This window comes from Clostridium boliviensis, assembly GCF_033342255.1.
GTDB lineage: Bacteria > Bacillota > Clostridia > Lachnospirales > Lachnospiraceae > Lacrimispora > Lacrimispora boliviensis.
This window is the reverse complement of sequence record NZ_JAWONS010000252.1, coordinates 115,344-173,014: the sequence shown is the minus strand read 5'-3', so window position 1 is coordinate 173,014 and position 57,671 is coordinate 115,344. Positions and strand designations below refer to the sequence as shown.

General features: G+C 41.5%; 58 protein-coding genes, 1 tRNA gene and 1 pseudogene (2 of these 60 cut by a window edge). 51 read left to right on the top strand and 9 right to left on the bottom strand.

The genetic code is table 11. The annotated features are described in order from the left end of the window. From RZO55_RS17805 to RZO55_RS17790, 4 genes are all read left to right on the top strand, one after another. A protein-coding gene (locus RZO55_RS17805) for an efflux RND transporter permease subunit (RefSeq protein ID WP_369293226.1) crosses the window boundary here: on the top strand, positions 1-365 show its 3' end. It extends 1,933 nt beyond the left edge of the window; the window shows 365 of its 2,298 coding nt (coding positions 1,934-2,298); the start codon falls outside the window, past its left edge; it ends in the stop codon at positions 363-365. After that, positions 355-2,472 (top strand): methyl-accepting chemotaxis protein, encoded by a 2,118-nt coding sequence (locus tag RZO55_RS17800; RefSeq protein ID WP_318065601.1) that lies wholly within the window; start codon positions 355-357, stop codon positions 2,470-2,472. The genes RZO55_RS17805 and RZO55_RS17800 overlap by 11 nt, the downstream gene beginning before the upstream one ends. 248 nt (positions 2,473-2,720) lie before the next feature. Further along, positions 2,721-3,131, top strand: a complete 411-nt coding sequence (locus RZO55_RS17795) for a hypothetical protein (RefSeq protein ID WP_318065600.1) — start codon at positions 2,721-2,723, stop codon at positions 3,129-3,131. Positions 3,132-3,442: 311 nt separating this feature from the next. Then, positions 3,443-3,733, top strand: coding sequence for a hypothetical protein (locus tag RZO55_RS17790; RefSeq protein ID WP_318065599.1), 291 nt, complete (start codon positions 3,443-3,445; stop codon positions 3,731-3,733). Between the two features lie 628 nt (positions 3,734-4,361). On the opposite strand, the pseudogene RZO55_RS17785 reads toward RZO55_RS17790, so the two are convergent. Both RZO55_RS17785 and RZO55_RS17780 read right to left on the bottom strand, forming a co-directional pair. Beyond that, a pseudogene (locus RZO55_RS17785) lies at positions 4,362-4,796 on the bottom strand (IS3 family transposase); the annotation flags it as partial. Positions 4,797-5,372: 576 nt separating this feature from the next. After that, positions 5,373-5,444, bottom strand: a tRNA-Arg gene (locus RZO55_RS17780). A gap of 113 nt (positions 5,445-5,557) precedes the next feature. On the opposite strand from RZO55_RS17780, the gene RZO55_RS17775 reads away from it, so the two are divergent. From RZO55_RS17775 to RZO55_RS17710, 14 genes are all read left to right on the top strand, one after another. Further along, positions 5,558-6,349 carry a hypothetical protein gene (locus tag RZO55_RS17775; protein WP_318065598.1) on the top strand — a complete coding sequence of 264 codons (792 nt, stop codon included), beginning with the start codon at positions 5,558-5,560 and terminating at the stop codon, positions 6,347-6,349. Positions 6,350-6,410: 61 nt separating this feature from the next. Next, positions 6,411-7,448 (top strand): tRNA preQ1(34) S-adenosylmethionine ribosyltransferase-isomerase QueA, encoded by a 1,038-nt coding sequence (queA, locus tag RZO55_RS17770; protein ID WP_318065597.1) that lies wholly within the window; start codon positions 6,411-6,413, stop codon positions 7,446-7,448. Between the two features lie 31 nt (positions 7,449-7,479). After that, positions 7,480-8,163 (top strand): redox-sensing transcriptional repressor Rex, encoded by a 684-nt coding sequence (locus RZO55_RS17765; RefSeq protein ID WP_318065596.1) that lies wholly within the window; start codon positions 7,480-7,482, stop codon positions 8,161-8,163. A gap of 5 nt (positions 8,164-8,168) precedes the next feature. Further along, positions 8,169-9,077 carry a LysR family transcriptional regulator gene (locus RZO55_RS17760; RefSeq protein WP_318065624.1) on the top strand — a complete coding sequence of 303 codons (909 nt, stop codon included), beginning with the start codon at positions 8,169-8,171 and terminating at the stop codon, positions 9,075-9,077. 123 nt (positions 9,078-9,200) lie between these two features. Then, positions 9,201-10,391: an iron-containing alcohol dehydrogenase gene (locus RZO55_RS17755; RefSeq protein WP_318065595.1), complete on the top strand. Its 1,191-nt coding sequence runs from the start codon at positions 9,201-9,203 to the stop codon at positions 10,389-10,391. Between the two features lie 145 nt (positions 10,392-10,536). Continuing rightward, positions 10,537-11,334 (top strand): sirohydrochlorin cobaltochelatase, encoded by a 798-nt coding sequence (locus RZO55_RS17750; protein WP_318065594.1) that lies wholly within the window; start codon positions 10,537-10,539, stop codon positions 11,332-11,334. Then, positions 11,331-12,332 (top strand): FAD:protein FMN transferase, encoded by a 1,002-nt coding sequence (locus RZO55_RS17745; RefSeq protein WP_336624324.1) that lies wholly within the window; start codon positions 11,331-11,333, stop codon positions 12,330-12,332. The genes RZO55_RS17750 and RZO55_RS17745 overlap by 4 nt, the downstream gene beginning before the upstream one ends. A gap of 68 nt (positions 12,333-12,400) precedes the next feature. Then, on the top strand, positions 12,401-12,835 hold the full coding sequence (locus RZO55_RS17740) for a GtrA family protein (RefSeq protein ID WP_318065593.1): 435 nt from the start codon (positions 12,401-12,403) through the stop codon (positions 12,833-12,835). A 4-nt stretch (positions 12,836-12,839) separates the two neighbouring features. Then, on the top strand, positions 12,840-15,692 hold the full coding sequence (locus tag RZO55_RS17735; RefSeq protein ID WP_318065592.1) for a YfhO family protein: 2,853 nt from the start codon (positions 12,840-12,842) through the stop codon (positions 15,690-15,692). An 18-nt stretch (positions 15,693-15,710) separates the two neighbouring features. Then, positions 15,711-17,084: an argininosuccinate lyase gene (gene argH, locus RZO55_RS17730; RefSeq protein WP_318065591.1), complete on the top strand. Its 1,374-nt coding sequence runs from the start codon at positions 15,711-15,713 to the stop codon at positions 17,082-17,084. A 289-nt stretch (positions 17,085-17,373) separates the two neighbouring features. Continuing rightward, the gene (locus RZO55_RS17725) at positions 17,374-18,471 is read left to right on the top strand and encodes a TRAP transporter substrate-binding protein (RefSeq protein WP_318065590.1); all 1,098 of its coding nucleotides are present in this window, start codon (positions 17,374-17,376) and stop codon (positions 18,469-18,471) included. A 68-nt stretch (positions 18,472-18,539) separates the two neighbouring features. Continuing rightward, complete coding sequence (locus tag RZO55_RS17720) at positions 18,540-19,064, top strand: TRAP transporter small permease (RefSeq protein ID WP_318065589.1); 525 nt, start codon at positions 18,540-18,542, stop codon at positions 19,062-19,064. Beyond that, positions 19,064-20,356, top strand: coding sequence for a TRAP transporter large permease (locus RZO55_RS17715; RefSeq protein ID WP_318065588.1), 1,293 nt, complete (start codon positions 19,064-19,066; stop codon positions 20,354-20,356). The genes RZO55_RS17720 and RZO55_RS17715 overlap by 1 nt, the downstream gene beginning before the upstream one ends. Positions 20,357-20,422: 66 nt before the next feature. Then, positions 20,423-20,890: a YcxB family protein gene (locus tag RZO55_RS17710; RefSeq protein ID WP_318065587.1), complete on the top strand. Its 468-nt coding sequence runs from the start codon at positions 20,423-20,425 to the stop codon at positions 20,888-20,890. Positions 20,891-20,896: 6 nt separating this feature from the next. Here the strand turns inward: RZO55_RS17710 and sdaAA are convergent, their stop codons facing one another. Genes sdaAA through RZO55_RS17695 form a run of 3 tightly spaced genes read right to left on the bottom strand, consistent with a single transcriptional unit; the run spans position 20,897 to position 23,299 of the window. After that, the gene (gene sdaAA / locus RZO55_RS17705; RefSeq protein WP_318065586.1) at positions 20,897-21,784 is read right to left on the bottom strand and encodes an L-serine ammonia-lyase, iron-sulfur-dependent, subunit alpha; all 888 of its coding nucleotides are present in this window, start codon (positions 21,782-21,784) and stop codon (positions 20,897-20,899) included. A gap of 24 nt (positions 21,785-21,808) precedes the next feature. Continuing rightward, a complete protein-coding gene (gene sdaAB / locus RZO55_RS17700) occupies positions 21,809-22,468 on the bottom strand; it encodes an L-serine ammonia-lyase, iron-sulfur-dependent subunit beta (protein WP_318065585.1) in 660 nt (219 codons plus the stop codon). Positions 22,469-22,501: 33 nt separating this feature from the next. After that, on the bottom strand, positions 22,502-23,299 hold the full coding sequence (locus RZO55_RS17695; RefSeq protein ID WP_318065584.1) for a histidinol-phosphatase HisJ family protein: 798 nt from the start codon (positions 23,297-23,299) through the stop codon (positions 22,502-22,504). Between the two features lie 222 nt (positions 23,300-23,521). Between RZO55_RS17695 and RZO55_RS17690 the strand changes: the two genes are divergently transcribed. The 12 genes from RZO55_RS17690 (at position 23,522) to holA (ending at position 39,996) form a co-directional block, all read left to right on the top strand. Next, positions 23,522-25,192, top strand: coding sequence for a Na/Pi cotransporter family protein (locus RZO55_RS17690; protein WP_318065583.1), 1,671 nt, complete (start codon positions 23,522-23,524; stop codon positions 25,190-25,192). 130 nt (positions 25,193-25,322) lie between these two features. After that, a complete protein-coding gene (gene gap, locus RZO55_RS17685; RefSeq protein WP_318065582.1) occupies positions 25,323-26,354 on the top strand; it encodes a type I glyceraldehyde-3-phosphate dehydrogenase in 1,032 nt (343 codons plus the stop codon). Positions 26,355-26,442: 88 nt separating this feature from the next. Further along, on the top strand, positions 26,443-27,654 hold the full coding sequence (locus tag RZO55_RS17680; RefSeq protein WP_318065581.1) for a phosphoglycerate kinase: 1,212 nt from the start codon (positions 26,443-26,445) through the stop codon (positions 27,652-27,654). A gap of 19 nt (positions 27,655-27,673) precedes the next feature. Continuing rightward, entirely contained in the window at positions 27,674-28,426 is a 753-nt protein-coding gene (gene tpiA, locus RZO55_RS17675) for a triose-phosphate isomerase (protein WP_318065580.1), read from the top strand. 82 nt (positions 28,427-28,508) lie between these two features. Next, on the top strand, positions 28,509-30,047 hold the full coding sequence (gpmI, locus tag RZO55_RS17670) for a 2,3-bisphosphoglycerate-independent phosphoglycerate mutase (protein ID WP_318065579.1): 1,539 nt from the start codon (positions 28,509-28,511) through the stop codon (positions 30,045-30,047). A gap of 153 nt (positions 30,048-30,200) precedes the next feature. Beyond that, positions 30,201-31,448 carry a hypothetical protein gene (locus tag RZO55_RS17665; RefSeq protein ID WP_318065578.1) on the top strand — a complete coding sequence of 416 codons (1,248 nt, stop codon included), beginning with the start codon at positions 30,201-30,203 and terminating at the stop codon, positions 31,446-31,448. Positions 31,449-31,456: 8 nt separating this feature from the next. Continuing rightward, entirely contained in the window at positions 31,457-33,238 is a 1,782-nt protein-coding gene (locus RZO55_RS17660; protein WP_318065577.1) for an ABC transporter ATP-binding protein, read from the top strand. A 12-nt stretch (positions 33,239-33,250) separates the two neighbouring features. Then, a complete protein-coding gene (locus RZO55_RS17655) occupies positions 33,251-34,117 on the top strand; it encodes a DegV family protein (protein ID WP_318065576.1) in 867 nt (288 codons plus the stop codon). Positions 34,118-34,144: 27 nt separating this feature from the next. Beyond that, complete coding sequence (locus RZO55_RS17650; RefSeq protein WP_318065575.1) at positions 34,145-35,587, top strand: sensor histidine kinase; 1,443 nt, start codon at positions 34,145-34,147, stop codon at positions 35,585-35,587. Between the two features lie 16 nt (positions 35,588-35,603). Further along, positions 35,604-36,605: a GerMN domain-containing protein gene (locus RZO55_RS17645; RefSeq protein WP_318065574.1), complete on the top strand. Its 1,002-nt coding sequence runs from the start codon at positions 35,604-35,606 to the stop codon at positions 36,603-36,605. Then, positions 36,554-39,004, top strand: a complete 2,451-nt coding sequence (locus RZO55_RS17640; RefSeq protein WP_336624326.1) for a DNA internalization-related competence protein ComEC/Rec2 — start codon at positions 36,554-36,556, stop codon at positions 39,002-39,004. Before RZO55_RS17645 ends, RZO55_RS17640 begins: the two co-directional genes overlap by 52 nt. Positions 39,005-39,024: 20 nt before the next feature. Continuing rightward, positions 39,025-39,996 (top strand): DNA polymerase III subunit delta, encoded by a 972-nt coding sequence (gene holA, locus RZO55_RS17635; protein WP_318065573.1) that lies wholly within the window; start codon positions 39,025-39,027, stop codon positions 39,994-39,996. Positions 39,997-40,052: 56 nt separating this feature from the next. Here the strand turns inward: holA and RZO55_RS17630 are convergent, their stop codons facing one another. The 3 genes from RZO55_RS17630 to RZO55_RS17620 are packed head-to-tail and all read right to left on the bottom strand — an operon-like array spanning position 40,053 to position 41,265. Then, positions 40,053-40,265, bottom strand: coding sequence for a DUF6774 domain-containing protein (locus RZO55_RS17630; RefSeq protein WP_318065572.1), 213 nt, complete (start codon positions 40,263-40,265; stop codon positions 40,053-40,055). 56 nt (positions 40,266-40,321) lie between these two features. After that, positions 40,322-40,777, bottom strand: coding sequence for an ImmA/IrrE family metallo-endopeptidase (locus tag RZO55_RS17625; RefSeq protein ID WP_318065571.1), 456 nt, complete (start codon positions 40,775-40,777; stop codon positions 40,322-40,324). A 26-nt stretch (positions 40,778-40,803) separates the two neighbouring features. Continuing rightward, positions 40,804-41,265: a helix-turn-helix domain-containing protein gene (locus RZO55_RS17620; RefSeq protein WP_318065570.1), complete on the bottom strand. Its 462-nt coding sequence runs from the start codon at positions 41,263-41,265 to the stop codon at positions 40,804-40,806. A 135-nt stretch (positions 41,266-41,400) separates the two neighbouring features. Here RZO55_RS17620 and RZO55_RS17615 point away from each other — a divergent pair, with 135 nt between their 5' ends. The 18 genes from RZO55_RS17615 to RZO55_RS17530 all read left to right on the top strand — a co-directional run bounded on the left by RZO55_RS17615 (position 41,401) and on the right by RZO55_RS17530 (position 54,001). Continuing rightward, positions 41,401-41,631, top strand: coding sequence for a hypothetical protein (locus RZO55_RS17615; protein ID WP_318065569.1), 231 nt, complete (start codon positions 41,401-41,403; stop codon positions 41,629-41,631). 24 nt (positions 41,632-41,655) lie between these two features. Next, positions 41,656-42,066 carry a phage tail terminator family protein gene (locus RZO55_RS17610; RefSeq protein ID WP_336624325.1) on the top strand — a complete coding sequence of 137 codons (411 nt, stop codon included), beginning with the start codon at positions 41,656-41,658 and terminating at the stop codon, positions 42,064-42,066. Between the two features lie 12 nt (positions 42,067-42,078). Next, a complete protein-coding gene (locus RZO55_RS17605; RefSeq protein ID WP_318065567.1) occupies positions 42,079-42,276 on the top strand; it encodes a hypothetical protein in 198 nt (65 codons plus the stop codon). Beyond that, positions 42,270-43,568 carry a phage tail sheath family protein gene (locus RZO55_RS17600; RefSeq protein WP_318065566.1) on the top strand — a complete coding sequence of 433 codons (1,299 nt, stop codon included), beginning with the start codon at positions 42,270-42,272 and terminating at the stop codon, positions 43,566-43,568. The genes RZO55_RS17605 and RZO55_RS17600 overlap by 7 nt, the downstream gene beginning before the upstream one ends. Positions 43,569-43,585: 17 nt before the next feature. Continuing rightward, positions 43,586-44,059: a phage tail tube protein gene (locus tag RZO55_RS17595; protein WP_097005588.1), complete on the top strand. Its 474-nt coding sequence runs from the start codon at positions 43,586-43,588 to the stop codon at positions 44,057-44,059. An 18-nt stretch (positions 44,060-44,077) separates the two neighbouring features. After that, on the top strand, positions 44,078-44,506 hold the full coding sequence (locus RZO55_RS17590; RefSeq protein ID WP_318065565.1) for a phage tail assembly chaperone: 429 nt from the start codon (positions 44,078-44,080) through the stop codon (positions 44,504-44,506). A gap of 14 nt (positions 44,507-44,520) precedes the next feature. Beyond that, a complete protein-coding gene (locus tag RZO55_RS17585) occupies positions 44,521-44,685 on the top strand; it encodes a hypothetical protein (protein WP_318065564.1) in 165 nt (54 codons plus the stop codon). Positions 44,686-44,744: 59 nt separating this feature from the next. Then, entirely contained in the window at positions 44,745-47,198 is a 2,454-nt protein-coding gene (locus RZO55_RS17580) for a phage tail tape measure protein (RefSeq protein WP_318065563.1), read from the top strand. A gap of 1 nt (position 47,199) precedes the next feature. Next, on the top strand, positions 47,200-47,868 hold the full coding sequence (locus RZO55_RS17575; protein WP_318065562.1) for a LysM peptidoglycan-binding domain-containing protein: 669 nt from the start codon (positions 47,200-47,202) through the stop codon (positions 47,866-47,868). A 13-nt stretch (positions 47,869-47,881) separates the two neighbouring features. Further along, positions 47,882-48,838 carry an XkdQ/YqbQ family protein gene (locus RZO55_RS17570; protein WP_318065561.1) on the top strand — a complete coding sequence of 319 codons (957 nt, stop codon included), beginning with the start codon at positions 47,882-47,884 and terminating at the stop codon, positions 48,836-48,838. Beyond that, complete coding sequence (locus tag RZO55_RS17565) at positions 48,831-49,145, top strand: DUF2577 domain-containing protein (protein WP_318065560.1); 315 nt, start codon at positions 48,831-48,833, stop codon at positions 49,143-49,145. Before RZO55_RS17570 ends, RZO55_RS17565 begins: the two co-directional genes overlap by 8 nt. A 15-nt stretch (positions 49,146-49,160) precedes the next feature. Beyond that, positions 49,161-49,562, top strand: coding sequence for a DUF2634 domain-containing protein (locus RZO55_RS17560; RefSeq protein ID WP_318065559.1), 402 nt, complete (start codon positions 49,161-49,163; stop codon positions 49,560-49,562). Next, on the top strand, positions 49,562-50,635 hold the full coding sequence (locus tag RZO55_RS17555; RefSeq protein ID WP_318065558.1) for a baseplate J/gp47 family protein: 1,074 nt from the start codon (positions 49,562-49,564) through the stop codon (positions 50,633-50,635). The genes RZO55_RS17560 and RZO55_RS17555 overlap by 1 nt, the downstream gene beginning before the upstream one ends. Further along, positions 50,625-51,179, top strand: a complete 555-nt coding sequence (locus RZO55_RS17550; RefSeq protein WP_318065557.1) for a putative phage tail protein — start codon at positions 50,625-50,627, stop codon at positions 51,177-51,179. Before RZO55_RS17555 ends, RZO55_RS17550 begins: the two co-directional genes overlap by 11 nt. Further along, positions 51,169-52,422 (top strand): hypothetical protein, encoded by a 1,254-nt coding sequence (locus RZO55_RS17545; RefSeq protein ID WP_318065556.1) that lies wholly within the window; start codon positions 51,169-51,171, stop codon positions 52,420-52,422. Before RZO55_RS17550 ends, RZO55_RS17545 begins: the two co-directional genes overlap by 11 nt. Before the next feature lie 72 nt (positions 52,423-52,494). Then, entirely contained in the window at positions 52,495-52,911 is a 417-nt protein-coding gene (locus RZO55_RS17540) for a phage holin family protein (protein ID WP_318065555.1), read from the top strand. Between the two features lie 103 nt (positions 52,912-53,014). Next, the gene (locus tag RZO55_RS17535; protein ID WP_318065554.1) at positions 53,015-53,170 is read left to right on the top strand and encodes a hypothetical protein; all 156 of its coding nucleotides are present in this window, start codon (positions 53,015-53,017) and stop codon (positions 53,168-53,170) included. After that, positions 53,171-54,001 carry a peptidoglycan recognition protein family protein gene (locus tag RZO55_RS17530; RefSeq protein WP_318065553.1) on the top strand — a complete coding sequence of 277 codons (831 nt, stop codon included), beginning with the start codon at positions 53,171-53,173 and terminating at the stop codon, positions 53,999-54,001. A 108-nt stretch (positions 54,002-54,109) separates the two neighbouring features. On the opposite strand, the gene rpsT is transcribed toward RZO55_RS17530, so the two are convergent. Then, positions 54,110-54,373, bottom strand: coding sequence for a 30S ribosomal protein S20 (gene rpsT, locus RZO55_RS17525; protein WP_318065552.1), 264 nt, complete (start codon positions 54,371-54,373; stop codon positions 54,110-54,112). A gap of 178 nt (positions 54,374-54,551) precedes the next feature. On the opposite strand from rpsT, the gene gpr reads away from it, so the two are divergent. The 3 genes from gpr to lepA all read left to right on the top strand — a co-directional run. Then, positions 54,552-55,529, top strand: a complete 978-nt coding sequence (gene gpr / locus RZO55_RS17520; protein WP_318065551.1) for a GPR endopeptidase — start codon at positions 54,552-54,554, stop codon at positions 55,527-55,529. Positions 55,530-55,585: 56 nt separating this feature from the next. Next, positions 55,586-56,965 (top strand): stage II sporulation protein P, encoded by a 1,380-nt coding sequence (locus RZO55_RS17515; RefSeq protein ID WP_318065550.1) that lies wholly within the window; start codon positions 55,586-55,588, stop codon positions 56,963-56,965. 496 nt (positions 56,966-57,461) lie between these two features. Further along, positions 57,462-57,671: the start of a translation elongation factor 4 gene (gene lepA / locus RZO55_RS17510; RefSeq protein WP_318065549.1), read on the top strand. Its footprint extends 1,605 nt past the window's final position; the window shows 210 of its 1,815 coding nt (coding positions 1-210); its start codon is at positions 57,462-57,464; the stop codon falls past the right edge of the window.

The following is a 57,671-nucleotide window of genomic DNA, read 5'->3' as shown; positions in this document are numbered from 1 at the left end:
CCATCCTGACTATTGTCGGATACGGCTTGTATTTTGTATCTTCAGTATCTGCGATTGCCGGTCTCGGGCATTTAATCGGGCGAGGTGCTTTTATCAGTGTAATCATGGTACTGTTTTTGCTGCCGGTTCTTCTGACACTTGCAGATCCTGTGTTAATGTGGGAGGAAGGGAAACGGCAGAAGATCGCTGCTGCCCATCTGGCTATGGTTGAGAAGAAAAAAGCATTTAAGACGGCTGTAATGGAAAAAAAGAAAGAACGGCTGGAAAAAAGAAAGGAAAGTGCCGTTGATCAAAAAGGCGCTCAGAATAAAACGACAGAAGATAAGAAGCAGGATAAGGAGGAAGTGAAAACCAATGAAGAGTAAATGGAGCACAGCATATCGGCTGACGGCAGCAGCGTTAATCACTTCAATGATCAGTATTACTATGGCAGGAAACAGTTACGCCAGTCCGCCAACCGTATCAACGGATGAAACATTATATGTTAATCTGGATTATTACGGAAAAGAGACGGACAGCAGCGTTGTAAAGGGTGTAACACTGAATGGACAGCGGACCTTTTCTGATTATGGAACCTATAAAGACATCACCAATATGTCAAATTATGCGCAGCCGGTGGTTGACGGAAACACTGTAACCTGGGAACTTCCGGAAGATGCCAAGGACCGCTTCTATTATGAGTGTCAGTTAAATAATGGAGAAGTAGTTCTTCCCTGGGATTTTGATATTTCATATAAATTAAACGGGATACCAAAGGAAGCACAGGATCTGTTACATGCGGACGGTCTGGTGGAAATTGATGTTCATTGCATCCCCAATAAGAATGCCAACCTGTATTATCAGAACAATATGCTATTACAGGTTGGAACAATAGTAGATATGGAGGATGTGAATTCTGTTGAAGCGCCTGGAGCGCAGATCCAGTCAATGGGTACATATAAGGCGGTTCTTTTTGCAGCAGTACCAGGCGAGCAGAAGATATTTCATATAGAAATCAGCTCCCATGATTTTGAATCCAATGGAATTATAATGATGATGGTACCTGGAACCCTGGATCAGATCAGTGATATTGCCGATGTAAAGGAAGCAAAGGATACGTTTAAGGATTCCACGGATGAGTTATTGGATGGTATGAATGAAATGCTGGACACATTGCACAGCATCAGTGACGGCATGAAGGTTGCCAAGAAGGGACTGAACCAGCTTCAGGGAGCCAGGGAAAACTTCGATGCATCAAAAGACCAGATTATCTCAAGTGCAGATGCCAGCATAGACGGTCTGGAGGCGGCGAATCAGAAGATCAGCCAGCTTGCACCGGATATCAATGCAAATAAACAGGGACTCGACGAGGTAAATAATAAAGTAAATACTCTTGTAGAAACGCTTCAGGATTCCGGTGAAGATTTCTACAACTTATCCTCATCTTTAAGGGATTTAAAAGATTCCCTGGGCGATTTGCAGAATGGACTGGAGGAATCTGATGCAGATCAGATCACAAGTGAAATTGCGGATATTGAACAGCAGCTTGATGGGATTCAGGGTGTTTTAAATAAACTTAGTTCCACTGCTTCCCCTTCCGAGGCGTTAAGTGAGGAAGATTTAAAAAATCAGGCTGAGAGTATGCAGGCACTGATGAGTGATATGGATGAGGTTTTAAATGACTTGGAATTTGCTCTGGGTGCAGATGCGGTATCCAAGATGCGTGCCCAGCTTCAGCAGGTTGCTGAAACTGGAACGAGTAATCCCAATGCTTCTGCGCTGTTACAGACAGCAGCTGTTTTATCAAAGATATTAGACTCCATGAATAAAATTTTATCCAGTGTTCGTTATACTGTCTCAGGGATTGATGTACAGGGCGGCGTAAAGGACAGCAAGGCAGTTGTAAGCAAGCTTGCTTCCATTACATATGATATTGATACGACAATTGGTGATTTGGTCAGTTTAAATAAAACAAAGAATGATAATAAGCCGGCCTTTGATTTAATGCTTAATGATACGGCGGCTTCGGTGGAAGAAATCAGTTCTGCTACCAATCAGGTGATTTCATTGTTTCGAAGTGTCCAAAATACCATTAAAACCAACCGGGATGCGGTAGAAGGCGGCACAAAAGATACTTTAAATGGTTTAATTGATATTTTGGAAAAGGCAGCGGATACCTCAGCCACGACAAGTAAACTAAAGGGAGCGAATGAGAGTATCAGAGACAGTATCGACGAGAAGCTGGATAAGATTGCAGATGACAATAACCTTTTGGAAATGAATTTAGATGCCAGTATGGTATCCTTCACATCGGATAAGAACCCGGCTCCTTCCAGCATTCAGATTGTTTTAAGATCAGAGGAGATATCAGAGGATGATGTAAATACCAATGCAGTGGATATTGAACCGGCTGCAGTGGATGTGGGAGTATGGCAGAGAGTGAAGAATGTATTTTCTAAGATTTGGAATTCGATTACAGGGATTTTTGGTTAAGGAAATTATTTGGCAGGTGAAGACATGTTTGTTCGGTCTTCACCTGCTTATTTTTTAGCTGAGAGAGATATATATGGTTATCTAGTTATATATTTATAAGGGAACATAAAAATGTTCCTGTAAATATAATAGATAAATAAAGAAAAAATCAATATATATCTGTTATTATTAAAAAAATAGAGTTATAATCCAATTAGATATTTAGTGATTCGTAGAATGATTATAAATATAATCCTGGGGAAAAACATATGACAAATCTTGTTGGGATTACAGTTTATGGAGTTTTATATCTGTTGGCGATGATTTTGCTTTTCATTCTGTTCTTTCTTGGTAAAAACTGGCTGATGTTTATTGGTCTGTCTGGTTTTTTAATCATGGGGCTGATTCTGTCAATAACCATAACCAGATACAATTATGTTGATATGATACATAATAAAAATATGGTGGAGGTCAGCAGAACAGAACGGATGCCTGAAATCGTTAAGGTGGGAAATATTTACAGGAACAACTGGAAAACGGTCCAGATCGTATATGGGCTGCCTGTAAATGAAAAAGAGTATTTTTCCGTAATGAGAAGCAGGAATGGGTTATTTGTCATTGAGGGAGGGGTGTTACATAACAGTGGAGGCAGTGTTTTTATTAGTATTTTCAAACGATAAGTCTTAGTTTGTTAACGAAGAATTGACTGAGGTAATGTTATAGTCCGGATTATGGATTGACATATTATAATAACTTTATGTTTAGTGAAGTAATGGGTATATATTCCCCTGACACCTAGAATTCTTTTAATTGTTATTTTGTTTAGATATAATGCTAGTTACGCTTAGGATAAAAAATGCAATTGCAAAAACATTTGCGAGAGATAACTTATAGTATAATATATATACAATAGCTAGTATAGAAAGAAGGTGATTCCAATGGTGTTAAATAAAGTAACTCGGTGGCTTATGTTTTCATAAGGAGGTTTACTGTGAAAAGATTATATTCGATGATTTTATCCATTGTCTTAGTGGCATTAAGTTGCATGACATCATTGGCTCAGACAAGTAAAGATAGTATTACAAGTGATCAAATTAAAAATATCCTTAATAAATATGGATATGAAGTATCATCTATTACGCCCGAACAAGAGACAAAAAAATTTTCTTCTGCAAATGAACTTGAAGATTATCTTAAAGAACTGCAAGGTGCTGAAAACAGCGAATATAAAGAAGTTGTAAAAGTGCCACGTGGAATTATGCGAGCAGTATTCATCCATTGATTCTGTTACTTCATATTTGACTGGTATTCATACAACATCATGGTCTCAAACCTCATACTCTCGAAATTTTTATACAGATAATCATACAAATGACTCTGTAAAAACGGTAGTAAAAGGTGTTTATACTTTAGGCATCGCAATTGGAGACTATAATATAGGAGCTACGAGGAAAGGTACATGGACCGTAAAATTAACTTTAGTACCAGCATAAAATTTTTTGTTTTTTTTATAATTATAAGTTTAATTAGGTTTATTTTATCATTAATGAATCAGAGCTTACTTTCAATTGGATATCCACTTGTATTTTTAAAAGTATATGATAGTATGCAACCTATCTTTAGTCGGACATCTTTTAATGTATTATATTTTTTGTTGGATTTATTGATTTTATACATTATATTCAAATTTTTGTGTATAATAAAACAAAAAATTAAGAGCAATTAAAATTTATAATATTATAATTAAAGTGAAGGAATATACTAATTGCTGTGTATATTTATAAATTGATATAATACAACCATTAATTTTAATGGGGGAGACCACTTTTTTGGTATCCCCCTTTTAGTGTGCGCTCAGTGGATAAACGTTCCGACGGGTGCGAGTCCCGAATTGGATTGTCAACAGTTTTCTAGACAATTTTTTTAAAGGTAATCATTCTATACTTCACCGGTGTTAAGTATCCCAGTGAAGAATGAATCCTGTGGTTATTGAACCAGTTTACATAATCAGCCAATTCAATCTGAAGATGATACAAACTGCTGAAGGTCTGGTTCTTGACAAACTCCGTTTTGATTATTTTAAATGTTGCTTCTGCAACAGCATTATCATAAGGACACCCTTTATGGCTTAGGGAACGTTGAATTTCAAATGCTTTTAGAGTTTCATCAATCGTATGATTCTTAAACTTGTTCCCACGAACCGTATGAAATATCTGGATATCATTCAGATTCCCTTTTACGGACTGAAATGCCTTTTTTACAAGGTCTGCTGTTTTGTTACGACCGGCACTGTAACCAATTATTTCTCTATTAAAGAGGTCAACAAGTACACATAAATAGTTCCAGTAACCATGAAAATTTTTTTTCCTGAGTTCCACTTTCTAATTAGTATTAAAGGAGAATTTTCAATTGCTGTTATTAATGCACCAGATGAAGTATTACAATTACTTGAACAATTAGCACAGCAAGAAGGATTATTAAAAAAAACATAGTTAAAACATAAAGGGATCTTAAATACAAAAAGAGGCGTAATTTCGCCTCCTTTTTGTATTTCAATCTTGCATGTTTTGAAACGCCATTTCTTATTACTATTAGAGTATATCCAAACTGATTGAGAATTAAGGGTAAAAATTAAGGAATATAATGCGAACAGGGTTAAATATACTGTATAAGTGGAAGCCATATAAGAACAGTAATCTAATATTAGAGCCAGCTTTTCATTAGAATGGAGTGATATTGACTTTAAGATTAAAACATTAAAAGTAAATGATATTTTGACCCATTAACTTTCCAATATATTTCAGTTAAATCACAAAAAATAGTAAAAACTGGAAATCTGGTAACAATAGTAAAATCAGATAAGCTAGAGTAAACCCCATAAAATCAAGGTTTCAGAGAATTATTTCCGGGCAAAAAAATAGTGCATCTGATAGGAATCGAACCTACGCACGCGGCTCCGGAGGCCACTGCTCTATCCACTGAGCTACAGATGCATCTTTTACATTCTACTATAGTTTGTTTTAAAGCGCAAGAGTTATTTGTTGATTTTTGGCGGTTTTTTTGATAGAATAAAGACGAGATTGTTTCTCCAGGAGGTCAGGCCTATATGAAGGACTTATTAGGAAAATGGAAAGGGCTGAAAGAGGAAACCAGACGGTTTTTGAAATTTCTTGCCATACCATTGGTTGCAGTAATACTGATCATGACGGTGGTAGTTTTGGACAAAGCCGGACAGACCGGAAAAAAGCCTGAAACGGTCTCTGCCAAGGCAGAGAGTTCAGCGTCAGAAAGTACTTCGGGTCAGCCGCAGAAGGTTAAAGTTGCGCTGCAAAAGGATGCAGTGCCGGAAGTAAATGATTTGTTGAAGTCATACTTTAATGCCAGAAAGAGCTGTGACAAAGACGCACTATCCCAGGTGTACGGCGGTAATACGGGAGAAGAAAGTTTAGATCAGCTGCTTTCCAGAATGGAAGAAGAAGTAAAGTTTTATCAGAGTTTTGAAAATCTGGAGTGCTTCACCACACCTGGAATTGCAGATGGAGACTATGTGGTTTATGCCAGATTTGATATTAAATTTCGTCAGGCAGAGACGATGTCGCCTAGTCTGATTGTCTGCTATGCAAAGACAGCACCGGATGGGAGCTGCTACCTGGTTGCGGATAACAGCGTGGAAGAATCTGAATTTATGAAAGAAGTAAACCAGTCTGAGGAAGTACAAAAGTTGGCGAAAGAGGTAAACGAAGGTCTTGAGAAGGCTTTAAAGTCCGATGAAAATCTTCTGGCTGTTTATAATGCCCTGAAGAATGGGGAGGAAGCGCCGGAAGCTGCTGCAGAAACAACTGGTGAATCTGCCAGTGAGCCGACCGGTGAATCTGCCAGCGAATCGAACAATATGTAAACAGATGCTTCTCTGCGTTGCACCGTGCAGAGGAGCATTTTTGATAAAGGAGAGTAGTACTATGAACGTCAGAGATTTTTATTTTGATTTACCCCAGGAGCTGATTGCCCAGGATCCCTTAGAGGACCGTTCTGCTTCCAGGCTGCTGGTTCTGGACAAGCATACAGGAGAGATGGAGCACAGACATTTCAGGGATATACTGGATTACTTAAAAAAGGGAGACTGCCTGGTTATTAATGATACCAAGGTGATTCCAGCCAGACTGTTTGGAGTCAAGGAAGGGACCCAGGCAAAGATTGAGATTCTTCTATTAAAGAGAAGAGAGAATGATATCTGGGAAACTCTTGTTAAACCGGGAAAGAAAGCAAAAGTGGGAACCGTCATTTCATTTGGTGACGGGCTTTTAAAAGGAACCGTTATTGATGTGGTGGAAGAAGGAAACCGCCTGATCCAGTTTTCCTATGAAGGAATTTTTGAAGAGATTCTGGATCAGCTTGGACAGATGCCTCTTCCTCCTTATATTACGCACCAGCTTCAGGACAAAAACCGGTATCAGACTGTTTATGCCAAGAACGAAGGATCTGCTGCGGCACCGACTGCAGGTCTGCATTTTACAAAAGATTTATTAAAGGAGATACAGGAGAAAGGAGTGGAGATCGCACATGTCACACTTCATGTGGGACTTGGTACATTCCGCCCGGTTAAGGTCGATGAGATAGAAGCTCATCATATGCATTCCGAATTCTATATAGTAGAAGAAGAGGAAGCTAAAAAGGTAAATGATGCCAAACGAAGTGGGGGCAGGATTGTCTGCGTTGGAACCACAAGCTGCAGAACTGTGGAATCCGCGTCAACGGATGACGGTATATTAAAAGCAGGAAGCGGCTGGACTGAGATATTTATTTATCCAGGTTATCGTTTTAAAATACTGGATTGTCTGATTACCAATTTCCATTTGCCGGAGTCCACCTTAATTATGCTGGTATCTGCATTGGCGGGGAGAGATCACGTACTTCATGCATATGAGGAAGCAGTTCGGGAAAAATACCGTTTCTTCAGTTTTGGCGATGCTATGTTTCTGACAGACCGTAAAAACTGATTGTTACGAAAAGAGACTGGGGGAGGTCATTATGGAAGAAAAAAAACATATGGTCGGAGGAATATCCAGAAAATCACTGGAACGCCTTCCCATTTACCATCATTATCTGGAAAGAAAATGCAATGAAGGTCTGGAAACCATTTCTGCTCCTGCCATTGCTTCAGATCTTCAGTTAAATGAAGTTCAGGTCCGAAAGGATCTGGCACTAGTTGCTAAAACAGCAGGAAAACCTAAGATGGGGTATGTAATTAAGGAATTAATTGCCGATATGGAGGAGTTCCTTGGATATCATAATACCAATCAGGCAGCACTTGTAGGTGTGGGATATCTGGGGAAAGCACTGCTCTCCTATAAAGGGTTTGAGCAGTATGGAGTTGAAATTGTTATAGCTTTCGATTCTGATGGAAGAAAGGTGAACACCAGGATTGGAGAAAAGATGGTCCTTTCCATGGATAAACTGGAAAACCTCTGTCAGAGAATGAATATACACATTGGAATTATTACTGTCCCTGCCGAGTATGCCCAGGGAGTATGCGACAGACTGGTAGCCGGCGGGGTGAAAGCGATCTGGAATTTCGCACCGGTTCATCTGTCTGTTCCGTCCCATATCCTGGTTCAGAATGAGAATATGGCAGTATCTCTGGCAGCTCTGTCAAAATATCTCTATGAAGTAGAGAAGAACGGGTGGCAGGATACAAAGGAGGAAGAGGATTGAATACCGTGTTATTGCAGTATGCCGTGGAAGTGGAGAAGACAGGCTCCATCACACAGGCAGCAGCCAATCTATACATGGATCAGCCGAACTTGAGCAAGGCGATCAAGACACTGGAGGAAGGACTTGGAGCACCAATTTTTAAGCGGACTCCCAAAGGAGTTATTCCAACTGCCAGGGGACGTATATTTTTGGAGCATGCCAGAAATGTTCTCGTTCAGATCGATGAAATGGAGCATCTTTATAAGACAGGAGAGGTAAGCGGCGTGGAGTTTTCCTTATCTATGCCCAGAGCCAGTTATATCAGTGCCGCATTTTCCAAATTTATCGAGGAAACCGGAGAGGGAGCTACCATGAATGTATGGCTTCGTGAAACCAATTCCGCAGATACCATAAGAGATGTGGAAACAGGGGAATATAACATTGGTATTATCCGTTATCCGGTTAATTCAGAAAAATATTATGCCAGGGAAATTGCGGCAAAAGGCCTGTTAATGGAATCGGTTTTAGAGTATTCCCTGAATATTCTCTTGTCAAATGCGAATCCTCTGGCAGGTAAAAGAATTATAGAAGCGGAGGATCTCTCAGATTATATAGAAATTGTACATGGTGACGGTGGCCCCGGCAGGAGCGATGAGTTTGGGAAGGGAAAGAGTTATCCCAAATCCTCAAAACGGGTTTATGTATATGAAAGGGGCAGCCAGTTTCAGCTTTTGTGCGACAATCCTATGACCTATATGTGGGTGTCTCCCATGCCGGAGCAGCTGCTAAAACGGTATCAGCTGGTGGTAAGGCACTGTGTAAAAAAGAAAAATTACCGGGATGCGTTGATCTGCAGAAAGGGATATACGTTATCTGAATGGGATAAGAAATTTTTAGAGAAGTTAAACGGAGTAAAAGAGGAATTGGAAAAATAAGAATGTTAAATATATATCAGTATTTATATACTGATATATATTTTTTTACCTTTGTAATTCTATCGTGTTTGAACTACAATTATTGCATAGAAACGACAGGAATTTTACAAGGAGGGTTTTACAATGGCTAGATTTACATTACCGAGAGACTTATATCATGGAAAAGGCTCCCTGGAAGAAATAAAAAACTTAAAGGGAAAGAAAGCAATTGTTGTTGTTGGCGGCGGTTCCATGAAGCGATTTGGCTTTCTTGACAGAGTTGTGGCTTATTTAAAAGAAGCAGGTCTGGAAGTAAAGCTGTTTGAAGGCGTAGAACCGGATCCCAGTGTTGAGACCGTGATGAAGGGTGCTCAGATGATGCGGGAGTTTGAACCGGACTGGATCGTTGCAATCGGCGGCGGATCACCAATTGATGCGGCAAAGGCAATGTGGACATTTTATGAATATCCAGATACAACCTTTGAAGATTTATGTATCCCCTTTAATTTTCCGACTTTAAGATCAAAAGCACAGTTCTGCGCGATTCCGTCTACTTCCGGTACTGCTACTGAAGTTACGGCATTCAGCGTTATTACCGATTATAACAAGGGAATTAAGTATCCCCTTGCTGACTTTAATATAACACCTGATGTGGCAATTGTTGATCCGGATCTGGCTGAGACAATGCCTAAGAAACTGACAGCCCATACAGGTATGGATGCAATTACCCATGCGATAGAGGCATATGTTTCTACCCTTCACTGTGATTATACCGATCCTCTTGCGCTTCATGCGATCAAGATGATACATAATGATTTGATTGATTCTTATAACGGAGATATGGCAGCACGTGACCGTATGCATAATGCCCAGTGTCTTGCAGGTATGGCATTTTCCAATGCACTCCTTGGAATCGTTCATTCCATGGCTCATAAAACAGGAGCTGCTTATTCTGGCGGACACATTGTGCATGGTTGTGCCAATGCAATGTATCTTCCTATAGTAATCAAATTTAACGCCAAAGATGCGCAGGCAGCAAAGCGTTATGGAGAGATTGCCCGTTTCATTGGTTTAGAGGGCAGCAGTGATGAAGAACTGGTTGATGCATTGATTGCTGAGATCCGTTCCATGAACAGAAAGCTGGATATTCCAACCTGTATTAAGGAATACGAAGGCGGAATCATTGATGAAGCAGAGTTCAATGATAAATTAGCGGCAGTAGCTGAGTTAGCAGTTGGTGATGCATGCACCGGCTCCAATCCAAGGGCGATTACGCCGGCAGAGATGGAGAAGCTGTTAACCTGTTGTTACTATGATAAAGAGGTAGATTTTTAAGATAATCTCCAATAAAATGTATGCAATGTGTGCTTTAGGCGCAGAACCTTCTGGTTCTGCGCCTAAAGTGCATGAAAAGGAATTTGACAGCGAAAATCTTCTGTGATATGGTAGTCAGGAAAATGATAGAAAGTGTGGACTTAAGATGAAACAGGCATTATTAGTAGTGAGTTTTGGTACAAGCTATAATGAAAGCAGAAGGAAAACCATAGAACCCATTGAACGGGCGGTGGCAGATCAATTTCCTTCCTATGAATTCAGACGGGCTTTTACCAGCCGGATTATAATAGATATTTTAAAGAAGCGGGATAATATATGCATAGACGGAGTAGAAGAAGCGTTGATAAAACTGGCAGCAGAAGGTTTTAAACGGGTAATTATTCAGCCCACACTTGTCATGGGCGGAGAAGAATATGACTGCATAGTGGATGCCGCAAAGAAACACAAGGATTCTTTTGAATGTCTGGTGATTGGTGCGCCGCTCCTTTCTTCCGAAGATGATTATTTGACGCTTGTTTCTATATTGACGGAGGATACCAGGGAATATGACGCAGATGGAACAGAGATTGTATTTATGGGTCATGGGTCGGAACATGAGGCCAATGCAGCGTATTACACTCTGGCACAAATTTTAAGCAAAAAGGGATACACCAGATACCATGTGGGAACGGTAGAAGCAGAACCCTCCTTTGATGATGTGATAACTGAATTAGACGAGAGTGAGGGAAAACATATCGTTTTACAGCCCATGATGATTGTCTGTGGAGATCATGCCCATAATGATATGGCAGGTACAGACAGTGATTCGTGGAAAAGCCGGCTGGAAGCAGCCGGTTATCATGTCACCTGCCGTCTAAAGGGAATGGGGGAAATAGAAGGTGTGCGCAGTATGTTTGTGGAACATTCCTTAGCTGCCGGTAAGAAAATGGAGGATCATGAATGAAAAAAGGAATAGCAGCGGTTTTTGCCATCTGTCTGGCGGCTGGTTTTCTTACCGGATGCCACAGAAAAGTAGAACCGATCAGCAAGTCCGGTTTCTTATTAAATACATTTGTTACTGTCACTCTCTATGATAAGGATGATCCCAGGATTTTAAATGAGAGTCTGGAGCTGTGCCGCTCATATGAGAATGTTTTCAGTAAGACTATTGAAGGAAGTGAAGTTTATAAGATCAATCACAGGCCTGCACAGGAAACCTCTGTGAAATTGTCGCCGGATACCGCAGCACTCCTATCCAAGGGACTGTATTATTCCAGAATCTCCAGCGGAGATTTTGATGTTACAGTGGAACCTTTAACCTCCTTATGGGATTTTACGGCTCCAAATCCCGATGTTCCGCCGGCAGACGAAATCAGCGCGGCAGTAAAAAAAGTGGGTTATCAGAACTTAGAACTGGATGATGATACCCTGACCTTTTTATCACCGGATACCACAGTTGACTTTGGCGCCATTGCAAAAGGTTATATCGCGGACCGGATGAAGGAATATCTTATGAAGCAGGGGGTTAAAAGTGCAATAATTAACCTGGGCGGAAATGTGCTCTGCATTGGAAAGAAACCAGATGGCACTCCTTTTAAGATAGGACTTCAGAAACCTTATGCAGACAGAAATGAGACTATTGAAACTTTAAATATAGAAGATATGTCCGTTGTATCCTCAGGGGTTTATGAGCGTCATTTTGTAAAGGACGGTGTTAACTATCATCATATTTTAAATCCCAGAGACGGTTATCCTTATGAAAATGGCCTGGTTTCTGTTACGATTTTATCCAAGCTGTCCGTTGATGGAGATGCATTGTCCACAACCTGCTTTTCCATGGGGCTGGAAAAAGGAATGGAACTGTTAAATTCCATGGATGATGTTTATGGAGTTTTCATCACCAATGATGATAAGGTACACTATACAGACGGAGCCAGGGACTTTCTTGTTACGTCCCCTTAGATTCTCTTTACAATTTCCAGTGCCTATAATACAATAGAGGAAATGCGTTTTACAGGAGAAAAGCAATTATGATAAAAAAATTATGGGACAAGTTTATGAACCGTGAAGTCATATCCTATCTGGTTTTTGGTGTCCTTACCACAGTGGTGAACTGGATCGTGTATGTTGGAATGGTGAAAGCCGGAGTCGACTACCGGATCAGTACGGCAGCAGCCTGGCTGGTTTCTGTGCTGTTTGCATTTGGTGTAAATAAAATCTTTGTATTTCAGAGCTATGAGATGCGCCCGGGATTTGTGATAAAGGAGATGCTCTCTTTTACGGCATGCAGGGCTGCTTCAGGCGTCATGGAAATGGTTCTTATGGTGATAATGGTTTCCTGGCTCAATATGGATGAATATGTAAGCAAGATACTGGTATCCATCGTTGTTGTAATTGTAAACTATGTATTCAGCAAGCTTTTCATATTCCGAAAGAGTGAGGTTCCCCCTTTTAAGGAGAGGTAAAGTTATGGAACGCGATGACGATATTGAAAAGATTTCAAAGGAATTAGAGGATATTCTTAAAATGACATCAGATGAAAAAAAAGACAGAACACAGGAAGTCAGGGATGATCAAAATCCTGGCAAACAGGAAACAGAGACTGTTAAAGATTATGGAGAAGAGGATCTGGATTATGAAGCCATGCCTGTGATACGGTTGGATGTTCCGGTAGAAGGAATGGAAGAACTCTATGAAAATGACGATCCGGAAGAAGAATGTGATTTTTATTCTGATGATGAATTTATGATCACAGAGGAAGAAGAGGAGAACACTGATCAGGAGCTGATTTATAAAGAAGTGCCTCCCACTTATAGAAAGAAAGGACATAAAAATGCAAGTCTTGTGAAAAAGACGGATGGTCTTATGGCGGCATTTTTTGTGCCTGTTGTGATAATGATTATTATATTTGCCCAGAGGGGGATCTTCCCTTTTGGGGAAGAAAGTTTTTTAAGAACGGATATGTATCATCAGTATGCACCGTTTTTCTCTGAATTTCAGTATAAATTAAAACATGGCGGAAGTCTTTTATACAGCTGGGATATCGGTATGGGGGTCAATTTTGCGGCTCTGTATTCTTATTATCTGGCTAGTCCCTTAAACTGGCTGATTGTCCTCTGCCCGAAGAAGTATATCATTGAGTTTATGACTTATATGATTGTCTTAAAGATCGGTTTAAGCGGTCTTACTTTTTCCTGGTATCTGCGCAGGCATTTTAAGACAGCGGATTTTGGTATAGCTTTTTTTGGGATCTTTTATGCATTGTCCGGGTATATGGCAGCTTACAGCTGGAATATTATGTGGCTGGATTGTATTTTATTGTTTCCTCTTATTATGCTTGGCCTGGAGAAACTGGTTCAGGAAAAAAAGTGTTTCCTTTATTGTATTACTCTGGGGTTATCAATTTTATCAAATTATTATATATCAATTATGATATGCATTTTTATGGTATTCTACTTTGCAGCTCTGCTGATTATGGAAGGGAGAAGATCATGGAAAGAGATACTGGTCAATGGTGCTCATTTTGCATTATATTCTCTTTTGGCAGGAGGACTGGCTGCGGTTGTGTTGCTGCCTGAGATTTATGCCATGAAGATGACTGCCTCAGGAGATATAAACTTCCCGCAGACTTTCAATTCCTATTTCTCTATTTTTGATATGATTGCAAGACATCTGCCGGCAGTGGAAACGGAGATCGGACTGGATCACTGGCCCAATATTTACTGTGGTGTGGCTGTCCTTATATTTTTCCTTTTGTATCTTTTGTGCAGCAAGATACGGCAGCGGGATAAGGTTGTGATGTGTTCCCTCCTATTGTTTTTTTACGCCAGCTTTTCCATTAATGTACTGAATTTTATCTGGCATGGATTTCATTATCCCAACAGCCTTCCCTGCAGGCAATCCTTTATTTATATTTTTCTTATGCTGACAGCCGGATATCATGCATATATTTATCTCCACGATATTCCGTGGAAACATGTTGTTACCGCTTTCTTTGCCTCTGTGATTTTTGTGCTCATGGCTCAGAAGCTTGTGACAGATGATGCCTTCCATTTTTCAGTCTTTTATGTTGCTATTATTTTTCTGGCAGTTTATGCGGGCTTAATCGGTCTTTACCAGAAAGGAACCAGCCGGAATCTGCTTGTTTTAATGGCTCTTGGTGTAGTATCTCTGGAGGCTGCAGTTAATACTACGGTTACCAGTGTGACAACCACCAGCCGAACAAGCTATGTAAAAGATAACAGGGCGTCCATAGACTTAACGGAAAGTCTGATGCCCAATCCGTCCTTTTACCGGGTGGAAAAGGTATCCAGAAAGACCAAAAATGACGGCGCATGGATGAATTTTCCATCAGTATCCCTGTTCTCATCCACGGCCAATGCGGACTTGTCTAAATTTTTCAAAAAGCTTGGCTGCGAAAGTTCTACCAATGCCTACAGTATAACGGGAAGCACCCCTCTTGTGGATGCTCTTTTTGGTGTAAAATACGCGCTGTTTTCAGAAGAAGACGAAGAGAATGATATCTCTTCCCTTGTTTCTGTTCAGGATGAGATGCAGCTTAAGGAGAATACGTATGCTCTTTCCCTGGGCTTCATGGTACCTTATGATCTGGAAAATAACTGGCAGCTGGAGCTGACGAATCCAGCAGAAGTCCAGAATGATTTATCGGTGGTATTAGGTGCAAGTCCTGTGCTTTCAGAAGTCCCCAGTGAAGTGAAAGGGAAAAGCTTTACATTTACGCCTGATACAGACGGTGATTACTACGTTTTCGTCAGCAACAAAAAAGTGGAGAAGGTCACTGCTATTCTGGGAGAGAGTACAGAAAACTTTGATAATGTAAGCCGGGGATATTTACTGGAACTGGGATATTTAAAATCAGGAGAAGAGGTAACACTTCGAAATGATGATAATGAGCAGGACTTAATCGCCAGTGCTTACCGTTTCCTTCCAAAAGGACTGGAATCTGTTTATCAGGTATTGAATAAAAATTCGCTGAAGCTTACCAAATGGACGGATACGCAGGTGAAAGGAACGGTTAATGCTGATAAAGCGGGACTTTTGTATCTTAGCATACCCTTTGATAAAGGCTGGTCAGTCAAGATTGATGGCAAAGATGCAGAGCCATATAAAATATTTGATACTTTTTTAAGCGTTCATATGACGGCAGGAAATCATGAGATTTCTCTGGAATATATGCCTCAGGGCTTAAAAGCCGGCGGAGCCATAACCGGCGCAAGCATATTCATACTGCTGGTGTTTGCGGGTCTGTCAGCAGGAAAAAACAAAAAACGCAAACCCATGCGTTCTCATACAATTAACTAGGAAAGAGGAGAATCAATTATGAAATTATGGGGCGGTCGCTTCACAAAGGAAACCAATCAGCTGGTTCACAATTTTAATGCATCCCTGTCTTTTGACCAGAAGTTTTACCATCAGGATATTGAGGGAAGCATTGCTCATGTCACAATGCTTGCAAAGCAGGGAATTTTAAGCGAAGAGGACCAGGATAAAATTATCGGAGGCCTGAAAGGAATCTGTGCTGATTTAGAAAGCGGAGTTCTTCAAATTACTGCTGAGCATGAAGATATTCATTCCTTTGTGGAAGCTGTTTTAACAGAACGAATCGGAGAAGCGGGAAAACGTCTCCATACAGGAAGAAGCAGAAATGACCAGGTCGCTCTGGATATGAAGCTGTATACCAGGGATGAGATTGATGAACTGTCAGCACTGGTAAAAGGTCTTTTAAAAGAGCTGCTGGCTTTAATGGAGAAAAATCTGGATACCTATATGCCAGGATTCACCCATTTGCAAAAAGCTCAGCCAATTACCCTGGCCCATCATGCAGGTGCTTATTTTGAGATGTTTGACAGAGACTATTCCCGCCTTCTGGATATCAGAAAGCGTATGAACTACTGTCCTCTGGGTTCTGGCGCACTGGCAGGGACAACCTATCCGCTGGACCGGGATTATACAGCAAAGCTGCTTGGATTTGACGGACCCACCTTAAACAGTATGGATTCAGTAGCTGACAGAGATTATTTAATTGAACTTTTAAGTGCATTATCAACCATCTCCATGCATTTAAGCAGATTCTGCGAGGAGATTATTATCTGGAATACCAATGAGTACCGTTTTGTGGAAATTGATGATTCCTATAGTACCGGAAGCAGTATTATGCCTCAGAAAAAGAATCCGGATATAGCGGAACTGATCAGAGGGAAGACAGGACGGGTATACGGCGCTCTTATTTCTATTTTAACCACCATGAAGGGGCTTCCCCTTGCTTATAATAAAGATATGCAGGAGGATAAGGAGCTTACATTTGATGCCATTGATACAGTGAAAGGATGTCTAGCCTTGTTTACCGGCATGATTTCTTCCATGTCCTTCCGAAAAGATGTTATGGAGACCAGTGCGAAAAACGGTTTTACCAATGCGACCGATGCAGCTGATTATCTGGTAAATCATGGAGTTCCATTTCGGGATGCTCATGGAATAGTGGGACAGCTGGTACTTTTCTGCATTGAAAAAGGAATTGCGTTAGATGATATGACTCTGGAAGAATACAAGGCAATCAGCCCTGTTTTTGAGGAGGATATATACGACGCGATCAGCTTAAAGACCTGTGTGGAAAAGAGGATGACCATCGGAGCGCCCGGCCAGGAGGCGATGAAAAAGGTAATAGAAATCTATAAAAGAAAAATAGAAGAGTAGAATTAATAAAAATAAAAGGATCCGTATATGATGAGGCAGCCCCGATTCGTATGTACGGATCCTTTTTTTGAAGGATGTGTCAAACAAAACCATAAAAAATTAAAAACAATGTTCATGTTTTCTATAAAAGTCAGGATGCTAATAGAGGAAGATGTTAAAATAATACTAGGATTCGCAATTATTTACCGTAGTTTTATTAAATTTTGTGTGTTAGAATTAGTTCGCTGGGGAAACATAAGTAAGTAAAGGTTTCTATCAGGCAATGAAATTTATAAGGAGGGGTTATATCATGAAAAAAAGAGGACTGAGTGCGTTAATGATTGCTGCAGTTGCAGCATTGTCACTGACAGCATGCGGCGGTGCAGCTAAGAATGATACCGCTGCGGAAGGAACCACTGCAGCAGCAACGACTGCAGCAGCAGGCGAGACAACTAAGGGAGGAGAAACAAAAGAAGCTTCTTCTACAGATCCACAGGTAACACTTGTTTACGCAGAAGTAAATCCATTAGATACTATTGTAGGTAAAACCGATCAGGCATTTAAGGAAAAAGTAGAAGAACTGTCCGGTGGATCTATTAAAATTGATTTACAGGCGAGCGGTGTTTTAGGCGCAGAAAATGATGTTCTTGATAACATGCTTGGCGGAGGCGGAACTATTGATATGTCACGTATCTCTGCATTTGCTCTTACCAGCTATGGTGCAAATAAGTCCAAGCTGTTATCTATCCCATACACATTTGCAGGCCGTGATCATTACTGGAAATTTGTAAAGAGCGATCTGGCTCCTGAGTTCTTAATGGAACCGCATGACATCGGACTTGGAGTGAGAGGTTTATTCTATGGTGAGGAAGGTTTCCGCCATTTCTTCTCTAAAAAACCGATTAACAGCATTGAAGATATGAAAGGATTAAAAGTCCGTGTATCCAGTGACCCTGTAATGACAGGCATGGTAAGTGCATTAGGCGCAAATCCGACAGTTGTAAGTATGAACGAGCTTTATTCCGCTCTTCAGACCGGTGTGGTTGATGTTGCTGAACAGCCCATTGCCAACTACAAAGGCAATGCATTCCAGGAGGTTGCAGGAAACTTAATTCTTGACGGACATACTCTGGGTGCCATTCAGGTTATTATTTCAGATGCTTCCTGGGATAAATTAACCGAGAATCAGCAGAAAGCTATGACAGAAGCTGCTAAGTATGCTTCTGACTTTAATCAGAAACTTTCCCAGGATGCAGAAAATGAAGTTCTGGATAGTCTGAAGGCTGATGGTGTTAATGTCGTTGAAGTAAAGGATATGACACCATGGCAGGAGGCCTGCAAGGACGTTATTGCTGAAAACACAAAGGATAATGCAGAATTATATCAGAAGATTCTTGATATGAAATAATCAGCGTTAACAGTTGGGGCACAGAAAATTAAGCTTTCTGTGCCCCAGTTATTAGAAAGGGGTTCTATATGCCAGAAATTTTCAAAACAATTGATAAAATAAAACCGGCTTATGATATCGCGTATAAGATTGTTTTGTTTGTATGTAAGATACTTTTGATCGGGGATGTTCTGATAACCACAATGGCTGTGGCCGGAAGATATACCCCATTTATTCCGGATCCGGCATGGAGTGAAGAAGTGGTTTTAACCTTTATGAGTTATATGGCGGTATTGTCCGCTGCTCTTGCCATTCGGAAAGGGTCTCATATCCGTATGACTGCACTGGACAGATATCTGCCAAAGAAACTGATCATAGTTCTTGATATTCTGGCAGATATCTCCATTCTTGTTCTTGCAGTGATCATGCTGACGGTAGGCTGGAAGTATGCACATGGGATCGGATCAAAGGGATTTTATACCAGCATGCCAACGCTTTCCAGATTTTGGATGTATTTCCCTGTTCCCTTAGCAGGTGGTGCAATGATTATATTTGAACTGGAAGCTATGTACAATGATGTGAAAAAACTGTTTGTAAAGGAGGAAAATCTCTAATGAGCGCTAATATTGCAATCCTGGTCTTACTGGGAAGTTTCTTTCTGATGGTTTTCCTGCGGTTTCCAATCGCTTATGCCGTAGCCTTATCTGCTGTATTGTGTCTGCTTGCACAGGGCAGTTCCCTTGCGGTTATCTGTCAGCAGATGGTAAAAGGAATCAGCTCCTTCAGCCTGATGGCGGTACCGTTCTTTATCACCATGGGTGTTCTCATGGGATCAGGCGGTATTTCTGAAAAACTGATTGATCTTGCCAATGCCTGTGTGGGCTGGATGCGGGGCGGTATGGCTATGGTAAATATCGTTGCATCTTACTTCTTTGGAGGAATCTCCGGTTCTGCAGCTGCTGATACCGCATCTCTTGGATCAATTCTTATTCCTATGATGGTGGATCAGGGATATGATGATGATTTTTCAACTGCAGTTACAATTACTTCATCCTGTGAGGGACTTCTTGTACCACCAAGCCATAATATGGTAATTTATGCGACAACAGCTGGAGGCATATCGGTAGGAAGCTTATTCCTTGCCGGTTACGTTCCCGGAGCAATTCTCGCACTTTCCCTTATGATTGGTTCCTATATAATTTCTGTGAAAAGAAATTATCCCAAGGGTGAAAGATTCAGTATTAAAAATCTGGTGAAGCAGTTGGGAATCTCTTTCTGGGCACTGGCAGCCGTATTGATTGTTGTGTTTGGTGTCGTTGGCGGTGCATTTACTGCAACAGAGTCAGCAGCCGTTGCTGTTATATACAGCCTTCTTGTCAGCGTCTTTATTTACAGGGGACTGAACTGGAAAGGTGTCTGGAGAGTGATGGAGGATTGTGTGAATACACTTGCAATTGTTCTGATCCTCATCGCAACTTCCAATGTGTTCGGCTATTGTCTGACCACTCTCCATGTCCCGGATATGGCAGCTCATGCAATTACAGGAGTTACCTCCAATCCGATTATTCTGGCCCTGCTGCTGAATCTGATTCTTCTGGTGCTTGGCTGTATCATGGATATGTCACCAATTATTTTAATTGCAACCCCTATTTTACTGCCGATTGCAACATCCATTGGTATTGATCCGATTCAGTTTGGAATTATTATGATACTGAACTGTGGAATCGGACTTTTAACTCCGCCGGTTGGGGCCGTTCTGTTTATCGGATCTGCAGTAGCCAAGATCCCGATGGAAAAGGTAGTTAAAGCCGCTTTCCCATTCTATGTGTGTATGGTTGTTACCCTGTTATTAATTACATTTGTACCGGCAACCAGTCTTTGGTTACCGTCCTTATTTGCAAAATGATGAGCACTCTTGAAATCAGGCATTGTATTTTTCAATGCCTGATTCCTGTTATAGGAGGAAAGCAATATGAAATATGAGTACACTTACCGGAACACTGCAACTGATATCTGGCAGCTGTCCATGTACTATATCTACGGCTCAATGGTAGGTGTGTGCAACGTGATTTTCACCGCAGCAGTTATATCGCTTACCTTTGTCAAATGGGAATCTGCCGGGCTGTTGTTCAGAGTCTGCCTGATTTTTGCGTGCTGCCTTTTTCCAGTTATTCAGCCTCTGGCAGTGTACACAAAAGCCAGAAAGCAGGCAGCAGCCGGTCAGGAAACATGGATCCGGTTTGATGAATCAGGTATTCATGTAAGACAGGGTGAGGGAAAACAGGAAATAAGCTGGAACCAAATCAAACGTATTGCCAGAAAGCCCTCCATGATTCTTGTGTTTTTAAATTCAACTCATGGATTCGTTCTGCCAAATCGCATATTAAAGGAAGAAACAGATGATTTTTATAGATTTCTTACTTTAAAGATTAAGAAATGAAACATCTCAGAGCCTGGGACCGAAGATCTGGCTGCATAAACGGCAGCCTGTTGGGGTGGCAGCCAGGCCGCCTTCGGCTGTTTCCTTTAACGATGAGGACATCTGATTTCCCACCTGCTTCATGGCAAGAATTACCTCATCTGCAGGAATGATGCTATTTATCCCTGCCAGTGCAAGCTCGGAAGCAGTGAAGGCATTGGCAACCCCCATAGCGTTTCGCTTGATGCAGGGAACTTCCACCAGTCCGGCTACCGGATCACAGACGAGACCCATGGTATTTTTAAGGGCAATTGCACAACTGTCGGATACCATCTGGGGTGTACCGTCAAAAATCTCAGTCAGTGCGGCAGCAGCCATGGCGGAAGCGGAGCCGACTTCAGCCTGACAGCCGCCCTCAGCTCCGGCAATGCTTGCAAGATTTGCTATTACCATGCCGATGGCAGAGGCGGTAAACAAGGACATGATAATTGTATGGCTGGGGAGATTATATTCCTCCATAACAGAAATCAGGGCTGCTGGGATTACTCCGCAGGATCCGGCAGTGGGTGCTGCAACAATTTTCCCCATGCAGGAGTTGTATTCAGTTACTGCCAGTGCCATGCTTATGGCATTGCCCAGAAGATGACCGTAATGATTTTTTCCTTCGTCTACAGCCTTTTTTAATTTTGCAGCTGCGCCGCCGGATAAACCGCTGGGGGAACGAAGGGTCTCATCCAGTCCGCTGATCACAGACTGCCGCATCACATCAAAGCTGCTTTCCATCGTTGCATAGACTTGTTCCATAGATGTTTCCATATCAAAGGCCTGCTGCTCCAGGATAATTTCAGAAATTTTTTTGTTGTAAGTGGAAGCTGCATGAACCAGTTCTTCTACAGAATGATAGTTTAGTTTCATTATCTCTCCTACCTGCTGATTCTTTCAGCCCAGTTTTAAAAGAATTGTATTATAAACATAGGAAAGCTCCCGGATTTGTGAAACCAGAGAAGGGTCGATATCAGAATCTGTTTCAATAATCATGATTGCAATTCCACCTTTTTCTTGTCGGTTTAACCGGAAACTGCAGATATTGGCATACCCTGCAGCAACCAGGTTTGTGACATTGGCAATAATACCGGGAACGTCCTGATGCATCACAATTAATGTGGTTTTCTGACCCGTAAAATATACTTCCATATCATTAATTCTGGTAATCTCAATATTGCCGCCTCCAATGGAAGAACCCTGAACAGAAAGAATTTTCCCGTCTGCTCCGGTCAGAGTTACCAGTGCTGTATTGGGATGGGCATTTTCAATGATACCCGTATGAATGTCTATAACTATCCCCAGTTTGCCGGCGGTTTCCAGGCTGGTTCTGATCCCGGGGTCCCAGGGATCATACTTTAAAATTCCCCCAACAATAGCTTTGTCGCTGCCGTGGCCTTTAAAGGTCTTTGCAAAAGAACCGTGAAACAGAATATCCGCTTTTACTACCGGCTCTCCAAGAAGAAGCGCAGCAGTCTTACCGATCCGCGCAGCGCCTGCTGTATGGGAGCTGGAGGGGCCGATCATTACGGGCCCCAAGATATCAAATACATTCATGTTAATTCTCCAATTCGTTTTGTCTTAACTGCATCAGAGTGGTTTAAATTCCGGATTTCTTTTCTTGAATTCTGTATAATAGGTAAATCCACAGTGCCTTAACAGCTCCGTTCCAGTCTGAAAATCACCGCCTAGGTCTTCCGGTATGTGAGCATCCGATCCAATTGTAATAATCTCACCCCCCAGTTGCCGGTAACGTTTTAAGATATCTCCGGAGGGGTTAGGCTGTCCGAGACCTTTTCGAAAGCCTGCGGTATTTAATTCGATACCTTTACCCATTTCAATGACAGTTTTTAATATCTGATCAATGATTTCCTGGTAGGCCTGATAGCTGTAAAAAGCAGCTTTATTCGGTCCGTAACGGACAATATAGTCCATGTGTCCGGCAGTATCATAGGCATCCGGAATTCTTACATTATCCAGTGTCGCCTCAAAATACTGAAGATATGCTTCTTCCTCCCGCTTTCCTTCAAAAAATTCCGGATAGGCGGCATCCTTTCGGTTGATAAAGTGGGTGGATCCAATCACATAATCAAAATCATAACGATTAAGCAGTTCTTTGTAATAACGGGATAAATGAGGCTGCAGTCCAAGCTCGATACCGATACGTAAATCAATACGGTTTTTATATTCTTCCCTCAATTGGGACATAGTATGAAAATATAAGTCCAGATCTAAGGTAAAGTCAATGGGTGAGTCCACATCATAATCATGATGGTCCGTTACACATAAGGATTTCATTCCAAGTAATAAAGCCTGCTCAATCTGGCTTCTTATAGGAGTATTGGAGTCACCTGAAAAATCTGAATGAAAGTGATAATCTGGCAGCATTGGGTTCTCCTTTCCAAAAATTAAGTTCATTATAAACAATCAATAAAAGAAATGCAATGATCCCATGCGACGGTTTTACCTAAAATTCATCAAAACTTTACATAAATTATAAAAAGCGTTGAAAAAAGAAATCCTTCTATGTTATTATTTTAAACGGTGCAGGTTTGTATCAGACCATGGATCTGCAGAAAAAAATACATAGCGGTTACAAGGAGGTAACAAATGTCGGTCAATGACATAGCGAGTCTGTTTGGATTTATCGGAGGGCTGGGACTGTTTCTGTATGGTATGAATACCATGGCAGACGGTATGCAAAAAAGCGCAGGCAGCCGAATGAGCCAGTTTCTAGGAATGCTTACAAACAACCGGATTATGGCAGTGCTTCTCGGCGCGCTGATTACAGCCATTATCCAGAGCAGCGGAGCTACAACTGTTATGGTTGTCGGTTTCGTAAGTGCAGGAGTTTTAAATCTGACTCAGGCTGTGGGCGTAATTATGGGTGCGAACATAGGAACCACCATTACAGCGTGGATCGTTTCCATGAATCAGCTGGGAGATGCATTTTCTATATTTCAGCCCTCCTTCTCAGCCCCGCTTCTCGTCGGTATCGGAGCGGTTCTTCTTCTGTTTGCGAAGAAACAGAAGACCAGAACCATTGGTGAGATACTGGTGGGACTTGGCATGCTGTTTATCGGACTTGATTTTATGTCAGGTGCAATTTCACCTTATACAGATGCTCCTATTTTCTCAGAGGCATTTCGTGTTCTCGGAAATAATCCGTTTCTCGGAATGATGATCGGAGCACTGGTGACAGCTCTTTTACAGAGTTCATCCGCTTCTGTTGGTATCTTACAGACGCTTGCCATGAATGGAGTGGTTACAACCAATGCAGCTATTTTTATCACTCTCGGACAGAATATCGGATCCTGCGTTACTGCATTGATCTCCTGCATCGGCAGTTCCAGAACGGCAAAACGGGCGGCAGTAATTCATCTTTCGTTTAATATCATTGGCTCAACATTATTTGGTATAATCTCCTTTTTTATTTTTATAGCATTGCCACAGATAGCAGGTCATAACATTACTGCAGTACAGATTTCTATTTTCCACACTATATTTAATTTAACCAATACCCTGATTCTGTTTCCATTTGCCAATCAGCTGGTGAAGTTATCCGGTATTGTGGTGCCGGCTGAGAAAGAGGATTTGGAGGAAGACAGGGATCAGGAAAGTGAAACTATGAAGCATCTGGATGAAAGAATTTTTGAAACACCTGCATTTGCTGTGGAAACAGCAGCTATGGAAGTGGTTCATATGGGGCAGATTGCTATGGAAAATGTATTACTTGCCACTGATGCGGTTCTCACAAAAAATGTAAATAAAGCAAAGGAGGTGTATAAAACAGAGAAGACGATTAATAATATGGAAAAGATGCTGACGGAATATCTGGTCAAAATCAACAATCTGTCTTTGACAGAGGAACAGAAAATAATAGTCAACAACCTGTTTTACAGTATTAATGATATTGAGCGTGTCGGTGACCATGCAGAAAACCTGGCAGAACAGGCCCAGTATATGTCGGAGCATGAAGTGACATTTTCCGAGACAGGAATATCGGATCTTAAGGTAATCTGCCAGGCGGCTTCCCAGTCGTTTTCCCATTCCATAGATGCCAGGAGAAGAGGTGATATGGATGAAGTCCGTAAGGTGATCCAGTACGAAGATGAAGTCGATGCACTGGAGGAAGAATTAAGGGAAAAACATATTGAACGTCTCTCCACAGGGGAGTGCAACAGCTCCGCAGGAGTCGTATTTCTGGACCTGATCAGCAACCTGGAACGCATTTCAGATCATGCTTATAATCTTGCCGGATATGTCAAGAACGAAATGTAAGATTAATGTGATGAAATGATAAAAATAAAAAAAGGACTTGCTATTTACTGGAATATTAGGTAAAATAAACGGTAGTTGATTAATATTTAACGATCACTTTTTTAATTTTATTCTTAGGAGGAATTGAATTATGGCAGTAAAAGTTGCGATTAACGGTTTCGGACGTATTGGCCGTCTTGCTTTCAGACAGATGTTTGGCGCAGAGGGTTATGAAGTAGTAGCTATTAACGATTTAACAGATCCAAAGATGTTAGCACATTTATTAAAATATGATACAGCTCAGGGCGGATATGCTGGTTATTATGGTGAGAATGCTCATACAGTAGAGGCTTCTGAGGATTCTATTACAGTTGATGGAAAAACCATCAAAATTTACGCAGAGAAAGATGCTGCAAATCTTCCTTGGGGTGAGATCGGCGTAGACGTAGTACTTGAGTGTACTGGTTTCTATTGCTCCAAAGAAAAATCTCAGGCTCATATCAATGCAGGCGCTAAGAAAGTAGTTATCTCTGCTCCAGCCGGCAATGATCTGCCAACTGTAGTATTCAGCGTAAACGAGAACGTATTAACAGCAGATGACAAGATCATCTCCGCTGCTTCCTGTACAACAAACTGTCTTGCTCCTATGGCAAAGACATTAAATGACTATGCTCCGATTCAGTCTGGTATCATGAGCACCATTCATGCTTACACAGGCGATCAGATGATCCTTGACGGACCACACAGAAAAGGTGATTTAAGAAGAGCAAGAGCTGGTGCAGCAAACATCGTACCAAACTCTACCGGAGCTGCTAAGGCAATCGGTCTTGTTATTCCTGAATTAAACGGCAAATTAATCGGTTCCGCTCAGCGTGTTCCGGTTCCTACAGGTTCTACCACCATCTTAGTAGCAGTTGTTAAGGGTTCTGATGTAACTGCAGAAGGAATCAATGCAGCTATGAAGGCAGCATCAAGCAAGTCTTTCGGTTACAACACAGATCCGATCGTTTCTTCTGATGTAATCGGAATGAGATTTGGTTCTTTATTCGATGCAACTCAGACTATGGTTTCCAAGATCGGTGATGATTTATATCAGGTACAGGTTGTTTCCTGGTATGACAACGAGAATTCCTATACAAGCCAGATGGTTCGTACAATTAAGTACTTTGCTGAATTAGGCTAAAAGATCCACGAAGGGTCCGGTCGGAAAGGACCGGGCCTTTTGTATTTTTGAAAGTTAAAATAACAGAGTCTGAAAGGAGCATAAAAAGATGCTTAATAAGAAAACAGTTGATGATTTAACCGGATTAAAGGGTAAGAAGGTACTGGTAAGATGTGATTTTAACGTGCCGTTAAAGGATGGTGTTATTCAGAACTATAACCGTATCGATGGTGCAATCCCTACTATTAAGAAGCTTCTTGACCAGGGTGCGAAAGTTATTTTATGTTCTCATCTGGGTAAACCAAAGGGTGAGCCGCTTCCTGAGATGTCTCTGGAGCCAGTTGCTCCTGCATTAAGTGAGCGTCTTGGCGTAGAGGTGAAATTTGTTAATGATCCAAAGGTAACTGGTCCTGAGACCTTAAAGGTTGCTGCTGAGTTAAAGGAAGGAGAAGTTCTTCTTCTTCAGAATACCCGCTATAGAGTAGAAGAGACCAAATACGGCAAAGATGAGAATGCAGAAGAATATGCAAAAGAACTGGCTTCTCTGAGTGATGGAATCTTTGTTAACGATGCATTTGGTACTGCTCACAGAGCACATTGCTCCAACGTGGGAGTAACCAAATATACATCTGAGAATGTAGTCGGATACTTGATGGAAAAAGAAATTAAGTTCCTGGGACAGGCAGTTGAGACTCCGGTACGTCCTTTTGTGGCTATCCTGGGCGGTGCAAAGGTTTCCGATAAGATCAATGTAATCAACAACCTTCTTGACAAGGTTGATACTTTAATTATCGGCGGCGGAATGGCTTATACCTTTGAAAAGGCTCAGGGTAAGGAAATCGGAAATTCTTTATGTGAAGAAGATAAGGTTGATTACGCATTGGAGATGATCAAAAAAGCAGAGCAGAAAGGTGTGAAACTGCTTCTTCCTGTCGATAATGTGGAAGGAAAGGAATTCTCCAACGATACAGAGCGTAAAGTGGTAGAATCCATTGATGCAGGCTGGTCAGGATTTGATATCGGACCGAAGACCATTGAACTGTTTAAGGAAGCTTTAAAAGGCGCTAAGACTGTTGTATGGAACGGACCGATGGGTGTATTTGAATTTTCCAATTTCGCAGAGGGTACTTTGGAAGTATGCCGTGCAGTTGCAGAACTGAGTGATGCTACTACTGTTATTGGCGGCGGTGATTCTGTAAATGCGGTGAAGAGACTGGGATTTGCAGATAAGATGACTCATATCTCTACCGGAGGCGGAGCATCCTTAGAATTCCTGGAGGGAAAAGAACTCCCAGGTGTTGCAGCAGCAGATAACAAATAGCGGAAGGTAAGGTTATTTTATGTCCAGAAAAAAAATTATTGCAGGCAACTGGAAAATGAACATGACTCCCACCGAAGCGGTGGAGCTTGTCAATACATTGAAGCCACTGGTGGTGAATGATGAGGTAGATGTTGTATTTTGCGTGCCGGCGATTGATATCATTCCTGCCATGGAGGCAGCAAAAGGTTCCAACATTAACATCGGCGCTGAAAACATGTATTATGAAGATAAGGGCGCTTATACCGGAGAGATTTCACCGGCTATGTTAAAAGATGCAGGTGTAAAGTACGTGGTGATCGGACACTCAGAAAGAAGAGAGTATTTTGCAGAGACAGATGAAACTGTGAACAAAAAGGCTCTCAAGGCATTTGAGTACGGCATCACTCCGATTATCTGCTGCGGCGAATCTCTTACCCAGAGAGAACAGGGGATCACCATTGACTGGATCCGTCAGCAGATAAAGATTGCATTCTTAAATATTCCGGCTAAGGACGCTGCTGAGGCAGTGATCGCATATGAGCCTATCTGGGCGATCGGTACAGGAAAGGTTGCAACGACTGAGCAGGCCCAGGAAGTATGCCAGTCTATCCGTTCCTGCATCGCTGAAATCTATGATGAGGCAACTGCAGAAGCGATCCGTATTCAGTATGGCGGTTCTGTATCTGCCGGCAGTGCACCGGAGCTGTTTGCACAGCCGGATATTGACGGCGGTCTTGTAGGAGGCGCTTCCTTAAAACCGGATTTCGGCAATATTGTTAATTATAAGAAATAACACAGCTGCTGCTTCCTGTCTGCCTTCAGGCAGGAAGCAGCTTTTTGCGGCAGAATTAACATTAGGAAAAGGAGAACTAGTTATGAGCAAAAAACCGGTTGTATTAATGATACTTGATGGTTACGGGTTAAATGACAACTGTGACCATAATGCTGTCTGCGAGGCCAAAACTCCAGTGATGGATCAGCTGATGAGCCAGTGCCCGTTCGTAAAAGGCAATGCCAGCGGTCTGGCAGTTGGTCTTCCGGACGGACAGATGGGAAATTCAGAGGTTGGACATTTAAATATGGGTGCAGGACGCATCGTATACCAGGAACTGACCAGAATTACGAAGTCCATCTCAGATGGTGACTTTTTTAATGTACCTGAATTTTTAAAGGCAGTGGAGAATTGCAAAAAGAATAATTCAGCCCTTCATATGTGGGGTCTGGTATCAGACGGCGGAGTTCACAGCCACATCAGCCATATCTATGGACTTTTGGAACTGGCTAAGAAAAACGGTCTTGAGAAAGTGTATGTTCATTGCTTCCTGGATGGCCGTGATACACCACCGGCTTCAGGCAAGAGCTTCGTAGAAGCGCTGGAAGCGAAAATGAAAGAAATTGGAGTAGGCAAAGTCGCATCTGTTTCCGGCCGCTACTATGCAATGGACAGAGATAACCGCTGGGATCGTGTGAAACGGGCTTTTGATGCATTGACAAAGGGCGAAGGAAACCATGCTGAGTCAGCCGCTGCTGGAATCCAGGCTTCCTATGATGCAGGCAAGAATGATGAATTTGTGGAACCTTTTGTAGTGACAGAGAATGGAGCACCAGTTGCATTAGTTAAAGATGGTGATTCCGTTATCTTCTTCAACTTCCGTCCTGACCGTGCAAGGGAACTAACAAGAGCGTTCTGCGATGATGAATTTAGCGGTTTTGAGAGAGAGAAACGTCTCAATCTGACCTATGTATGCTTCACTGATTATGATGATACAATTAAAAATAAGCTGGTTGCGTTTAAAAAGGAATCCATTGTTAATACATTTGGAGAGTTCCTTGCCGACCACAGCATGACTCAGGCCAGAATTGCTGAAACAGAGAAATATGCCCATGTAACCTTTTTCTTTAATGGCGGTGTGGAAGAACCTAATAAGGGAGAAGACCGCATTTTGGTTCCTTCACCCAAGGTTGCAACCTATGATTTACAGCCTGAGATGAGTGCACCAGTTGTCTGCGACAAGCTGGCAGAGGCTATAACCTCCAGCAAATACGACGTAATTATTGTTAATTTTGCTAATCCTGACATGGTAGGACATACCGGTATTGAAGATGCGGCAATTAAAGCCATCGAAACGGTTGATGCATGCGTGGGAAGAACCGTGGATGCAGTAAAGGAGATTAACGGTGTTCTCTTTATCTGTGCAGATCATGGTAATGCAGAACAGCTTCTGGATTATGAGACGGGAGAACCGTTTACAGCCCATACAACCAATCCGGTACCTTTCATTCTTGTTAATGCGGATCCGGCCCTCAAGTTAAGAGAGGGTGGGTGTCTTGCAGATATTGCACCGACTTTAATTGAACTGATGGGTATGGAGCAGCCGAAAGAGATGACAGGCAAATCCTTGCTCGTCCGGTAATGTATGTATAATAAGAGGGCTTCCCGGTTTACGCACCGGGTGGCCTTCTTTTTTTCAAAAGAATGAAAATAACTTTGTCCTTATGCGTTTTGTGCTTCCATTTCTAACAAAAATACGATAGAATATAGAAAGGTATGTTAGGAAGGATTTCAGATGAGTGTAAGAATCAGATTTTCTTTGGAGCCCAAGAAAAGAATATTTTCCGGTTTTGCCTGGAACTGTCAGTCTGCGGAGCTTATGGTGAAGGAGCTGGCAAAGAAAATGGGATATCAGTGTTTTCGCGTTGAAGGAATGCTGCTTGTCCAACTATGTCCGGAAGGATATATCTGGTTTAACTGGAATAAACGTAAGCTTCAGGGAGAGAGCCAGACAAACATTGCGGGGCCTGGGTTTCATGCTGCAGTGGTAGAGTTTTTGGAGTGCGCTGCCCTGGAAAAGAAGCTAAAGCTGAAGGTAGAAGACCGGACCGGTTATTTCTTAAAAAGAGATTTTCTTGCCATGAGACAGAAGTATTTCTATCAATGGTTTTCTGATTTGATGGATCTGGTATCCGGTTGGGATGAAAAAGGGGAATACATGTTTTGCTGGCCTGCCATTTACTACATTCCATCCAGACAGGAAGGAAAGCTGATTACTCATATCCGTTCTTTTTCCTTAAAAGAGATATCCGGGATGGTTCATTCTGGAATGAGCGTTGCATTTGCAAAGGATTTTTTTATATGGAATGAGCCGGTAAAGGACGCGAGATATTACAGGAACAGTGCACTGGTACTGTTAAACCAGTCCTGCTATTTTATGCCCTCCCAGCGGAGCACCCAGGATTTTTATGTAAATCAAAGAATTATAGAGCTTCTTGAAAAGGCGTATATTCTGGATCCGGATATTCCGTTTCCGCAAAAAACCTATCTTAATATCTGCAATCTTGATGATCACACCCCCATGGAGATGGATCCAGTGAATCTAATGGATATTGACGATTCCATTGGCTGCAGAAAGCATCTGGTTTATAGAAAAATTGGCAATATGAGTTTTGCAATTCCGGGAAATTTTTTGTATGACGAGGAAGACAGCAGCGCAATTGATCATTATTATGACGGAAGGGACTACGGCGGTCATGATTACTATATCTATGCCGCAGTTTTTGCTGGACGTCAGGCGGAATTTAAACCCCAGTGGTTTGAACAGGGGAAGGCGGAGAAGATACTGGATTTTGAACTGAATAAAGCGAGGGTCAGGGTTGCGTTTTATGAACCGGAGGTGAAGCCGGGAGAAACCAGATATGGAGTATCTGCCCAGGTACTTTATAAAGACCAGCGTATGAATATAAATATTGTTAGCAGAAAACCGGGGGAGAGAGACTGGGCTTTGGAACTGATTAAAAATATTCGTATTACAGAGTAGAGGAATGTATGAATCAAAAAGAGATGAAAACAAGCGTATTACTGAAGCGCTTTGTGCCTTATTATAAAAAATATACAAATATTATGTTAATGGATTTATTCTGTGCATCCCTGACCACCATTTGTGAGATGGTTTTGCCCCTGATCCTGCGCTACATTACTAATCAGGGGCTTAGGGATTTATCGGCACTGACTATTCGTACCATTGTCAGTATCGGGGCACTCTATTTCGGACTGAGGATTATAGATGGTATGGCCAGCTTTTACATGGCATATACAGGACATGTGATGGGCGCTGCCATAGAGACGGATATGAGAGAAGATGCGTTCGGGCATCTGCAGAAGCTCTCAGATAATTATTTTAATAACACCAAGATCGGGCAGATTATGTCACGGATTACCAGCGATTTATTTGACGTGACTGAATTTGCCCATCACTGTCCGGAAGAATTTTTTATTGCATTTTTAAAAACCGTAGTTTCGTTTATAATTCTGTCTGGGATCAACTTATGGCTGACTCTGATTATTTTCCTGCTGATTCCGGTTATGGCAATATCCTGTACTTATTTTAACATACAAGTAAGAAAAGCATTCAAACACCAGAGAAATCACATTGGTGAACTGAATGCCAGGATTGAGGACAGCCTGCTGGGTAACAGGGTGGTAAGAGCGTTTGCAAATGAAAGGATTGAGATAGAAAAATTCAATCGTGATAACCAGAAATTTTTAGAGATCAAAAGAAAAACTTATAAATATATGGCTGCTTTCCAGAATACCATCCGGATGTTTGATGGCCTGATGTATGTGGTAGTGATCGTTGCAGGCGGTATTTTTATGATTAAGGGTTTTATTGAGCCGGGTGATCTTGTGGCTTATACTCTTTATGTCAGCACGCTGCTGGCTACCATACGAAGAATCATTGAATTTGCGGAGCAGTTTCAGAGGGGGATAACAGGAATTGACCGTTTCATGGAGCTGATGGATGCCAATATAGACATATTTGATGAAGAAGGTGCAAAACCTCTTGCGGATACGAAAGGGGAGATCTCCTTTGAAAATGTCTCTTTTGAATATCCTGACGATCGCAATCCTGTCCTGTCTCATATCAATTTAACAATCAGGCCGGGAGAAAAAGTAGCTTTGGTAGGACCTTCCGGTGGAGGAAAGACAACTCTTTGCAGTCTTGTTCCCCGGTTTTATGATCCCACAGAGGGAAGAATTTCCATTGATGGCCAGGATATCCGTGAAGTTACCCTTAAGAGTTTAAGAAGCACGGTAGGTGTGGTGCAGCAGGACGTTTATTTATTCTCAGGAACTGTATTTGAAAACATCGAATACGGCCGTCCGGGCGCTTCTATGGACGATGTGACAGCAGCAGCTAAAATGGCAGGAGCCCATGAATTTATTGCCGGATTAAAGGACGGATATAATACATATGTAGGAGAGCGGGGGGTAAAGCTTTCCGGAGGACAGAAGCAGCGGATCAGCATTGCAAGAGTTTTCCTGAAGAATCCGCCGGTTCTGATTCTGGATGAGGCTACATCCGCACTTGATAATGAGAGCGAACAGCTGGTTTCCCAGTCATTAGAGCGGCTTTCCCAGGGAAGGACAACTGTGACAATTGCACATCGTCTGACGACGATACAGAATGCTGACCGGATTTTGGTTTTGTCAGATAACCGGATTTTGGAAGAAGGAAGCCACGAAGAACTGCTTTTAAATAAGGGCATGTATTACCAGCTTTATACATCTGTGAGCGAAGCAGAGAAGAATACTGAATTGGAGAAATAGAGGAGAGCCGGAATGAAAGTAGCGATTGTTACAGACAGCAACAGTGGAATTACCCAGAAACAGGGGAAGGAAGCTGGAATTTATGTCATTCCCATGCCATTTATGATGGATGGAGCGATGTATTATGAGGATATCAGCTTAAGCCAGCAGGAGTTTTATGAAAAGCTGAAAAGCGGTGCAGATATATCCACTTCTCAGCCGTCTCCCGGTGAATTAATGGATTTATGGACTGAACTGTTAAAAGATTATGATGCCATTGTGCACATCCCCATGTCCAGTGGATTAAGCAGCTCATGCCAGACAGCAACCGTGCTGGCAGAGGAATTTGATGGAAAGGTATTGGTAGTTAACAACCAGAGGATCTCAGTGACTCAAAGACAGTCTGTTTTAGATGCTAAAGATATGGCAGACCGAGGGATATGTCCGGAGAAGATTAAGGAGAAGCTGGAGGAGACAAAGATGGACTCCACTATTTATATCACACTGGATACTCTGGAATATCTTAAAAGAGGCGGCAGAATCACGCCAGCTGCAGCATTGCTGGGAAGCTTCCTTCGAATCAAACCAGTACTTACCATACAGGGAGAAAAGCTTGATGCCTTCGCGAAAGCAAGAACTATGAAGCAGGCAAAGTCCATGATGGTGGCTGCTGTAAGAAAAGATATGGAAGAGCGCTTTCAAGACCCGGAAGGGGTCAATTCCCATATGTCAGTCGTTCATTCAGACAGTGTGGAGGCTGCTTTGGAATTTAGACAGGAATTACAGGAGCTGTTTCCAAAAACAGGGGAAATCTATGTGGATCACCTTTCCCTCAGCGTATCCTGCCACATCGGCCCTGGTGCTCTGGCAGTTACATGTACAAAAAAAACAGAGCTATGATAAGCAGCAGATTAGAGAGGCATGACCATGTTTGAGGAGAAACGATTCAAACGAAAACCAACCATAAGCCTGCAGGTTACCCTGATTCTTGTTTTTATCCTGATTGGAAGCATGACTGTTTCCATAGGGAGTGCAGTTCTGTTAGGCGCATTCCGGCAGAACCTGATTGATTCCAGGATGAAGGAAATACAGAACCAGTGCTGGATTTTAAGCAATAAGATGACCAGGATTGGATTCTTAACAATGGACCCCAGAGATCCTCTTCTGGATAATGAGATGTCTGTAAAAGCGGATATGTTTAATGGAAGAATTGTAATTATTAACAAGAGCTTCCGCATTATCAGCGATACCTTTTCCCTTTCTGCAGGAAAAACCAACGTGTCGGAAGAGGTGATCCGCTGTTTCAACGGTGAAATCAGCAGCTATTATAATCAGGAAAAAAAATATTTCTCTCTGACAATTCCTATCTATTCCAACAGTCAGGATAAGGAGATCGATGGTGTCATGATTGTGACGGCATCCTCGGAAGATCTTTTGAACCGGATAGTGGCAGTATCGGATAAAGGCTCATTTTTGCAGCTATTGATAGTTTCCATACTTGCAATTGTGGCAGTGTTAATTGTAAAGCTTCTTATGAAGCCTTTTCGTGAGCTTCAGCGGCTGCTGAACCGTGCTGCGGAGGGGAATCTGGAAGAGGATATCAGCTCCAGGATTTATAAGGAAACCAGACAGATTTCCGATTCCATCAACACCACTTTAAAGAAGCTGAAAGCGGTAGACAAGTCAAGGGAAGAGTTCGTTTCCAATGTATCTCATGAACTAAAAACTCCCATTACATCCATTCGGGTTCTTGCCGATTCGCTGATGAGCATGGAGGATGCTCCGGTGGAATTATATCGGGAGTTTTTAAGTGATATATCCGAAGAGATAGAAAGAGAGAACAAAATTATTGATGATCTGCTTGCTCTGGTGCGTATGGATAAGACCGCAGGGGCCAACTTAAACATAGCACAGGTCAAAATTAACGGTCTGCTGGAACTGATTTTAAAGCGTCTGCGCCCGATTGCAGGAAAGCGCAACATCGAACTGACTTTTGAGAGTATGCGGGAAGTGACAGCGGATGTGGATGAGATGAAGCTTTCCCTTGCGCTTAGCAATCTTGTGGAAAATGCTATTAAATACAATGTGGAAGGTGGATGGGTCCGGGTGACTCTGGATGCAGACCATAAATTCTTCTACATAAAGGTGGCAGATTCGGGAATCGGTATCTCGGAAGAATTCCAGGAACGTGTATTTGACCGCTTTTACCGGGTGGACAAAGCCAGATCCAGAGAAACCGGCGGCACTGGGCTTGGGCTGTCTATAACGAAAAAGATAGTCCTGATGCATCAGGGTGCCATTAAGCTTCAGAGCAAAGAGGGAGAGGGTACTACTTTTACCGTACGTATTCCCCTCACATACATTTCTTAGGAACAGGGGGAACTAGATGAAGCGATTAACTGGTATGGTAATCTTCCTGCTGACTATGATATGCTTATCCGGCTGTGCAGGAAGGGCGCCTGAAGAACAAACAGAGAACGGAAAGCCTTATCAGATCTACTATTTGAATTCGGCTATGACCAAAATGGAGCCTCAGCCATATACTATGCCTGAGAAGCCTTCAGATGATCCGGGAACGGAGACGGACTGGAAGATTAAAAATCTTATGATGCAGCTTCGCAATGTACCAAAGGAGCTGGACCGGCAGGCAGCAGTACCGGACAAGGTGGGATTTGAGAAGTATAAGCTGGAGGATACAGTTTTATACCTGTATTTTGATAATAATTACGCCATGATGAACAGCACCAGGGAGATTCTGTGCAGAGCGGCTCTTGTCAGAACCTTAACGCAGATTGACGGTATCGCATACGTGACGATCTATACAGCAGAGCAGCCACTTTTGGATAATGCAGGAAATCCCATCGGGCCCATGCAGAGTACGGATTTTGTCGATAATATCAGTAATGTTAATTCTTTTGAAAAAACGGAACTGTCTTTATATTTTTCGGATGAAAATGGGGAAAAGCTGGTACGCGAGACACGAGAAGTGGTTCATAACATCAATACTTCTCTGGAAAAGCTGGTTATTGAACAGCTGATAGCAGGTCCCAGCAGACCGGGATTAAACCCGACACTGCCAAAGGACACCAAACTGTTAAATGTATCTGTGAATGAAAATGTTTGTTATATCAATTTTGACTCTTCATTCTTAAATAATGCTCTCGATGTGAAGGAATACATTCCCATCTATTCCATCGTGAATTCTCTTGCTGCGGTATCATCTGTCAATAAGGTTCAGATCACAGTCAATGGTTCCCAGGAAGTGATGTTTCGGGACTCCATTTCCTTGAACCAGCTGTTTGAGCGGAATCTGGATTATAATGAAGAGAATGAGGAATCTGCAGAAGAAACAGAAAATACACAAGAAACAGGAGGAACAAATCAATAAAGCGTCCATTATGTCTGATCGCAGGGGGATTTGTACTTGGAGAGACTGCCGTACTGCTGGCACTGACATCTTGGCTTTATCTTCCGGCGCTGATTGCCGCCGGGATGATTTTTTATGGTTGCAGAAGAGGCAGAACCCCGCTTTGGGTCTTTCTGCCTCTGATTTTTTTCTATCTGGGAGCGGCTCGTGCAGACGCGGAAAACGAGAAATGGAGAGAGCGGGATAAGACGCTTGATGAAATCTCATCTTGTTACACAGAAGTTCAGGGGAGAATTTCTTCCATTGAGGAAGATGAGGGAGAAACACAGCTTGTTTTAAAGCATAACCGGTTGAGAATATTTCGGTCCGGGAGATGGAAGGAAGTTCCGTATGAAGCTTCCGGGCTGATGGTTTCCCTGAAAAAAGAAAGCGGTCCTTCCTGGAAGCGATTGGCGATTGGGCAGACTGTAGCAGTACGTGGAGAGATACAGCTTTTTTCCCAGGCAAGAAATCCCGGAGAGTTTAACTTTAAAAATTATTATAAATCCCGCGGCCTGGATTTCCGCCTGTCTGCAGAGGAGATTGAGGTTACGGATCCTTCCAGATCACTGCTATTGGAGTGTCTGAGAGGATTAAAGATGCGCAGTAAGGAGATTCTCTATCGGGATGCTTCAAAAGAAGATGCAGGGATTTTCGCGGCTGCGGTACTGGGAGACAAAATGGGGATTTCAGATGAGATTAAGGAGCTGTATCAGAAAAACGGCATTGCACATCTTCTTGCCATCAGTGGTCTTCACATGTCACTCATAGGTCTGTCCTTCTACAAATTGGTGAGAAAGGCAGGAACTGGTTTTTGGGAGGCTGGTCTTTTTAGTACAGTTCTTCTGATTTTATACGGTTTGTTAACCGGTGCCAGCCCTTCTGTTATAAGAGCAGGAATAATGATGTGTGCCGGATTCTATGCTGCCTGTCTTGGCAGAACATACGATTTGCTGTCTGCAGCTTCGCTGGCTCTGTTTCTTCTTGGTCTTCATTCCCCAAATCTGATTATGCAAGGTGGTGTGCAGCTGTCTTTTGGCGCTGTTTTCGCAATTGGAGGAGTGGGTCCTCTTCTTAGCAGCTGGCTGGGAAAGGAAGGTGTGCTTGCCAGGGGTTTTTCTGCCTGCTTTGCTGTCCAGATGATTATTCTGCCTGTAACGGCCTTTCATTTTTATCAGATGCCCCCATACGGACTGGTACTCAACCTTTTGGTGATTCCCCTCATGGGAGGGGTTCTCTGTTCCGGTCTTGGTGTAATTGCTTTTGGCACCTTAAGCCCTGTTTGTGGGACTGCGGCTGCAGGAACCGGTCATTATATACTGTCTCTGTATGAGATCCTTTTAAAAGCGGCAGGTAAAATGCCAGGGAACAATCTGATTTTGGGAAGACCTGGCATAATGGTGCTTGCAGTTTACGCGGTATTTCTTACGGGCAGTATGATTTTCATCGGATTATTAAAAAAGAAAGCAGAAAAATGGTTAATTCCATATTGGGGAAAGCTTCTTTTCTTAATGGGAATTTATCTTCTGTCTATACTGATTTTTCTGCCTCGTCCCGTAAAGGGACTGGAGGCGTGGTTTCTTGATGTGGGGCAGGGAGATGGGATTTTACTGAGGACAGAAGGCGTATGTATACTGGTTGATGGCGGCAGCTCGTCAAAGAAGTCTCTGGGAGAGTACACACTTGCTCCCTGTTTAAAATCTCTTGGTATTTCTGTAATTGATTACGCATTTGTCAGTCATGGGGATCTGGATCATTTAAGCGGAGTAAAATACCTTCTGGAAAATAATGAGGACATACGGATCGGCAATCTGTTTCTGCCTTATCATGGGAGAAAGGATGAGTCGATTCAGTCTCTGGAAGTTCTGGCACGAAAGCGGGGAACCAGTGTGCGGTATATAACAGGAGGAGATTATATGAGAATGGGTGCGCTCTCCATTTCCTGCCTTTATCCCGGCAAAGAGGAAACCCCGGCAGATATCAACGGAGAATCCCAGGTGCTTAAAATGGATTACGTAAATTGCCATATGCTGTTTACCGGAGATATGGGGGAGACAGAGGAACAGAGCCTTCTTGGAAAAAAAGAAGGGAATTACCTGGGGGAAGTAAATGTTCTAAAAATTGCCCATCACGGGTCTAAGTATTCGTCCAGTGAACCATTTCTTGATTCAGTATCTCCCGATTGGGCTGTTATTTCTTATGGACAGGGTAATTCATACGGACACCCTCATAAAGAAGTATTAAACCGCTTGCGCAGGCGGAAAGTAACGGTTTTTCAGACGGGAGAGAGCGGAGCGGTAAGACTGGTAACAGATGGAACCAGGATTGGATTTTCAACTTTCGTTGACGGAAATCGGAAGGCTGGGTATAATAAAAGATAGGAAAAGGAGAGATACATGTCATGCAGACTCTGAATCAGGATATTAAAGATCGTAGTTTTAAGTCGGTTTATCTTTTATACGGAGAGGAAGCCTTTTTAAAAAACAGTTATAAAAATCAGCTCAAATCGGCCATAACCCAGGGAGATACCATGAATTTCAATCAGTTTGGCGGAAAGTCCATTGATGTAAAGGAACTGATCAGCTTAGCTGATACTATGCCTTTTTTTTCTGAGAAACGAATGATATTGGTGGAAGACAGTGGATTTTTCAAATCCTCGGCAGAGGAGCTGGTTTCTTACCTTCCCCAGATGCCGGATACAACCTGCATGGTGTTTGTGGAATCAGAAGTGGATAAAAGAAGCCGAATGTTTAAAAAGATAAAGGAACTGGGCTATGCGGCAGATTTGGAGCGTCAGGATATGGGCCAGCTTACCAGATGGGCGGGAACACTCCTTTCCAGAGAAGGAAAGAAGGTGACCGGGCAGACCATGGAACTGTTTCTGAGTATGACAGGAGACGACATGGAAAACATCCGGATGGAATTAGAAAAGCTGATCAGCTTCACTCTGGGAAGAGAAGTGATAACGAGTGAAGATGTGATGGCGATCTGTACGGAGCGGACTGCCAATAAGATATTTGAAATGGTCAATTCTATTGTTAACCGGCAGACGAAAAAGGCTCTTGCGCTTTATGAAGATCTACTTACATTAAAAGAGCCGCCTATGAGAATCCTGTTTCTCATTGCCAGACAGTTTAATCAGCTGCTGCAGGTTAAGGAACTGATGGGAAAGGGGATGGACAAGAGCGGTATCGCATCTAAGCTTAAAATCCCGCCTTTTGCAGCTGGAAAATTGATGCCCCAGGCCAGGACTTTTTCAAAGGAGCAGATTCTCTCTTATGTGAATTCCTGTGTGGAGGCAGAAGAGGCAGTAAAGACAGGGCGGCTTTCGGACCGTCTTGCAGTGGAGCTTCTGCTTACGGCAGCATATTAAAAACGGGTTGTATGATAGAAAACCAGGAGAATAAGGAACGCATTAGCAGCTCCTTATCATTCCTGGTTTTCTTGTTCTCTTTGGAAAAAAAAGATATCTTCAACATCCTTGTCTCCACTACAGAGCAGCTGATGGGCAGCAATAGTTTCCAGAGTATCACTAAGCTGGTTGAAAATACTACTTAGCAGAGCAATTTCAGTGGCAGAGCGGTCTTTCGCCAGGCAGCAGGCGATGGATGACACAAGCGCTACGAGTTCACAAGATTGCATGTAAGATCACCTCTGGATAATATATGATAACTATGCTTATAATACGATAAAAAATACTATTCTATCATTTTATAGATATTAAATGGCTCAAAAAAGATTAAATAGCAGTCTTTCTGCAAGCCTTTTCCGTATTTTGTATGATAGCATTCCAGTGCTTCCAGCAAAAATTCTTCTGTTACATCTAAATGCTCTGCGATTTCATAGCTGTTTCGGCATCCGGCTTCTTTTGCCGCAACCAGCTTTTCCAATGTAATCATCTTGTTGTATGCCCAAAGACGGGCGGTACGTTCCTGTTTCTGGTTTGAAACATCGGACTGATCCAGAATGTCTCCGGCAGTGGTGTAATAATGTCCAAGTTCTTCCGCCAGAACGCAGGCTTTCTGGGATCCGGACATATTCTGCCGGATCAGAATCTGATCTCCTCTGATCCGTCCATCGTTTGCGGCTAACGGTTTTTCCTTAATCAGAATTCCATCAGATTCTGCTTCTTCTAATAATATGTCATAATTCAAACAAATCACCTCAACGAGTTTATTCTTTATTCATCGAAAAAGGCATCATCATACTGCTTCATTTCCTCTGTCACTTCGATATCTGTCCGTTCATGAGCGGCAACAGGCTGTAAATAAGACCGGGGATCTGGCTTTAAAGGTTGTACAACAGAGCCGGCTTTGGAATACTGGGGGATGTGTACCATTTCACTGACCCTTTTTAATGCTTCTTTCTGTCCATAATCATTCAACTTTTGGAAATCATTCAACATTTCTTTTGCGGATTCCCCAAGGCTGCTGCTATCTGTCTCATCCCAGCCCATTAAAGATGCAGGGGTTGTCCGGAGTGCTTTTGCAATGGCAGTAATCTTAGACTGGGGAAGCCCTCTGCCGTCTACCTCTATCTTGTTAATGGAAGAACGGGATTTGTAACCCGCCTTTTGCGCAAGTTCTTCCTGGGACATTCCCAGTTCTTCCCTTCTTTGTTTTATGATCTGACCGATGTCCATAGGATCACCTCCTTAAGAGCATTATACCATGTGGTAGAACTATATTCAACAAATATTTGGAAAAGTGTTGACAAAATAGAAACAACAGAGTATGATGATGGTGTAGACAAAAAGACTACAAGAAAGGAGGAGGAGATGACAAATACGGTTCGGTTAAATGAGTTGATCAGAAAATCCGGGCTGAAAAAGGGGTGGATTGCAGAAAAGCTTCACTTATCCTGCTATGGGTTTCGGAGAAAGTTATGGAATAAGAGCCAGTTTAAGGCGGGGGAGATCAAACTGCTGTGTGAATTGCTTGGGATTGTGTCGTTGGAGGAAATGTGTGATATTTTTTTTAATGACAAAGTAGACAAAAAGACTACATAACTAAAAAGGGGGTAATGGTTGAAAATGTATAGCCAGATTGTGGATTCCGTAATCGAAAAACTGAAGGTTATTTTCCCTGAAAAGAGTATTGTGTCAGGTCCGATAAAAGAAGAGGAAAAGGAATCATGCCTTGCAGCCGGTATCTCACAGGTGTCAGAAAAATGTGTCAATGGAAACCGATATTGCTGTTCCATAGGACTATTTGTTAATTACCACCCAGATACAGAAGAGTCCTATCAAGATCAGTATCATGTTTTGGAATTGTTAATGGAGCATTTGGAATTTGTTTCTACTGAGAATGGGGTGTCTCTGGGCAGTGTCAGCAGAAATGGGAAATTTGAAAATGAAAAAATGATATTTGAGGTAGAATATCAGATGTTTTTCTTGAAAAATAAGGGGGAGGACATGTCCATGGAGGACATGAAGTTAAAGTAAAGAGGTAGTTTAATGACAGAGAATGGTAAAAAAAGAGATAGCGCAGCTTATTCATCACGTTATACAAAAAAACAGTTAATCTGTTCTGAAAGGTATTGCAATCAAAGCGACTTACTTTGTGCATTACTGGAAAATGGGAAGACTTATACATTTGCAGAAGCGGATGAAATAATGATTCGATTTAAGAAAGGAAAGGTAAAAGTATGTTAGGTGGAGGTAATTTTAAGATTCAAAATAAGGTGTTTCCTGGTGCGTACATAAATTTTATTAATCGTACAGCGTCTGGGGCAGCTATGGGAGACAGAGGAACAGCAGCAATCCCCTTAAGATTAAGCTGGGGTCCTGAAAAACAAACTTTTGAAGTTACAGCTGAAGAATTTCAGAATAACAGTAAAGAACTATTTGGGTACTCATATGATGCAGAGGAAATGCTTCCCGTCAGAGAATTATTTCAAAATTTAAAGAAGGGAATTTTTTACCGGTTAAATTCTGGTGTGCAGGCCTCCTGTGATTATGGTACTGCAAGATTTTCAGGCGAACGTGGAAATAGTTTAATGCTTGTTATATCTAAGAATGTTGATGAAAATTTTAAGTACGATGTGCGAGTCCTGTTTGATGGCAGAGAAGTGGATGCTCAGACAGTTTCCGAAGCATCCGAATTGAAGGACAACCGTTACGTATTGTTTAAAAAGGATGGAACACTTGCAGAAAATGCTGGTCTTACGTTTACAGGCGGCACAGATGGCAGTGACATAACTGGTGAAGATTATTCAGAGTTTCTCAGTGCTGTAGAAAGCGGTTCCTTTCAGATTCTTTGCTGCCCTTCCCAGGAAGAAAGCGTAAAGGCTTTGTTCGCAGCGTTTACAAAAAGAATGAGAGATGAAGTTGGAGTAAAATTCCAGACAGTTTTACATCAGTACACAAAAGCGGACCATGAGGGAATCATTTCGGTGGAAAATGAAGCAGAGGAAAGTGCAGCAGGTCTTGTTTACTGGGTTGCGGGTGCGGAAGCTGCATGTGAGATTAACAAAACCATAGAAAACAGAAAGTATAACGGGGAATATACCGTTAAGATTCCTTATACTCAGGCTCAGCTGGCAGATGCAATGAAGGCCGGAAAATTTCTTTTCCATAAAGTTGGAAGTGAAATCCGTGTTCTTACAGATATTAATACATTTGTTACCTATACAGATGAAAAGGGAGAAGATTTCTCTAATAATCAGACTGTCCGTGTTCTGGACCAGATTGGTAATGACATTGCCGAACTTTTTTCTTCCCGTTATCTTGGAAAGATGCCAAATGATAATGGAGGGCGTATCAGTCTTTGGAATGATATTGTTACTTATGGAAAGCAGCTGGTAGTTTTAAGAGCAATTGATGATTTTGACACAGAGGCGGTTACTGTGGATAAGGGGGATGGAAAACGATCTGTCTTAGTTAATTTTCCAGTTCAGCCAGTTAACTGTATGAGTATTTTATACATGACAGTCGTTGTTTCATGAGAAAGGAGTAATGAATTATGAGTAATATAACTATGAATGCATGGGATGCAGTCAGCGCAACAAAGGCGGAGTGCTTTATAACAATTGAAAATGAGCGGTACAATTTTATGCAGGCTTTGAATCTGGAAGCTAAAATTGAGAAGGTGAAATCTGAGATCCCTATTCTTGGACGTGCCATGAAGGGGAATAAGACCGTTGGCATGAAAGGGACCGGATCCGCAAAATTCCACTATAACACCAGTATTTTTCGCGACATTTTATACCGATACCAGCAGACCGGAAGAGATATTTACTTTGATATCCAGGTTACAAATGAAGATCCTGCTTCCAGCGTGGGAAGGCAAACGGTTATTTTAAAGAATTGTAACATTAATGGCGGTATTATTACCAAATTCGATGCATCGGGAGAATATTTAGAGGATGAATTTGAATTTACATTTGAAAGCTGGGAGATGCCGGAACGCTTTGGATCAATTGCTGGAATGCAGTAAGAAAAAAGGAGATTAATTATGGGAGATTTAAGTTGCTTTTTAAGTCAGAATGCTGTGAAAGCAGAGAATGAAAAATTTATAGCATCGAAACGATTTGTTGGTCAAAAGAATAAGCCGGTGGAATGGGAAATAAAAGCCATTACTTCAAAAGAAGACGAGGCACTGAGAAAAGAGTGTACGAAACGGGTACAGGTGATTGGTAAAAAGGGTCAGTATACTCAGGAGACAGATTACAATCTCTATCTTGGGAAATTGGCTGCGGAATGTACTGTATACCCAAATTTAAACGATAAAAGCCTTCAGGATTCCTATCATGTGATGGGAGCGGATGCACTGTTAAAGGCAATGCTCACTGCAGGTGAATATGCGGGGTATTTAGAACGGATCCAGCAGGTAAATGGATTTGATACTACTCTGGAAGAGCAGGTAGAAGAAGCAAAAAACTGATAGAAGGAGGCGATATGGAAGCGAATATTGCCTACTATTGCCTCCATAAGCTTCATAAGTGGCCCCATGAATTTTTAAGTCTTGACAGGTATGAGAAGGCGTTTATCATAGCTGCGGTCAATCTTAAATTGGAAAATGATAAAAAACAGGCTCAAAAAGCAAAGTCTAAGCAAAGATAGAAAAAGGGAGGACGTCTTAACGGACGTTTTCCCAATAATAAAGGGAAGGAGGTAGTGGTGTGGCAACAGCAGAAAGCTCGATACAGATTATGGATGGAGCGACTCCTGTACTTCAGAGAGTCAGCAATTCCATAAAGATTACCGCAGGCCTGATGCGCAGCTTACAAATGGCTTCATCAAATGCGCTGGTATTGCCGGGAATGCAGATGTGGGTATCTTCTCTGACGGGGATTCGTATCCAGTATGACCGGGTAGAAGAATCTGTGTATAAGGTGAAGAATCAACAAGATCAGTTAACAGAGAGCGCAAGTGAGAACACAAAAAAATTGGAGAAGCTAAAAAATGCCTGGGGGAAAGTGGTATCTGGTGCAAAGAGTATGGGAATCAACACTAGTGCAATGGAGATTTTTAACCAGGCAAATGATAAGAAAGCTGCTGGTAATGTTATTCAGACCAGAACTGGATTACAGGGACCAGAACTTAAAGAAGCAGAAAAAAGTTCATCTAATCTCTACATTGATAATTTAAGCCCCAGTCTGGACTCTGCTGCACAAAGTCTGTCTGCAGTTAATCAGCTTACAGGGCAGACGGGAAGTGGATTAGAGCAGATCACCCGTGCAGGACTGCTGATGCAGGATACGTTTGGTTATGGTCTGACAGACAGTATAAAATCTGCTGGAATGTTAGAGCAGCAGTTTGGAATATCCGGTGCGGAAGCGTTCGATCTGATTATTCAGGGAACTCAGGCGGGGCTTAATAAGAACGGAGATTTGCTGGAGACAATTAATCAGTATTCAGACAGATTTAAAAGTCTTGGTCTTGGCGGTGATGAAATGTTTCAGGCTATGATTAATGGTGCTGAAAATGGAGGAATATCAGTGGCTTCACTTGGAGATGCAGTCAGTGAATTCTCAAAGCGGGCAGTCAGCGGAGGTAAAGATTCCAGTCAGGGATTCTCTGCTCTGGGACTAGACGCAAACAAGATGACGGAAGCATTCAGAGGTGGGGGAGAGACAGCAAAGCAGGCATTTACGCAGACAATGAACGCCTTAAACAACATGGAAGATCCGGTTAACAGGAATCTGGCCGGAGTACAATTGTTTGGAGAGGCATGGGGGAATATTGGAAGCGATGGAGTGACGGCACTTACTGATTTAAGTGGTTCCGTAGAGTTGACAAAAAGCCATCTGGAGGAGTTAAACAGGACAAAGTATGATGATGCAGCAAGTGCTCTCAGTTCGCTTGCAAAAACAATAAATGTTGGATTAGCGGGACCAATTGGCGGAGTGGTAGATTTTGTAACAAAAAGTATTCATGATTTTACATCAGGATTACAGGGAGATGTGGAAAATATCAGTGGTATATTTGGTGTAATTGGTTTGGTTGCAGGTGAGATTGGAAATTTCATTGCTGAATCCTGGTCCGTTTTACAGCCTGTTATCCTGGGAATTATTGCAGCGTTGGTTGTTTACAATGCAGTTTTGGGAGTTGGTTGGCTGACGATGATTGGGAGTGCGGCTGCAACTGCCTGGAATACGGTTTGCAGTTGGGCGCAAGTAGCAGCTACTACAGCACAAACAATTGCTACGGAAGGTTTAAATGCGGCTCTTGCAGCTTGTCCTCTGACTTGGATCATAATACTGATCATTATGTTAATCGCTCTGTTTTATGCCGGAGTAGCAGCAATTAATCAGTTTGCCGGAACTTCTTATAGTGCAACAGGAATCATTGTTGGAGTATTCTTCATGGCATTAGCAGCTATTGGTAATATACTGATGGCTATGGCTGAACTGGTTTTTGGAGTAGTTGAATTTATGTTAAATCCCTTTATCATAATGGCAAATTTTATAGCAAATGTGTTCCGGGATCCAATTGGAGCAGCCGTGCATCTATTTGCAGATTTTGCAGATCAGGTTCTGGGACTCATTCAAAAGTTAGCGAAAGCTCTGGATCTGGTTTTCGGCACTAAAATGGAAGCAACAGTATCGGTTTGGAGAGAGGGGATTACTGACTTTACTGATAAATTTGCAAAAGAACATGGAAACGGTAAATATAAAAAACAGTTTGAAACTATGGACTTAGGTGAAAAATTCAATCTCCAACATATAAATTATGAAGATAGTTTTAAGACAGGTGATAAAATTGGATCAAATATGGAAGCTGGTGTTAAAGATAAATTTGAGGACTTCAAAACTTTTCTAAATCAGCACGACCCAACAGAAATTACAGACAACAGGCAGAATTCAAATGAAAATATTATTAGAAATACAGGTGATACGGCAATGAGTACAGCAGCCATGGCGGATTCTATGGAGGTTGTAGATGAGGAATTAAAATACATGAGGGATGCAGCAGAGCAGGAGATTATCAACCGGTTTACTCTGGCAGAACTGAAGGTGGATGTAAATAATAACAATACCATAAAAAATATTACGGATTTTGATGAATTAAATCGCAGACTATCTGATGTAACTGGTGAGATCTTAGCATCTGCAGCGGAAGGAGTGGGTTGATATGTCTTATGAAATATATATTGATGATATGTTACTTCCTCTGCCGCCTGAAAAAATTCCGGTTAAATATAATGGTCAAAATCAAACGGTAAGTTTAATCAATGGGGAAGAAATAAACTTAATTAAGCCATCTGGTCTGGCAGATATAAGCATTGATATAATAATTCCGCAGATGGATTACCCGTGTGCAGTATGGGATGGAAGTATTGACAACGCAGAAGATTTTTTAGAAAGGCTTGGTCAATTAAAGAAAAGCAAGAGACCATTTGAATTCATAATTATCCGTCAGGGACTATCTGGAGAAAATTTGTTTGATACCAGTTTGGATGTAACGCTTGAAGAATATCAGGCGACTGATGATGTGGGAGAGGGACTTGATATGAAAGTTTCTATTTCCATGAAGGAATATAAACACTATGGTACTAAAATTATGAACTTTACCATTGTAGATGACAAACAGGAGACGGATTCCTCGCAAGATGGCACAAAGAGGCAGGGAGAGCCGCAGACTCAAAAAAATTATACAGTGAAAAAAGGAGACTGTCTGTGGTCAATCTCAAAAAAGCAACTTGGAAATGGGAACCGATGGAAGGAGATTTATCAGTTAAATCAGGATAAAATCAAGAATCCGAATCTTATTTATCCGGGACAGGTTCTGATGATACCGTAAAGGGAGGAAGGAATTGGAGGCACATTTATATATTCAAAACGGTCAGACTGTATATGAACCAGTGGTGGAAGGAGCCATTACCTGGGTACTTCAGCGAAGAGGCCAGCCTGGTAAGTGTTCCTTTTCACTGATCCCGGACAGCAATCTTGTGATTGAAGAGGGTAATGCAATACGTCTTGACGTTGATGGAAAATCAGTTTTTTTCGGGTTTATTTTTGAACGGAGCTGGAATCATGATGGAAAGATGAAGGTCACCGCATATGACCAGCTTCGCTACTTAAAAAATAAGGACTCCTACAATTACACTAATTTAACAGCAGTCGAAGTGATTCGTATGATTGCACAGGATTATCATTTAAACGTTGGTGAATTGGAAGATACAGGGATTTCATTTTCCAGAAATGAAAAGGACAAGACCCTGTTTGACATTATTCTGAACAACTTAGACCTTACCATGATCCGTATTGGTCAGATATACACATTTTATGATGATGCAGGTAAACTGGCCTTAAAAAATATGGAGAGTATGATACTTGATATTCAGATAGATGATACGACTGCTCAGGATTATGACTATAAGGTAAGTATAGACAGCAATACTTATAATCAGATCAAGCTTTATTACGATGATTCTGACAGTAAAAAGAGAGAAATATTTATGACAAAAAATTCCGAATCCATTAATAAATGGGGAATTCTCCAAAAAGATGAATCCATTGAAAAAGGGGTAGATGCCCAGTCAATCGCGGAACGATATCTGAATTTATATAATAGACCCTCAAGAACCTTAACAATTAAAGATGCATTTGGGGATATCCGTGTAAGAGCAGGCTGTCTGATTCCTGTAATATTAAATGTCAATGATATCGGTCTTAAAAATTACCTTATCATTGAATCTGTTACCCATAAGATAGCGGGTGGGATACATACAATGGATTTGACATTGAGAGGAGCAAAAATAAGTGGCTGATACTATTTGGGTAGATAATATAAAAAAGATTGTATTTCAGGCAATGGAAGCGGCAGATCCCTGCGATGTAATAGCTGGTACAGTTGTAAAAGAACATCCGGTTGAAATTCAAATCAGTCAAAAGACCATATTAAACCAGAATCAGATACTGTTGACAGAGCAATTTATGGAGCATAGGGAAATAATGGATATTCCTGGTATAGGAGAAGTTGCTGTTACGGTAAAAAACACATTAAAATCTGGAGATCATGTGCTGTTAATCCAGAAAAAAGGAGGTCAGCAATTTGTGGCCATTGGAAAGTGGTAAGAAAGGGGGAGTAGAATGATTCCGGTAACGGGCAATATATTGCAGCAGGATTTTAAAATAATACAGCAGCCATCAACAACATTTTATCTGGATATAAAAAATAAGCGGATAAATGGAAGCGTGGATGGTTCAGAAGCAGTGAAACAGGCAGTTTATTGTATTTTAAATACAGAGCGGTTTGAGTGGCTGATTTACAGCTGGAATTATGGAGCTGAGCTTAATCTTTTATTCGGTAAACCCTCTGGATTAGTAAAGACAAAAATAAAGAAGAGAATCCGTGAAGCACTTCTCCAGGACGACCGCATACAGAACGTGGATCATTTTGAATTTGAATTGAAAGAAAAAAGTCTTCACGTAACATTTACTGTCAACTCCATATATGGTGACTTAAGGATAGAGAAGGAGGTGAATGCCTGATGTATGAAAGTATGACATATGAAGTGATATTAAAGAGGATGATGGACCGTGTTCCAAATGGACTGGATAAACGGGAAGGATCTTTGATTTATACAGCACTTTCTGCGGCAGCAGCTGAAATGCAGATTGTTTACATAGAGTTTGACACTATATTAAAAGAAACATTTGCTCAGACGGCTTCCAGGGAGAATCTGATCCGAAGAGCAGCAGAACGGGGACTGAAGCCAACGGAAGCTACCAGAGCAGTATTAAAGGCAGTAGCAGTTCCTGATACAGTTCTTATAAATAAGGGCGAACGGTTCCGATATGGTACGTATTACTATACTGTTACTGAAAGCATGGGTGACGGTACATTCCAGGTAGTCTGCGAAAAAGCCGGAGTAGAGGGGAATCATCAGTTTGGCAGGCTGATTCCCGTTCAGAATATTTCCGGTCTTACTTCTATGGAAATAACAGAACTTCTTATTCCGGGAGAGGATGCTATAGATACAGAGGTATTTCGGAAAAATTATTTTGATTCTTTTGAGAAAAAATCCTATGGGGGAAATAAACAGGATTATATTGAAAAAACAAATGGAATTGCAGGAGTTGGAGCAACTAAAGTTACCAGGGCATGGGACGGCCCATCTACAGTAAAATTGACCATATTGGATTCGGACTGTAACAAAGCTTCAGATTTATTGGTGCAGACAGTACAAAATATAATGGATCCTGAAGAAACGGCTAGTGGAGATGGTCTGTCGCCAATTGATCATAGAGTTACTGTTGTATCAGCTGAAGCAGTACTCATACAGATCAGTACTGATTTGGAAATTAACGAAAACTACACGTTGGAGGCACTAAAAGAACTGATTAATAAGGCGGTAGAAGATTATTTAAAAGAAATCAGAACTTCCTGGGAGAGTATGGGCGATTATGGATGTATTGTTAGAATTTCCCAATTGGAATCTAAAATTTTATCAATAGAGGGGATCTACGATATAAAAAATACAAAAATAAACGGGAAACCGGTAAATCTGGAATTAAATCCGTATCAGATACCGGTAATTGGAGGGGTGAAAATTGATCCGTGAAGTTGATTTATTGTCTTATATTCCTGATTTTCTGCGAGAATACATGGAAATGAGTATGATTCAGAAGGTAATCCAGCCTGAAATTCAGACTATAGAAGATGAGACAGAAGTGCTTTTTAACAATCAGTTTATAAACAGCTCCGATGAACGGAATATAAAACGTTATGAAACAATGATCAAGGTATACCCACATAGTGGTGACACGCTGGAAGACAGGCGTTTTAAGGTTTTATCAAAATGGAATCGGATGATTCCTTATACCAGGGCAACTTTAAGAAAAAAATTGTCAATGCTCTGTGGGGATGATGGATTTTACATGGAAATAAAACCGCAAAAGATAATTGTTGTGCGTGTTGCATTGAAGAGTAAACGTAGTTTTTCGGAAGTGGCTGAACTGTTGGAAGAATTTACTCCCTGCAACATGGTGATAGATTTAGATCTTCTTTATAACCAACATGGACTGCTGAAACAATATACACATAAGCAAATAGCAGCGTGGACTCACGGTCATATACGAAACGAGGTGCTTAATAATGAAAAATGAAACGAAGAATTGTAAATTTTCTAAACCAGGGGAAGACGACTTCTATGATATAAATGAGTACAACCGCACATTGGATTCAATTGATGAGGAACTTATGAATCTGGAAGAGAAAAAACTGGATAAAACCGGAGATTCCTCACAAACAGTCACCGTATTTGACGAAGAGGTGCTGCGGGAAAATCTTGAGTCTGGGGAAAACTTATCGCTAACTCATGGCAAGATAAAAAAATGGTTTTCTGAGATGAAGGATATCGCATTTTCCGGACGCGCATCAGATATTGAAACGGATGGGGCGAATCGGTTTGTGTCTGATGGAGAAAAAAAGAACTGGAATTTAAAAGTATCGGCTGATGGGAATATCTCAGATACTAAAATTCAATCACTGGATTCCGTTTCAACTGAATTTCCTGTTCCGGAGGGGGGAGAAACTTCCAGACAGTTTTTTGGCAAAGTCAGGAAGTTTATACAGGATTTTAATAACTTTAAAACTGGTATTATTACAGTGGGGAAGTTGGTAAATAATGGGAGTACGACTGCGGAAGGGTATGCTCTTGATGCGAGATATGGGAAGACGTTGTTTGATTTGTATAATAAATTAAATGAAGATTTAGACAGTATGAAGTTTTATACAACACCAGAACAACTGGGATTAACAAATCCTTCTTCCATAATTGATGTTGTTAGTGCAATGGCGGATAATAGTCTTTTATATATTAGTGTGGCAGATAATACGCCTCAATATCAAACCTTATGTCCAAAATATTGGGGGCTATTAGAAATTATAAAGATTAATATTTATAGGGTTAGCCTTAAATTTACTGATATAAATGACATAGATATAAATAACGTTTATCAAGCAATTTATCATAAGGATAATGGATTTTCTGGTTGGAAGAGGATTACTGTGAATAGTGATTTAGCATTGCAAATATTGGATACAAAAACTGTACTTACACTAAAAAATAATTTTGAATTTTGGTTTGATAATAATTTTGGGATACTTAGTAGATGTGGTAAAAATGTTCACCTAAATATGTTATTAAAAGGAAAAAAAGGTATAAAACATAGCGTAATATGCACATTACCATTTACACCCATTAAGTCAGAAATTCATTCGACAACACTTGCTGATGGTACTTACGTAGAGGTTAGAACATTAAATGATGGTACTTTATTTTATGAATCAGCAACTATTCCAACTATTGATTGGTGGCCTATCGATATCACTTATACTTGCAAGTAAAATTATTATATGAATTAAAAAAAATTATTTATATATTTAGATTTAAAAAAATCTAAATTAAGGAGAATCAATATGAAAAACACCTTATGTACCCTAACCGGTATACTTGGCAGCATCATCACAACGCTATTTGGCGGCTGGGATACAGGAATTGCCACTTTAATATTATTTATGGCAATTGACTTCATATCCGGAATTGCAGTAGCCGCCATTTTTCATAACAGCAAAAAAACAGAGACAGGAACATTGGAGTCAAAAGCAGGCTGGAAAGGCCTGTGCAGAAAATCCATGACTCTACTTTTTGTTTTAATTGCTCATCGTCTTGATTTATCAATAGGAACTACATACATAAGAGATACCGTAGTTATTGGCTTTATGGCGAATGAGCTAATATCCATAGTAGAAAATGCCGGGCTTATGGGAATTCCTCTGCCCGCAGTTTTGACAAAGGCAATTGATTTGTTAAATCAAAAATCGCAGCCTTCATAATAAAGTTTTTCCAACAGTGTCTTTTACAGACAAACCTATATTTACACGGTACACCTTTAAACATTCCTTCATATATTAATAAAAAAGGGACAAGGTGATATCCATGGTAAAAAGCGAATCAACCAAAGACATGAACCGCGTAGAACTTCTGGGAATACAGGAAAATCTGAAAAATTCCGATTATACAGAAATTGAACGTTTCCGGGAATCCTTTGACGCAGACGACATGGGATTCTCGGGAAGAAGGGAGGGGATTTAAGTGGAAATAAACAAACTTTTAACCCCATATAATTACAGCAACGGCCAGTTAAGCCGTATTAAATATATTGTTATTCACTATGTAGGGGCATTGGGAGGGGCAGAAGCGAACTGCAAATACTATGCTTCCCAGTACGTAGGTGCCAGCGCCCACTACTTTGTTGGCTTTTCCGGGGAGATCTGGCAGTCCGTAGAGGACAAAAATATCGCATGGCACAGCGGAGCCAAAGCCTACGTCCATCCCGAATGCCGCAATAGCAACAGCATAGGCATTGAACTGTGCGTCAGAAACAAAGGCAGCCAGTCCGATACAAGCAGAGACTGGTATTTTGAAGATGCAACCGTTGCATCCGCAATGAAACTGACAAAGCATCTGATGGAACAGTATGGGATCAGTGAAGATCACGTAATCCGACACTACGATGTGACCGGGAAAATCTGCCCCAATCCTTACGTGTATAACCACACCAGCCATACCTGGGAAGATTTTAAAGGATCCCTTGTATCTGCTGCAGAAGTAAAATCCGGATGGATGCAAGAGGAAAACGGCTGGAAATTTTATTTAGGAAACACGGGGGATTATGTAAAAAACGACTGGTATCAGGCTGGGGAAGACTGGTACTGGTTTGACGATGCCGGATTTATGGTAAAAGACACATGGAAGACCGGAAGCAATGGTAAATGGTATTATTTAGGAGATACCGGAAAAATGGCAAAGAACCAATGGGTGATCTGGAAAGAAGAGCTTTACCGTCTGACGTCTGACGGCAGTATGTACGAAGGAGAGATACGTCTGCAGACTGATGAGAAAGGCGCGCTTCAAATAATATAATTAATACAATATAAGTTTAGCGGAATCAGACCGGTGAAGGTTGATTCCGCTAAACCAAAAAACCCCATTCAGCGGGTTGGTCTGAATGGGATCAATATCGTTTATGAATTAAGCCATAGCGTTAACAGCTTTAGAGATTCTGGATACTTTTCTGGAAGCGTTATTTTTATGATATACGCCTTTGGTAGCAGCTTTGTCGATCTCTGTAATAGCATTTACTAATGATGCCTGTGCAGCAGCCTTGTCACCGGCAGTAATAGCAGATTCCACTTTCTTAATGGATGTTTTCACTTTGGATCTGATCGCTTTGTTTCTAGCAGCCTTAGTTTCGTTAACTAAGATTCTTTTCTTTGCAGATTTAATGTTAGCCAATCTGTACACCTCCAATAAAATGTAATATGATTTATTCTTTGTTTTGCATCAAAGCCTGGACACGGACAGTTCAATGTAAACATACTTTTATATTTTAACGAATTTCCATACAGATGTCAATACATAATTCCTGCTTTTTTGCAGAAAATACCTTAGAAATACTGGAAAGGAGGAAGAAATGGAAAACACATTTGAAGTGCGTACAGACCTTGCGGTTGAGGAAAAAGAAAGTTTTCCTGGCGACGGCGGTGAAATATCGGGAGTATCTTTACGGGAATGGAAACGTTCTAACAGCCGGATTAAGATGACAGAGGTAAAAATTCTTGATGAAAAAGGATCAAAGGCAATGGGAAAACCCATTGGAACCTACATTACTCTGGAGGCAGATCAACTATCCTTAAAAGACGAGGATTATCACAGGGAGGTGTCACAAGAGCTATCAGCCCAGATCTCCAAACTGCTGGAGGGAAAGGATTTCAAAAAATCAAATTTTCACGTATTGGTGGCAGGACTGGGAAATTCTTCCGTAACTCCGGATTCACTGGGACCAAGAGTGCTCAATAATCTTCAGGTTACCAGGCATTTAAAGGTTCAGTATGGAGATGAATTCTGGCAGGGAAAAACCATGCCTGTGATCAGCGGAATCGCCCCAGGCGTTATGGCGCAGACAGGAATGGAGACTGCTGAAATCTTAAAAGGAATTATTAAAGAAACAAAGCCGGATCTCATTATTGCAATTGATGCTTTAGCTGCAAGGAGCGTAAAACGTCTTGGTACCACCATACAGCTAACGGATACGGGAATCCATCCAGGTTCAGGAGTAGGAAACCACCGCCACAGCTTAACAGAAGAAAGCTTAGGAGTACCGGTCATAGCAATAGGCGTTCCCACCGTTGTAGGAGCTGCTGCAATCGTTCATGATACGGTCACAACCTTAATCAGGGCATTGTCCGAAAATATGGAAACAAAAGGAATGGGAGATTTTGTGGAAAATTTAAATTCCGATGAGCAGTATGATCTGATCAGGGAGCTGTTAGAGCCGGAATTCGGGCCGCTTTATGTGACTCCTCCGGATATTGATGAAACGGTGAAAGAATTGAGCTTTACCATCTCAGAGGGAATCCATATGACCTTTTTGGGACAGGAAGTTTCGTAGTAAACGGCAGGATTTCTGCATAGTATAGTATGAAGTAAGAATGCAGGAAGGCGGCTATGAGACAAAGCAGTGATAAATTGAACCGTTTTATTAAAAAATTAATGATTGCAGTAATTCTGTTTCTGGCCGCTTTTTTAAGCCTGAAGGAAGCAGCCCAGGCAGCAGGCAGACTGGATTTAAAGGATATACAAAACTGGGTCGGTGAAGGAATCGCAGACAGTGTCTCCCTCATCTGGCATTCCCAGTATCCTGCTGCATCCTGGGAATTAGAAGGAGAAAATGGGGAAGCGCTGTATCAGGAAAAATCCCTTGGGAGTTTATTTTGTGGGTTTTTCTTCAGCCATTCCCCCCTTTCCCGGTATACAGGGGGAAGCAGGAAGACAGCAGATTATTACGGAGAAAGTGATCCGGCATATATAAGCTATCTGGAAAGCGGGAAATTCTATGAGGAACACAGCTTTCTTCTATATAATGGAGGGGAAGAAAGCGGAGAGGATGGAAGCGTAAATGCAGGGACACATAAGGCCCAGCCAGAGACACAGGAAAGCGGGGCAGCAGATAGTTCCAAACAGGATTCAGTTCCTGTGACACAACCTGAAGTTCCTGTAAATACAGATAAAAATTCCGCAATGACCTGTGCATCAAGCAGTATCTGGCCGATTGTGGGAACTACATACCGTAAGGCGCAGCTGGCTGACTATGATTATATGATGAAACATTTTTACAGTGTTCATACCTCCACAACCGCAGGACGGGATCTAATGAAAGCAGATCAGTTCCTTTCGGAAAATTTCACTCTGGAAGGGGGGAATGACAAACCTCAGATTTTGATCTATCACACCCATTCCCAGGAAGAGTATTCCGATTTCGGACCTGGTAATAAGGAAGCAACGGTAGTGGGAATCGGAACCTATTTAACTAAATTATTAACGGCAAAGGGATACAATGTCATACATGATACCTCCGTTTATGATCTGCAAAACGGGAAGCTGGACAGAAATAAGGCTTATACATATGCGCTTGACGGCATAACCGGAATTCTTCAAAAAAACCCTTCCATCGAAGTGATTATGGATATTCACCGGGATGGAGTAAACAGTGATCTGCATATGGTGAACAAGGTAAATGGAAAAATGACAGCCCCGATTATGTTTTTTAACGGAGTCTGCCAGACCCCCGAAGGTCCCATTGAATATCTGCCCAATCCTTACAGAGAGAAAAATCTTGCTTTCAGCTTTCAGATGCAGTTAGACAGCGCAGCCTATTTTCCCGGTCTCACCCGTAAGATCTACATAAAAGGACTTCGCTATAACCAGCATTTAAGAGCGAGGTCTACTTTGATTGAGGTAGGTGCCCAGACCAATTCCTATCAGGAAGCATTAAATGCCATGGAACCACTTTCAGAGGTTCTGGATATGGTCTTAAAAGGGAATTAAACATAGAACATACTAGTACTAAAAAAAGCTGGAAGCCTGTTTTTCCTATCAGGTTTATCCAGCTTTAATTTTTCTCTGTAAATGCGACCTGCAAAGGGGAAAATAATTGCATCTTAAATTGGGATATATTACCATAGAAATAAGGAACAATCGTGTCACTGCAGGGGCGCCTTTGGTACATTCATTTTAGCATTACTTACCTTTATTTTTTATAATTGTAAGTAGCGTATTTCTATAAAGACCTGGAAACAGGCATAGAAAAACCACCCTTGTATACTTTGGACGGTAGCAAGGATGGATTTCTATCATTGTCATTGGCCAACCCCTTGTATTGGGGCGGTTGTTTATTTACTATTATTCTAATACATAATTACTGTATTTGGAAGCGAAAATAGTAATATGATTCAGGCAAATCAACGCTTTCCCGGTGGACAACCGGTGATTTTAATGGTATATTTGAAGACATTAGAAACATCAGAAAAGAGGATTATACTATATGGCAGCTGCCCAGCAGAATAGAATACGTAATTTTTGCATTATTGCTCATATTGATCACGGTAAATCAACACTTGCAGACCGTATTATAGAGAAGACAGGTCTGCTCACCAGCAGAGAGATGCAGGCTCAGATTCTTGATAATATGGATCTTGAACGGGAGCGTGGGATTACAATTAAGGCCCAGGCAGTCCGTACTGTTTATAAAGCT

Excerpts from the sequence above, each read along its gene's own strand:
- RZO55_RS17800 (WP_318065601.1), top strand. The coding sequence starts at position 355 with ATGAAGAGTAAATGGAGCACAGCATATCGGCTGACGGCAGCAGCGTTA.
- RZO55_RS17795 (WP_318065600.1), top strand. The coding sequence starts at position 2,721 with ATGACAAATCTTGTTGGGATTACAGTTTATGGAGTTTTATATCTGTTG.
- RZO55_RS17775 (WP_318065598.1), top strand. The coding sequence starts at position 5,558 with ATGAAGGACTTATTAGGAAAATGGAAAGGGCTGAAAGAGGAAACCAGA.
- queA (WP_318065597.1), top strand. The coding sequence starts at position 6,411 with ATGAACGTCAGAGATTTTTATTTTGATTTACCCCAGGAGCTGATTGCC.
- RZO55_RS17765 (WP_318065596.1), top strand. The coding sequence starts at position 7,480 with ATGGAAGAAAAAAAACATATGGTCGGAGGAATATCCAGAAAATCACTG.
- RZO55_RS17755 (WP_318065595.1), top strand. The coding sequence starts at position 9,201 with ATGGCTAGATTTACATTACCGAGAGACTTATATCATGGAAAAGGCTCC.
- RZO55_RS17750 (WP_318065594.1), top strand. The coding sequence starts at position 10,537 with ATGAAACAGGCATTATTAGTAGTGAGTTTTGGTACAAGCTATAATGAA.
- RZO55_RS17745 (WP_336624324.1), top strand. The coding sequence starts at position 11,331 with ATGAAAAAAGGAATAGCAGCGGTTTTTGCCATCTGTCTGGCGGCTGGT.
- RZO55_RS17740 (WP_318065593.1), top strand. The coding sequence starts at position 12,401 with ATGATAAAAAAATTATGGGACAAGTTTATGAACCGTGAAGTCATATCC.
- RZO55_RS17735 (WP_318065592.1), top strand. The coding sequence starts at position 12,840 with ATGGAACGCGATGACGATATTGAAAAGATTTCAAAGGAATTAGAGGAT.
- argH (WP_318065591.1), top strand. The coding sequence starts at position 15,711 with ATGAAATTATGGGGCGGTCGCTTCACAAAGGAAACCAATCAGCTGGTT.
- RZO55_RS17725 (WP_318065590.1), top strand. The coding sequence starts at position 17,374 with ATGAAAAAAAGAGGACTGAGTGCGTTAATGATTGCTGCAGTTGCAGCA.
- RZO55_RS17720 (WP_318065589.1), top strand. The coding sequence starts at position 18,540 with ATGCCAGAAATTTTCAAAACAATTGATAAAATAAAACCGGCTTATGAT.
- RZO55_RS17715 (WP_318065588.1), top strand. The coding sequence starts at position 19,064 with ATGAGCGCTAATATTGCAATCCTGGTCTTACTGGGAAGTTTCTTTCTG.
- RZO55_RS17710 (WP_318065587.1), top strand. The coding sequence starts at position 20,423 with ATGAAATATGAGTACACTTACCGGAACACTGCAACTGATATCTGGCAG.
- sdaAA (WP_318065586.1), bottom strand. The coding sequence starts at position 21,784 with ATGAAACTAAACTATCATTCTGTAGAAGAACTGGTTCATGCAGCTTCC.
- sdaAB (WP_318065585.1), bottom strand. The coding sequence starts at position 22,468 with ATGAATGTATTTGATATCTTGGGGCCCGTAATGATCGGCCCCTCCAGC.
- RZO55_RS17695 (WP_318065584.1), bottom strand. The coding sequence starts at position 23,299 with ATGCTGCCAGATTATCACTTTCATTCAGATTTTTCAGGTGACTCCAAT.
- RZO55_RS17690 (WP_318065583.1), top strand. The coding sequence starts at position 23,522 with ATGTCGGTCAATGACATAGCGAGTCTGTTTGGATTTATCGGAGGGCTG.
- gap (WP_318065582.1), top strand. The coding sequence starts at position 25,323 with ATGGCAGTAAAAGTTGCGATTAACGGTTTCGGACGTATTGGCCGTCTT.
- RZO55_RS17680 (WP_318065581.1), top strand. The coding sequence starts at position 26,443 with ATGCTTAATAAGAAAACAGTTGATGATTTAACCGGATTAAAGGGTAAG.
- tpiA (WP_318065580.1), top strand. The coding sequence starts at position 27,674 with ATGTCCAGAAAAAAAATTATTGCAGGCAACTGGAAAATGAACATGACT.
- gpmI (WP_318065579.1), top strand. The coding sequence starts at position 28,509 with ATGAGCAAAAAACCGGTTGTATTAATGATACTTGATGGTTACGGGTTA.
- RZO55_RS17665 (WP_318065578.1), top strand. The coding sequence starts at position 30,201 with ATGAGTGTAAGAATCAGATTTTCTTTGGAGCCCAAGAAAAGAATATTT.
- RZO55_RS17660 (WP_318065577.1), top strand. The coding sequence starts at position 31,457 with ATGAATCAAAAAGAGATGAAAACAAGCGTATTACTGAAGCGCTTTGTG.
- RZO55_RS17655 (WP_318065576.1), top strand. The coding sequence starts at position 33,251 with ATGAAAGTAGCGATTGTTACAGACAGCAACAGTGGAATTACCCAGAAA.
- RZO55_RS17650 (WP_318065575.1), top strand. The coding sequence starts at position 34,145 with ATGTTTGAGGAGAAACGATTCAAACGAAAACCAACCATAAGCCTGCAG.
- RZO55_RS17645 (WP_318065574.1), top strand. The coding sequence starts at position 35,604 with ATGAAGCGATTAACTGGTATGGTAATCTTCCTGCTGACTATGATATGC.
- holA (WP_318065573.1), top strand. The coding sequence starts at position 39,025 with ATGCAGACTCTGAATCAGGATATTAAAGATCGTAGTTTTAAGTCGGTT.
- RZO55_RS17630 (WP_318065572.1), bottom strand. The coding sequence starts at position 40,265 with ATGCAATCTTGTGAACTCGTAGCGCTTGTGTCATCCATCGCCTGCTGC.
- RZO55_RS17620 (WP_318065570.1), bottom strand. The coding sequence starts at position 41,265 with ATGGACATCGGTCAGATCATAAAACAAAGAAGGGAAGAACTGGGAATG.
- RZO55_RS17615 (WP_318065569.1), top strand. The coding sequence starts at position 41,401 with ATGACAAATACGGTTCGGTTAAATGAGTTGATCAGAAAATCCGGGCTG.
- RZO55_RS17610 (WP_336624325.1), top strand. The coding sequence starts at position 41,656 with ATGTATAGCCAGATTGTGGATTCCGTAATCGAAAAACTGAAGGTTATT.
- RZO55_RS17605 (WP_318065567.1), top strand. The coding sequence starts at position 42,079 with ATGACAGAGAATGGTAAAAAAAGAGATAGCGCAGCTTATTCATCACGT.
- RZO55_RS17600 (WP_318065566.1), top strand. The coding sequence starts at position 42,270 with ATGTTAGGTGGAGGTAATTTTAAGATTCAAAATAAGGTGTTTCCTGGT.
- RZO55_RS17595 (WP_097005588.1), top strand. The coding sequence starts at position 43,586 with ATGAGTAATATAACTATGAATGCATGGGATGCAGTCAGCGCAACAAAG.
- RZO55_RS17590 (WP_318065565.1), top strand. The coding sequence starts at position 44,078 with ATGGGAGATTTAAGTTGCTTTTTAAGTCAGAATGCTGTGAAAGCAGAG.
- RZO55_RS17585 (WP_318065564.1), top strand. The coding sequence starts at position 44,521 with ATGGAAGCGAATATTGCCTACTATTGCCTCCATAAGCTTCATAAGTGG.
- RZO55_RS17575 (WP_318065562.1), top strand. The coding sequence starts at position 47,200 with ATGTCTTATGAAATATATATTGATGATATGTTACTTCCTCTGCCGCCT.
- RZO55_RS17560 (WP_318065559.1), top strand. The coding sequence starts at position 49,161 with ATGATTCCGGTAACGGGCAATATATTGCAGCAGGATTTTAAAATAATA.
- RZO55_RS17555 (WP_318065558.1), top strand. The coding sequence starts at position 49,562 with ATGTATGAAAGTATGACATATGAAGTGATATTAAAGAGGATGATGGAC.
- RZO55_RS17545 (WP_318065556.1), top strand. The coding sequence starts at position 51,169 with ATGAAAAATGAAACGAAGAATTGTAAATTTTCTAAACCAGGGGAAGAC.
- RZO55_RS17540 (WP_318065555.1), top strand. The coding sequence starts at position 52,495 with ATGAAAAACACCTTATGTACCCTAACCGGTATACTTGGCAGCATCATC.
- RZO55_RS17535 (WP_318065554.1), top strand. The coding sequence starts at position 53,015 with ATGGTAAAAAGCGAATCAACCAAAGACATGAACCGCGTAGAACTTCTG.
- gpr (WP_318065551.1), top strand. The coding sequence starts at position 54,552 with ATGGAAAACACATTTGAAGTGCGTACAGACCTTGCGGTTGAGGAAAAA.
- RZO55_RS17515 (WP_318065550.1), top strand. The coding sequence starts at position 55,586 with ATGAGACAAAGCAGTGATAAATTGAACCGTTTTATTAAAAAATTAATG.